This is a genomic window from Microcoleus sp. AT3-D2 (genome assembly GCF_036705715.1).
Classification (GTDB): Bacteria; Cyanobacteriota; Cyanobacteriia; order Cyanobacteriales; family Microcoleaceae; genus Microcoleus.
The window spans coordinates 1-49,669 of the sequence record NZ_JAUBVE010000051.1 but is presented as its reverse complement, the minus strand read 5'-3'; the positions used below and the strand labels follow the sequence as shown (position 1 = coordinate 49,669).

At 43.0% G+C, this 49,669-nt stretch carries 66 protein-coding genes; 14 read left to right on the top strand and 52 right to left on the bottom strand.

Going from position 1 to position 49,669, the window contains the following annotated elements:
• Positions 1 to 373 precede the first annotated feature (373 nt).
• Together QUB44_RS20150 and QUB44_RS20145 are read left to right on the top strand one after the other, a co-directional pair.
• Positions 374 to 2,242, top strand: coding sequence for a hypothetical protein (locus QUB44_RS20150; RefSeq protein WP_333370161.1), 1,869 nt, complete (start codon positions 374 to 376; stop codon positions 2,240 to 2,242).
• A 58-nt stretch (positions 2,243 to 2,300) separates the two neighbouring features.
• A complete protein-coding gene (locus QUB44_RS20145; RefSeq protein ID WP_333370158.1) occupies positions 2,301 to 2,552 on the top strand; it encodes a hypothetical protein in 252 nt (83 codons plus the stop codon).
• 118 nt (positions 2,553 to 2,670) lie between these two features.
• Here the strand turns inward: QUB44_RS20145 and QUB44_RS20140 are convergent, their stop codons facing one another.
• From QUB44_RS20140 to QUB44_RS20070, 15 genes are all read right to left on the bottom strand, one after another.
• The gene (locus QUB44_RS20140) at positions 2,671 to 2,925 is read right to left on the bottom strand and encodes a hypothetical protein (protein ID WP_333348577.1); all 255 of its coding nucleotides are present in this window, start codon (positions 2,923 to 2,925) and stop codon (positions 2,671 to 2,673) included.
• Positions 2,926 to 2,955: 30 nt separating this feature from the next.
• Positions 2,956 to 3,282 (bottom strand): hypothetical protein, encoded by a 327-nt coding sequence (locus tag QUB44_RS20135; protein ID WP_333348575.1) that lies wholly within the window; start codon positions 3,280 to 3,282, stop codon positions 2,956 to 2,958.
• An 11-nt stretch (positions 3,283 to 3,293) separates the two neighbouring features.
• A complete protein-coding gene (locus QUB44_RS20130; RefSeq protein ID WP_333370157.1) occupies positions 3,294 to 3,914 on the bottom strand; it encodes a hypothetical protein in 621 nt (206 codons plus the stop codon).
• A gap of 6 nt (positions 3,915 to 3,920) precedes the next feature.
• Complete coding sequence (locus QUB44_RS20125) at positions 3,921 to 4,430, bottom strand: thermonuclease family protein (protein WP_333370155.1); 510 nt, start codon at positions 4,428 to 4,430, stop codon at positions 3,921 to 3,923.
• Positions 4,431 to 4,676: 246 nt separating this feature from the next.
• Positions 4,677 to 5,357 (bottom strand): hypothetical protein, encoded by a 681-nt coding sequence (locus QUB44_RS20120; RefSeq protein ID WP_333370153.1) that lies wholly within the window; start codon positions 5,355 to 5,357, stop codon positions 4,677 to 4,679.
• 241 nt (positions 5,358 to 5,598) lie between these two features.
• Positions 5,599 to 6,132 carry a transposase gene (locus tag QUB44_RS20115; RefSeq protein WP_333370151.1) on the bottom strand — a complete coding sequence of 178 codons (534 nt, stop codon included), beginning with the start codon at positions 6,130 to 6,132 and terminating at the stop codon, positions 5,599 to 5,601.
• A 20-nt stretch (positions 6,133 to 6,152) separates the two neighbouring features.
• A complete protein-coding gene (locus tag QUB44_RS20110; protein ID WP_333370149.1) occupies positions 6,153 to 6,545 on the bottom strand; it encodes an IS630 transposase-related protein in 393 nt (130 codons plus the stop codon).
• Positions 6,546 to 6,581: 36 nt separating this feature from the next.
• Positions 6,582 to 6,830: a hypothetical protein gene (locus tag QUB44_RS20105; protein ID WP_333370147.1), complete on the bottom strand. Its 249-nt coding sequence runs from the start codon at positions 6,828 to 6,830 to the stop codon at positions 6,582 to 6,584.
• Between the two features lie 133 nt (positions 6,831 to 6,963).
• Positions 6,964 to 7,215 carry a hypothetical protein gene (locus QUB44_RS20100; RefSeq protein WP_333370145.1) on the bottom strand — a complete coding sequence of 84 codons (252 nt, stop codon included), beginning with the start codon at positions 7,213 to 7,215 and terminating at the stop codon, positions 6,964 to 6,966.
• Positions 7,216 to 7,245: 30 nt separating this feature from the next.
• Positions 7,246 to 7,581, bottom strand: a complete 336-nt coding sequence (locus QUB44_RS20095; RefSeq protein ID WP_333370143.1) for a hypothetical protein — start codon at positions 7,579 to 7,581, stop codon at positions 7,246 to 7,248.
• Positions 7,582 to 7,637: 56 nt separating this feature from the next.
• Complete coding sequence (locus QUB44_RS20090; RefSeq protein ID WP_333370141.1) at positions 7,638 to 7,997, bottom strand: hypothetical protein; 360 nt, start codon at positions 7,995 to 7,997, stop codon at positions 7,638 to 7,640.
• 36 nt (positions 7,998 to 8,033) lie between these two features.
• Complete coding sequence (locus tag QUB44_RS20085) at positions 8,034 to 8,393, bottom strand: hypothetical protein (RefSeq protein WP_333370139.1); 360 nt, start codon at positions 8,391 to 8,393, stop codon at positions 8,034 to 8,036.
• Positions 8,394 to 8,445: 52 nt separating this feature from the next.
• Complete coding sequence (locus QUB44_RS20080) at positions 8,446 to 8,682, bottom strand: hypothetical protein (protein ID WP_333370137.1); 237 nt, start codon at positions 8,680 to 8,682, stop codon at positions 8,446 to 8,448.
• 2 nt (positions 8,683 to 8,684) lie between these two features.
• Positions 8,685 to 9,230: a hypothetical protein gene (locus tag QUB44_RS20075; protein ID WP_333370135.1), complete on the bottom strand. Its 546-nt coding sequence runs from the start codon at positions 9,228 to 9,230 to the stop codon at positions 8,685 to 8,687.
• 86 nt (positions 9,231 to 9,316) lie between these two features.
• On the bottom strand, positions 9,317 to 10,246 hold the full coding sequence (locus QUB44_RS20070; RefSeq protein ID WP_333370133.1) for a DUF5131 family protein: 930 nt from the start codon (positions 10,244 to 10,246) through the stop codon (positions 9,317 to 9,319).
• A gap of 100 nt (positions 10,247 to 10,346) precedes the next feature.
• On the opposite strand from QUB44_RS20070, the gene QUB44_RS20065 reads away from it, so the two are divergent.
• Entirely contained in the window at positions 10,347 to 10,481 is a 135-nt protein-coding gene (locus QUB44_RS20065) for a hypothetical protein (protein WP_333370131.1), read from the top strand.
• 93 nt (positions 10,482 to 10,574) lie between these two features.
• Here QUB44_RS20065 and QUB44_RS20060 read toward each other — a convergent pair whose 3' ends face one another.
• From QUB44_RS20060 to QUB44_RS19980, 17 genes are all read right to left on the bottom strand, one after another.
• A complete protein-coding gene (locus QUB44_RS20060; protein ID WP_333370129.1) occupies positions 10,575 to 11,330 on the bottom strand; it encodes a hypothetical protein in 756 nt (251 codons plus the stop codon).
• A 189-nt stretch (positions 11,331 to 11,519) separates the two neighbouring features.
• Positions 11,520 to 11,975 carry a hypothetical protein gene (locus tag QUB44_RS20055; protein WP_333370127.1) on the bottom strand — a complete coding sequence of 152 codons (456 nt, stop codon included), beginning with the start codon at positions 11,973 to 11,975 and terminating at the stop codon, positions 11,520 to 11,522.
• A gap of 74 nt (positions 11,976 to 12,049) precedes the next feature.
• Entirely contained in the window at positions 12,050 to 12,505 is a 456-nt protein-coding gene (locus QUB44_RS20050) for a hypothetical protein (RefSeq protein WP_333370125.1), read from the bottom strand.
• 85 nt (positions 12,506 to 12,590) lie between these two features.
• Positions 12,591 to 13,061 (bottom strand): hypothetical protein, encoded by a 471-nt coding sequence (locus tag QUB44_RS20045; protein WP_333370123.1) that lies wholly within the window; start codon positions 13,059 to 13,061, stop codon positions 12,591 to 12,593.
• A gap of 101 nt (positions 13,062 to 13,162) precedes the next feature.
• A complete protein-coding gene (locus QUB44_RS20040) occupies positions 13,163 to 13,420 on the bottom strand; it encodes a hypothetical protein (RefSeq protein ID WP_333370121.1) in 258 nt (85 codons plus the stop codon).
• Positions 13,421 to 13,495: 75 nt separating this feature from the next.
• Positions 13,496 to 13,756 carry a hypothetical protein gene (locus QUB44_RS20035; RefSeq protein ID WP_333370119.1) on the bottom strand — a complete coding sequence of 87 codons (261 nt, stop codon included), beginning with the start codon at positions 13,754 to 13,756 and terminating at the stop codon, positions 13,496 to 13,498.
• An 80-nt stretch (positions 13,757 to 13,836) separates the two neighbouring features.
• Complete coding sequence (locus tag QUB44_RS20030; RefSeq protein WP_333370116.1) at positions 13,837 to 14,439, bottom strand: SLOG family protein; 603 nt, start codon at positions 14,437 to 14,439, stop codon at positions 13,837 to 13,839.
• Between the two features lie 71 nt (positions 14,440 to 14,510).
• Positions 14,511 to 15,116: an alpha-ketoglutarate-dependent dioxygenase AlkB gene (locus tag QUB44_RS20025; protein WP_333370114.1), complete on the bottom strand. Its 606-nt coding sequence runs from the start codon at positions 15,114 to 15,116 to the stop codon at positions 14,511 to 14,513.
• 101 nt (positions 15,117 to 15,217) lie between these two features.
• The gene (locus QUB44_RS20020; protein ID WP_333370112.1) at positions 15,218 to 16,159 is read right to left on the bottom strand and encodes a phospholipase D-like domain-containing protein; all 942 of its coding nucleotides are present in this window, start codon (positions 16,157 to 16,159) and stop codon (positions 15,218 to 15,220) included.
• Positions 16,113 to 16,637 carry a hypothetical protein gene (locus tag QUB44_RS20015; protein WP_333370110.1) on the bottom strand — a complete coding sequence of 175 codons (525 nt, stop codon included), beginning with the start codon at positions 16,635 to 16,637 and terminating at the stop codon, positions 16,113 to 16,115. The genes QUB44_RS20020 and QUB44_RS20015 overlap by 47 nt, the downstream gene beginning before the upstream one ends.
• Positions 16,638 to 16,724: 87 nt before the next feature.
• Complete coding sequence (locus QUB44_RS20010) at positions 16,725 to 17,234, bottom strand: hypothetical protein (RefSeq protein WP_333370108.1); 510 nt, start codon at positions 17,232 to 17,234, stop codon at positions 16,725 to 16,727.
• A gap of 181 nt (positions 17,235 to 17,415) precedes the next feature.
• Positions 17,416 to 17,718: a hypothetical protein gene (locus tag QUB44_RS20005; RefSeq protein ID WP_333370106.1), complete on the bottom strand. Its 303-nt coding sequence runs from the start codon at positions 17,716 to 17,718 to the stop codon at positions 17,416 to 17,418.
• 178 nt (positions 17,719 to 17,896) lie between these two features.
• Positions 17,897 to 18,304 carry a hypothetical protein gene (locus QUB44_RS20000; protein WP_333370104.1) on the bottom strand — a complete coding sequence of 136 codons (408 nt, stop codon included), beginning with the start codon at positions 18,302 to 18,304 and terminating at the stop codon, positions 17,897 to 17,899.
• Positions 18,305 to 18,500: 196 nt separating this feature from the next.
• The gene (locus QUB44_RS19995) at positions 18,501 to 18,797 is read right to left on the bottom strand and encodes a hypothetical protein (RefSeq protein WP_333370102.1); all 297 of its coding nucleotides are present in this window, start codon (positions 18,795 to 18,797) and stop codon (positions 18,501 to 18,503) included.
• Positions 18,794 to 19,222 (bottom strand): hypothetical protein, encoded by a 429-nt coding sequence (locus QUB44_RS19990; RefSeq protein WP_333370100.1) that lies wholly within the window; start codon positions 19,220 to 19,222, stop codon positions 18,794 to 18,796. The genes QUB44_RS19995 and QUB44_RS19990 overlap by 4 nt, the downstream gene beginning before the upstream one ends.
• Before the next feature lie 70 nt (positions 19,223 to 19,292).
• Positions 19,293 to 19,658 (bottom strand): hypothetical protein, encoded by a 366-nt coding sequence (locus tag QUB44_RS19985; RefSeq protein WP_333370098.1) that lies wholly within the window; start codon positions 19,656 to 19,658, stop codon positions 19,293 to 19,295.
• A gap of 123 nt (positions 19,659 to 19,781) precedes the next feature.
• Positions 19,782 to 20,162 carry a hypothetical protein gene (locus QUB44_RS19980; protein ID WP_333370096.1) on the bottom strand — a complete coding sequence of 127 codons (381 nt, stop codon included), beginning with the start codon at positions 20,160 to 20,162 and terminating at the stop codon, positions 19,782 to 19,784.
• Positions 20,163 to 20,295: 133 nt separating this feature from the next.
• On the opposite strand from QUB44_RS19980, the gene QUB44_RS19975 reads away from it, so the two are divergent.
• On the top strand, positions 20,296 to 21,819 hold the full coding sequence (locus QUB44_RS19975; protein WP_333370093.1) for a thymidylate synthase: 1,524 nt from the start codon (positions 20,296 to 20,298) through the stop codon (positions 21,817 to 21,819).
• Positions 21,820 to 21,844: 25 nt separating this feature from the next.
• Here QUB44_RS19975 and QUB44_RS19970 read toward each other — a convergent pair whose 3' ends face one another.
• The 6 genes from QUB44_RS19970 to QUB44_RS19945 all read right to left on the bottom strand — a co-directional run bounded on the left by QUB44_RS19970 (position 21,845) and on the right by QUB44_RS19945 (position 25,052).
• On the bottom strand, positions 21,845 to 22,309 hold the full coding sequence (locus QUB44_RS19970) for a hypothetical protein (RefSeq protein WP_333370091.1): 465 nt from the start codon (positions 22,307 to 22,309) through the stop codon (positions 21,845 to 21,847).
• A 159-nt stretch (positions 22,310 to 22,468) separates the two neighbouring features.
• The gene (locus QUB44_RS19965; RefSeq protein WP_333370089.1) at positions 22,469 to 22,810 is read right to left on the bottom strand and encodes a hypothetical protein; all 342 of its coding nucleotides are present in this window, start codon (positions 22,808 to 22,810) and stop codon (positions 22,469 to 22,471) included.
• 82 nt (positions 22,811 to 22,892) lie between these two features.
• On the bottom strand, positions 22,893 to 23,624 hold the full coding sequence (locus QUB44_RS19960) for a hypothetical protein (protein ID WP_333370087.1): 732 nt from the start codon (positions 23,622 to 23,624) through the stop codon (positions 22,893 to 22,895).
• A gap of 45 nt (positions 23,625 to 23,669) precedes the next feature.
• Positions 23,670 to 24,089, bottom strand: coding sequence for a hypothetical protein (locus tag QUB44_RS19955; RefSeq protein ID WP_333370085.1), 420 nt, complete (start codon positions 24,087 to 24,089; stop codon positions 23,670 to 23,672).
• A gap of 115 nt (positions 24,090 to 24,204) precedes the next feature.
• A complete protein-coding gene (locus QUB44_RS19950; RefSeq protein ID WP_333370083.1) occupies positions 24,205 to 24,603 on the bottom strand; it encodes a hypothetical protein in 399 nt (132 codons plus the stop codon).
• A gap of 59 nt (positions 24,604 to 24,662) precedes the next feature.
• A complete protein-coding gene (locus QUB44_RS19945) occupies positions 24,663 to 25,052 on the bottom strand; it encodes a hypothetical protein (protein ID WP_333370081.1) in 390 nt (129 codons plus the stop codon).
• A 68-nt stretch (positions 25,053 to 25,120) separates the two neighbouring features.
• Between QUB44_RS19945 and QUB44_RS19940 the strand changes: the two genes are divergently transcribed.
• Together QUB44_RS19940 and QUB44_RS19935 are read left to right on the top strand one after the other, a co-directional pair.
• Positions 25,121 to 25,945: a DNA cytosine methyltransferase gene (locus QUB44_RS19940; RefSeq protein ID WP_333370079.1), complete on the top strand. Its 825-nt coding sequence runs from the start codon at positions 25,121 to 25,123 to the stop codon at positions 25,943 to 25,945.
• A gap of 28 nt (positions 25,946 to 25,973) precedes the next feature.
• Positions 25,974 to 26,264: a hypothetical protein gene (locus QUB44_RS19935; protein ID WP_333370077.1), complete on the top strand. Its 291-nt coding sequence runs from the start codon at positions 25,974 to 25,976 to the stop codon at positions 26,262 to 26,264.
• A gap of 7 nt (positions 26,265 to 26,271) precedes the next feature.
• On the opposite strand, the gene QUB44_RS19930 is transcribed toward QUB44_RS19935, so the two are convergent.
• Positions 26,272 to 26,853, bottom strand: a complete 582-nt coding sequence (locus QUB44_RS19930) for an HNH endonuclease signature motif containing protein (RefSeq protein WP_333370075.1) — start codon at positions 26,851 to 26,853, stop codon at positions 26,272 to 26,274.
• Positions 26,854 to 26,948: 95 nt separating this feature from the next.
• Between QUB44_RS19930 and QUB44_RS19925 the strand changes: the two genes are divergently transcribed.
• Positions 26,949 to 27,575: a hypothetical protein gene (locus QUB44_RS19925; protein ID WP_333370073.1), complete on the top strand. Its 627-nt coding sequence runs from the start codon at positions 26,949 to 26,951 to the stop codon at positions 27,573 to 27,575.
• Positions 27,576 to 27,581: 6 nt separating this feature from the next.
• Here the strand turns inward: QUB44_RS19925 and QUB44_RS19920 are convergent, their stop codons facing one another.
• Positions 27,582 to 28,031: a hypothetical protein gene (locus tag QUB44_RS19920; RefSeq protein WP_333370071.1), complete on the bottom strand. Its 450-nt coding sequence runs from the start codon at positions 28,029 to 28,031 to the stop codon at positions 27,582 to 27,584.
• Between the two features lie 92 nt (positions 28,032 to 28,123).
• Between QUB44_RS19920 and QUB44_RS19915 the strand changes: the two genes are divergently transcribed.
• The 4 genes from QUB44_RS19915 (at position 28,124) to QUB44_RS19900 (ending at position 33,463) form a co-directional block, all read left to right on the top strand.
• Positions 28,124 to 28,567: an RNase H family protein gene (locus QUB44_RS19915; RefSeq protein ID WP_333370069.1), complete on the top strand. Its 444-nt coding sequence runs from the start codon at positions 28,124 to 28,126 to the stop codon at positions 28,565 to 28,567.
• Between the two features lie 88 nt (positions 28,568 to 28,655).
• Positions 28,656 to 30,137: a hypothetical protein gene (locus tag QUB44_RS19910; RefSeq protein ID WP_333370067.1), complete on the top strand. Its 1,482-nt coding sequence runs from the start codon at positions 28,656 to 28,658 to the stop codon at positions 30,135 to 30,137.
• Positions 30,138 to 30,141: 4 nt separating this feature from the next.
• A complete protein-coding gene (locus QUB44_RS19905; RefSeq protein ID WP_333370065.1) occupies positions 30,142 to 32,853 on the top strand; it encodes a hypothetical protein in 2,712 nt (903 codons plus the stop codon).
• 46 nt (positions 32,854 to 32,899) lie between these two features.
• Positions 32,900 to 33,463: an HU family DNA-binding protein gene (locus QUB44_RS19900; protein WP_333370063.1), complete on the top strand. Its 564-nt coding sequence runs from the start codon at positions 32,900 to 32,902 to the stop codon at positions 33,461 to 33,463.
• Positions 33,464 to 33,533: 70 nt separating this feature from the next.
• Here QUB44_RS19900 and QUB44_RS19895 read toward each other — a convergent pair whose 3' ends face one another.
• The 4 genes from QUB44_RS19895 to QUB44_RS19880 form a co-directional block, all read right to left on the bottom strand.
• Positions 33,534 to 34,376, bottom strand: a complete 843-nt coding sequence (locus tag QUB44_RS19895) for an ATP-dependent DNA ligase (RefSeq protein WP_333370060.1) — start codon at positions 34,374 to 34,376, stop codon at positions 33,534 to 33,536.
• Between the two features lie 13 nt (positions 34,377 to 34,389).
• A complete protein-coding gene (locus QUB44_RS19890; protein WP_333370058.1) occupies positions 34,390 to 35,217 on the bottom strand; it encodes a hypothetical protein in 828 nt (275 codons plus the stop codon).
• Between the two features lie 84 nt (positions 35,218 to 35,301).
• Entirely contained in the window at positions 35,302 to 38,406 is a 3,105-nt protein-coding gene (locus QUB44_RS19885; RefSeq protein WP_333370056.1) for a hypothetical protein, read from the bottom strand.
• Positions 38,407 to 38,507: 101 nt separating this feature from the next.
• Positions 38,508 to 39,056: a hypothetical protein gene (locus QUB44_RS19880; RefSeq protein WP_333370054.1), complete on the bottom strand. Its 549-nt coding sequence runs from the start codon at positions 39,054 to 39,056 to the stop codon at positions 38,508 to 38,510.
• A 657-nt stretch (positions 39,057 to 39,713) separates the two neighbouring features.
• Between QUB44_RS19880 and QUB44_RS19875 the strand changes: the two genes are divergently transcribed.
• From QUB44_RS19875 to QUB44_RS19865, 3 genes are all read left to right on the top strand, one after another.
• Complete coding sequence (locus QUB44_RS19875; RefSeq protein WP_333370052.1) at positions 39,714 to 40,292, top strand: serine acetyltransferase; 579 nt, start codon at positions 39,714 to 39,716, stop codon at positions 40,290 to 40,292.
• On the top strand, positions 40,285 to 40,941 hold the full coding sequence (locus QUB44_RS19870) for an acyltransferase (protein WP_333370050.1): 657 nt from the start codon (positions 40,285 to 40,287) through the stop codon (positions 40,939 to 40,941). The genes QUB44_RS19875 and QUB44_RS19870 overlap by 8 nt, the downstream gene beginning before the upstream one ends.
• A gap of 1,049 nt (positions 40,942 to 41,990) precedes the next feature.
• Entirely contained in the window at positions 41,991 to 42,365 is a 375-nt protein-coding gene (locus QUB44_RS19865) for a hypothetical protein (protein ID WP_333370048.1), read from the top strand.
• Between the two features lie 651 nt (positions 42,366 to 43,016).
• On the opposite strand, the gene rppB is transcribed toward QUB44_RS19865, so the two are convergent.
• From rppB to QUB44_RS19825, 8 genes are all read right to left on the bottom strand, one after another.
• Entirely contained in the window at positions 43,017 to 44,402 is a 1,386-nt protein-coding gene (rppB, locus tag QUB44_RS19860; RefSeq protein WP_333370046.1) for a two-component system sensor histidine kinase RppB, read from the bottom strand.
• A 224-nt stretch (positions 44,403 to 44,626) separates the two neighbouring features.
• A complete protein-coding gene (locus tag QUB44_RS19855; protein ID WP_333348472.1) occupies positions 44,627 to 45,097 on the bottom strand; it encodes a DUF2808 domain-containing protein in 471 nt (156 codons plus the stop codon).
• A gap of 113 nt (positions 45,098 to 45,210) precedes the next feature.
• The gene (locus QUB44_RS19850; protein ID WP_333348470.1) at positions 45,211 to 45,684 is read right to left on the bottom strand and encodes a hypothetical protein; all 474 of its coding nucleotides are present in this window, start codon (positions 45,682 to 45,684) and stop codon (positions 45,211 to 45,213) included.
• A 96-nt stretch (positions 45,685 to 45,780) separates the two neighbouring features.
• Complete coding sequence (locus QUB44_RS19845; RefSeq protein ID WP_333348468.1) at positions 45,781 to 46,257, bottom strand: DUF2808 domain-containing protein; 477 nt, start codon at positions 46,255 to 46,257, stop codon at positions 45,781 to 45,783.
• Positions 46,258 to 46,422: 165 nt separating this feature from the next.
• Complete coding sequence (locus QUB44_RS19840; protein ID WP_333370044.1) at positions 46,423 to 47,457, bottom strand: C39 family peptidase; 1,035 nt, start codon at positions 47,455 to 47,457, stop codon at positions 46,423 to 46,425.
• An 81-nt stretch (positions 47,458 to 47,538) separates the two neighbouring features.
• Positions 47,539 to 47,868 carry a four-helix bundle copper-binding protein gene (locus QUB44_RS19835; RefSeq protein WP_333370042.1) on the bottom strand — a complete coding sequence of 110 codons (330 nt, stop codon included), beginning with the start codon at positions 47,866 to 47,868 and terminating at the stop codon, positions 47,539 to 47,541.
• A 162-nt stretch (positions 47,869 to 48,030) separates the two neighbouring features.
• Positions 48,031 to 49,086, bottom strand: coding sequence for an acyltransferase (locus QUB44_RS19830; protein WP_333370040.1), 1,056 nt, complete (start codon positions 49,084 to 49,086; stop codon positions 48,031 to 48,033).
• Positions 49,087 to 49,183: 97 nt separating this feature from the next.
• A complete protein-coding gene (locus tag QUB44_RS19825; RefSeq protein WP_333370038.1) occupies positions 49,184 to 49,447 on the bottom strand; it encodes a hypothetical protein in 264 nt (87 codons plus the stop codon).
• Positions 49,448 to 49,669 lie beyond the last annotated feature (222 nt).

Below are 49,669 nucleotides of genomic sequence, written 5' to 3'. Positions count from 1 at the left end.
GGAGGCATTCTCTGCTTCTGGGATTTGTATTATCTCCTGACCTGGCAGCATGGTTTGGCGATCGCAATCTTTATCATCGTCGCCATGTGGATCATTGGTGCTGGTAGTAAATAACACTTAACTCCCTGTTGCTACGGCTGTACTGGTTTGAGTCAGCAGCAGGGAGTTTTCAGTCTTGGCATCACTCCTCACTCATCAGTCATCAGTCATTAGTCATTGGTCATTAGTCATTGGTCATCGGAAATCGCGCGGGTATCTCGCGCATCAGATTGGAAATCGCGCGCATCGGCATCGGGCATTGGCATTGGGCATCAGATTTTGGGTATTGGATTTTGGATTTTGGGGACGGGGTAAAGGATAGGAGTCATCAGTCATGGGTAACAGGGTAACGATCGGGTCATTTTTCGGAGCATTTTGCTCTTTGGCGCTGGCATTGATGCCGCTTCCTTTCGATCGCTGGGTGGGAGTTCGGCAAGCCAGCTCTGTTGCTGCGATCGGCTGCGGATATTTCGGCTGGCACGACAGCCAGAAAAAAAAGGAGCAACTGGAACGGCAAGAGCTCTGGGAGTTTGAGCAGCGACTGAAACAGCTAGCGCTTGATGCTGCTGTTAACTCCGCAATCACCGATGTCCTGGTTGAGGAGGTAGTGGTCAAAGAGAAGCTTCGCGCTAATGCCTCAGTTGAGGTCTACAAAGCCGAGACTCAGCAGAATTATGTCCGGGTCATGGCTCACGATCACCCCACTATTCTTGAGCATCTTCTCAAAACTTCACAACCCCCAATATCAGAAACAAAAACTGTTTTTGATTCTCAGTCAGAAACAGAAACAGATTCTATTTCTGATTCTGTTGTTGATAGTGTTCCGGGTGGGATGGATGGTGCAGCAAGAGAGAAAACAGTAGAAGAGAAGAGAGCGGAGTATATAGCTGCTGCCCGATCGAAGCTGTTGAAATTGATTGAGGAGCATGAAGGCGGATGGATTGCACAACTGATGCACAAACCCATCCTAATTTATGGGGATATGGGTAGCTTTAAAAGTTACTTCGCAGCTTTTTTAGCACTGTGCCGGCATTATTTGTATGGTCACAAAATCATCTCGATCGCTGACCCTCACTTTCACCAAAATTATGATGAATGCTGGAAAACTCTGGTTAAGCTAGGCGTTCCCGGCTACGGCGCAAATCAAAACTTTGAGGAAGTTGGCGCACAACTTAACGCTATGTACGATCGATTCAAAGTGAGAACTCTAAAAGATGATTGGCTGACCTCTATCTTTGATGAAATGACACAATATGGCTTTGAAGAAGGTACGGCGGAACCTGCCAGCAAACTAACCAGAAAAGTTGTTGGCGACCCTCGCAAAGGCAAAGAAGCGCCTATCTTCATTGCTCACAATGATACTAACGCTGCTTTCGGCGGTGGTGATGGTTTTAGTAAATCTGTTAACTCAGGAGTCATCAAACTTCAGTTACGATCGGACAGCAAATACCAGCCACTTTTCAAAGGAACTATTTCGGGTATCAAAGATGAAGAGGGAGAGTGCATCAAAGATTTGCCTATTTCTATTTCGCCGTACTGGATACGCCCTGAATGGGTCTATGAGTTATTTAATGGCTTTAGTTCAGAAGTTGACCAGACACCTGATGCAAAGCTTAGCTTAGAAAACTCAGGAACTGAACGACAATCTCACACAGAATCTCAAGTAGAATCTCAGACAGAATCTCAAGTAGAAACTGAAAAAGAATCGGACGTAGACAAACTAACTCGGGCATTAAATCAGTCTGTCTCATGGGATTATTGGTTAGCCGAATCAACTCCTGAAGAACTCGATCGACAAATAGAGTTACATCGATCGCAAGCTGGGCAAAACTCAGATAATTTACCAGATAATTCGGCAGATAACTCAGGTGAAGAATTATCCAACTCCGATAACCTTATCAAAAGCGAGATAACTCCGAAACCCTTGCTCACAGAGGATTATCCAGTTATCTGGGATGCCGAAGATTTCTCAAGATTACTGCCAAATGAGTCAGAAACAGCCCTTTTTGAGCGCATTTTGAAATTATCCGATAAATATACAAGTGCCAGCAAACTCATACAAATCGGTTTGGGTTTCACCCAGGGGAGACGGAAGCCTCGAAGTTATTCAGATGTAGGTAAAAAGTGTTTTCAATACCTTGTAATGAAGCATGGCTCACCTTCTCTGATTGCTAAATACAAGGATTACTTGGAAAAGAAGTAAGTTTAAGTGTTCGTCAATTCGAGCGTACTACATCAATCAAACAAAACCAGGAGACAAAATGCGTAAACCAACAGCAAGCGAATCAGTATTTTTGGCAGGAACATTGACAACAGCTTTGTTAACAACTGCTACAGTTGTCCCCAATGTAATGCAAGAGTTACAAGAAGACGCGCAGCAGGCAAGTGAAGAATTGAAGCGGAAAAATTTACCAAATCCAGCAGATGTTTTCACTTCTGGATTAGTCACAGGTTTGGTTACTGGTGCGATCGGAGCCACAAAGCTTATATCGGACAAACTGAATAATCCCTAATCTATAACCACAAATAAATCTCATAGTAAATTGTGATTTTACTATGAGATTTATAAATGAAAGGAGGAAATTTATGAGTCAGTTAACAGTTTTTCTGTTCGGTATGCTAATCGGAGTTTTACTGATATTCTTGCTCAGTCAGTTCATTGAGTAGAAATTCAGGACGTTGATACCTTCTAGGTTTCTCAACGCGAGGCGCTTTATTACTAAAGAAGCCCCAAGCAATTAATGCTAGTCCAGCAACAAGTTGACCCTGTTCATTGCTAATATATTTACAAGATACAAGTAATTCCGCAATGCCTGCAACAGCTCCTAAAAAACTGGCGATACTGTCTAACTGATCAACAGTTGGCTTTCTATATCTTAATTTCATAATTAGTAGTTGATTGATTGATTGATTGAGTTAGATAGTTGCGTCTGTATCTTCAAATTGTTGTTCGATCGTCGCGATAATGTTGCAAGCAGGCATCTGTAACTGTCTTTCAATAGCTTCAAGTCTACAATCTACCGTAATTGCTCGAAGCTTATTTACATCTTGCCATCGTCGCATTTTGTATCCGAGATTAAGAGTATCGCCTTCTTGTTTCTTCATTAAATCATAAGCAAATCTTTCAATCTTATGAGTTAAACTATCCTTGATTTGTCTAGATGCTAACCAGAAAATATAGGTAGAACCAACAGCGATAACGCCGATCGAAGCAGCAATATAGTCAAGAGTTTCTTGTTTCATTTGTGCATTTATTACCGAGGAGCAAACAATTTATCACCAGGAATAATAGTTGTCGGATAGATAAATTCGTGGTCATTTCTGTATCTTGGGTCAGACTTAACCCGATCCATGAAATCAAAGTGTTGTTCAATATCGTGACCGACAAAGCATCCAGCTCCGGCTGTGTGAATGTCGTTCTTAGGATGGTTGTACCCGTGATGCTGATTGATGCCGAAGTAACCCTCATGGATTTCATCACCGGTTCTCATCATGTCCCTGTTCCAATCCCGGTGCACTTTGACAAGTCCGACCTGGACAAGAGCTTCATGGGGGTTAGAGTAACCATGAAGTCCGACTTGCCATGCTCGATACTGCCCAAAGGCAATTCTGGCAGCTCCATTAGGGTTCATGGGATTGTCGGTGTAGTAATAGCCTGGTTCGGTTGTCGCTTCCCAAGCGCCTTCGATCGTCGGCAGTCCATCCCGGAATCCTAAAATCAGTCGGGCATCGTTGAAATGGTTGGGAGTATCAGCGTTAAGGGTTCCGTTCGGGTCCATCCCTTCCACATAAATGATGTTTTTTTCTCCCGGTTTCCGAGCCAAGTGATAATTTTTGGCTTCCATATACTTGACAATTTTTTCAGCTAATTTCATAGTTTTTCAGGATAAGGTTAATTTTTTGAACTCGTTAGGAAGAATTAGGTCAGGGTCTGACCAAAGACCTAATTTCTTACGATTAGCGCTAGCAGTTTCGGTGATAATCCCTTTGAGTACAGCCAACTCTCGAATGTTGTAGGCGAAACGATTAAATGGGACAAAACTTACTCCCATTCCACTTTTGCATTGCAGGATTTGAATGTTGGTTGCCACAGAAATTTTCTCAAGGTAACAATCACATACCCAGCGATCGTATTGGTCTTTCTCGATCGGAATTGAAATTATTGGTTTGCCTGCGACCAACTCCATCAAGGCAGTTTTTGCTTTTTGCGCCCATTCCCAGTGTTTAAGTATTCTGGGGTCTGTGCTATTTATTCCTGACCTTTGAGCTTCAGGAGTATCTATCCATCGTAGTCTTACTCGTAAATCAGCACCTCGAAAGTCTAGGGTTAAAGTATCGCCATCAAATATAAATTTTGAAAAACAGTTATATGCAGTTCCTGGAGTAATCATGGGCTCAGCCTCAGAAGTATTTTATTTATTCTAATTTACTTTTTAGACTGATGAACTGCTATTATAATTTAACCCAAATAGGTTGAATTTAAAGCCGTTTACTATCTCTCCAGCGCTTACCATGACCTGATTCTAACACCCTCTAATGCCCTTGTCTCCCGTGGCTCCACGGAGAGGAATGAGTTTCTTTTTTTGCGGATAATACCGAGAAAATTTGATAGTTTTTACCCAGCCATCGGGGATATCTCACATTAAAAAAACTCCGATCGCTCGGCATAATTTCTTACTTTTAATTTTGACTTCGGAGTCAGTTACAGGCATCAGTAACGTTGGTACAAATCCCAAAGTCAAGAGTACATTAATTACCAAATTACGGATGCGTTGAAGGAAAACTTTATCATCGATCGAAATAGTATATTTGTTGAAGTTTTCGTTTTCATCGTAAATCAAAGTACCATCATTTTCAACCCCAGTTCCTGAAGTCCACACAGTTTCATAATAATCAACTGTGCCAATCTGAAAATATCGACTGTGTTTCAAGGCAAATGGTTTAATTTCGATGTTACTCCACTTGCCATAATTCCAGCTTGGATAATCACAATCACTACACGAAACCGTCAGATAATCCACTTCAGTAGCATCAGGCGTGTGAATTAAGCCTTTGGGTATGGCTAGCAGGAAACTAGGTAAGGATGGTTGCCAACCTCTCAGGATACCAGGTTTAGCAAGTGCATCTGTCTGATCAAATGCTATAATTAGCTGCTGGGTCAAGCAATAAATAGGAGCATCTTTGATAAACCAGAGAGCTGTTCGGTAGCTATGGATGAATGCAGATAAATCAACTCTGAGATATTCAACTGTGCAACTTGACAAAGCTACTGAAATAATTCCGCTTAAAGTCTGCCAATTGATGTACTTCGGAGGCATTTTTTAAGTCCGATCGCCCCTAATTTCTTTGAGTAAGCCCTTGTAGATATTCTCAAACATTTTCAGGCTGCGATCGCGATTAGGATTGTTTTCGTCAAAGATGATTGATTTTACTTTCATGATTTGGCTTCAAATGTTAACGTAAATGATTCGAGTTCTCTCCGGTGGCATCCGTCTCAAGTTGGCTTTAACTCCATAACTTAGACCGTCATAAACTGCCAACATACAGCGGATTCCAGGTTTATGAAGTACAGTAGCAGCAGCTTGTAAACCAGTTTTTAAAGTGCTGTGGATTAACCAAATCAAGCGCCGTAGCTAGTAAAACATCAACCATCTTGGTAGTAGTAGGCGAAAACTTACGTAAAAAAGCTTTGAGTTGTGACCACCATAATTCGATTGGATTAAAGTCAGGAGAATAGGGTGATAAATTCAGAACACTTGCACCAGCGGCTTGAATCAGTGGTTCAATCACCGCCAACTTATGGGCTGGTAGATTATCCATAACAACGACTGCACCCTCCCATAAGTTTGGCACTAAGCACTGTTCAACAAAAACTGCAAATGCCTGACTATCCATCGACCCGTTGAGTGTCATTAATCCTACTACTTTTTTTAAGCTGATTGCTCCAATAACTGTGACTTTTGCACCCCGATAAAATGGTTTTAAATCATAGACTCTACTACCACATTTTGAACGTGCATGGGTTCGTGTTAACCCCAATAGAACACCCATTTCATCCAAAAAAACGAGGTTGTCAGGGTCGATATTTTTCACTTTGTCCCAATATTCACACCTCAAAAGTTGCACTCGGTCGGTGGCAGATTGACTACTCCGTATTGTCTTTTTTTTCGCGTCAGATTTTGTTTGATTAATTCGCGACACATCATACTAGGACTGACAGATTGTTGGTAGCTATCTAGCCAATATTCACAATATTCTAATAAGGTACTATCAGGATATTTTTCTACCATCTGGGCCAATTTATCTGTGGACGAGTGCAACACACTTTTAAGGCTTCCACCCTGTTTTTTTGGTTGAACGTGACCAGTCGTTTGTTTTTGTTTTAAGATTTTTTGAACAAAGGCTTTACTCACATCAAAACGTTGGGCTACTTTCCTGACTGATGTATCACCTTGTTCATAGGCTTTAATTATTTTTTTACGAAACTCGAGCGAATAAGCTTTCATTTTTTCTGCTGATGTACTGAATGTAGTGTACCACATTTACATGGAATTTGCTGTATAATCTGCCGATCGACTCATTTCAATATCCTGACGTGGATATCGACCTACATTAATGATTGGATAGCCGAAACTTAGACCGCTTCCAGTTTCATAAACTTTAACGTTGCGATATTCCAGAATATTTAGGAATGCTAAAGCTAGTTGATCAAAACCGCGATAGTTCCCGATTAAGATGGTAGCATTTAGGTTTGTGATATTATGAATTCGCGTCCACATTTCCGCGTTCATTTTTTCAAGTCTTTCGGTTCCAGTAAGAAATATTTGCATGAGTTTAGGCTATAATTGAGTTGGTTTTTACTGAAGGAATTGACTGTTACAAGCGCGATGTAACAGTCACTTTTTCTGTTTTCTGAGAAGTTTGCTAAATTATTTTGAGAAGCATGGCAATACGATCGTACCGATCGGCATGACAACCGTTGTCAAAAAATCCAAACTGTTTGTCAGAATAGTTGATGCCCAAGACAAAGATGATGCAGTAGTGACGGTAATAAGGGAACAAGACTGAGCCTAAATATGGCTCAATATATTCCATTTCAGACAAAGCTTTGGCAGTTAGTTTTTGATATTGTTGCTGGTTGCTTTGTCCCAAATGTTCTAAAGTTTGAGGGTTCATCGGTCAACGGTTAACTAAAAGGCTGCCACTCTACAGCGAAGCTCCACGACTGTAATAATTCAATCGCCTCACTTCTGTAAGTTGATCGATCGACCACAATTGCGCTAAAACTTTGCCAATTTCATCATAAGTTTCGGCGGAGTTAGCAGCATCAAAACCTTGCGTTCTGTCTGCTAGAGAACAAGTGTTGCGGTAATAGCGGAACAGTTTATCTAACTCTGGTGCGATATTGAGTCTATCCCACTGTAGTCGGTTAGCTAATCTCAGAGCTGGTCGAGCGTCGGGAATAGCTGAAGGATCGATGAACCGATAAGACTCAGTTCGATCGCCTGAATTGTTGATTTTGAGGAGATAGGGCAATGACATATTATTGTTCCAAAAAGTCACTACCCTACAGCGAAGCACTATTACTATTTATTTGGCTACTTGGCACCACGACTGTAATGATTTACTTTTGTCTCTTCAGTTTCTTGTTCGATCGACCACAGTTTAGCCAAACGCCGACCAATCTCATCATATTCTTCTATGCGAGAGTGGTAAAAGCCATAACCTTCTCCTACATATCCTTCGTCACATCCAAAGGTTAGAAAGATATAACATCGATCGTCATAGGAAGGGAACAGTTCACCCAACACGGGCTTAATATGTTTCTTTTCCCACCGAAGTTTTGCAGTTAATTCCTGAAATGCTAAGTCTGCATCAAATTTATCAACAGATTTAGGTTCAGATTGAGGTTCAGGCTCAGGAAACTTTTCATTTTTCTTGGGAAGATGAATCGGCATTTTAACTCTCCAAACTAACAGTTTTACAGTGAAGGACTATTTACCACGACTGTAATGATTGATTTTCCGTGCTTCGGTTACTTCGTCGATCGGCCACATTTTTGCCAACCGCCGACCAATTTCCTCGTATTTTTCTATGCAATCTCGATAAGTGCCATAACCTTCTCCTACATATCCTTGATCACAGTGAGGAGTCAGAAAGATATAGCAATGGTCTTTGTAATAGGGATAAAGTTCATCTAAGTCTGGCTCAATATATTCTATTTCCCATCCTAGTTTTGCGGTGAATTTCTTAAACATTGATTCTTTGGGCTTGCCTTCTGAGGTATTCGACTCAGGCTCAGGTTTAGGTTCAGGCTGAGAGTTTTGATTTTTCTTCGGAATGTTAATCGGCATATTGATTCTCCTTTCCTTACAATTTCATAGCTTTACAGCGAAGCAAAACCAACTAATTTTCTATCAACCATTTCTGAATCACACTTACTTCGTCGTCTGACATTTGGTTTTCTATGCAGATTTTATGCTGTTCATCCAAATGGCAGAGACTACGGTAAGCCCACAAATTATCTGTGGTTTGGACATAAATCAAGTGAATCGATCGACAGTGAGAGTTGCGGTTGTAGTCGCTATAACCGTCACTGCCATTGAATCCACAAACTTTAGCGACGCGCAAGTTAAGAGCCATGTTTAGCGCCGGGTGTGATTATGATATTGCCGTTCCTGTTTCCGTTGGCGTTCCCGATCGACATGGCAAGGAACGCAAACGCATTCAACTTCTAAATGGTTGACAGCAGCGTACCCCTTATGGTGGTCATATTCATGCTGTCGTAGCTTGCGGGGCGGTACGCCATCGGGCCCTAAATGACCACAATCCACGCACGGGATATTACTGGCATGGGGCAATTTATTACGCCTGACTGCGTAATTTACGCGGTTACGGGCTTGGGTTTTGTCGCCATCTCTGCCCGGAACGGTGGAAAAGCATCGGGATTTGCGTATGTCGATCGGAATAGGCTGATACCTTTTACGATCGAAGGCTCTGCGACAGCTTCTGCAACGGTTGTCTTTGCCGTCACGGGCATTTTTGCTTTCATTAAACAAGTTCAGCTTTAACCAAGATTTGCAAGAGAAACACCATTTCAGACCCGACTTAACATTTCGCTGATATTCTTCAACAGGAATTCCAATCTTGGCAGCAGCGATTTTTTGTCCACCGACTTTATTGAGTGTCATATTTGTTCAAAGATTGTAGGCAGTAGCAGAAAGAAAAACCTCTGACAAACGATCGGCGCAGGTCAGAGGTTTTTTCTCAAGCAGGATTAGAGAGAGAGAGAAGACGGCAACATTTTGAGTCTCGGAACAGGAAACTGACGAAACCTGACATCTTCGGGAAATTCATCAATCTTCCCGCCTTTCTTATCTTTGAGCTTCAGCTTTTCGTAAGTAGTCGCTACTCCTTCGATATAGGTAGAACCGATAACAGGATTTGAGCCAAGTTGTTTGACAAATATCGCCACGTCTTCAGCGCTTTGACATTGGTTAACCATGAATCGAATCCATTCGAGTTGACAAGCACGTACATCATGTCCAGATTCACCGCCGATAATTACCTGGTGGATCAAATCTAGCCATTCCTTCTTAAGTTTCACGAATTCCAGTAACGGCTCGGCACTCAGAAACCAGACTACTGCTGGGGTTTGTAGCAGATAAGGGATTCGCTCATTAGCAGTTTTCTGATTTTCGATCGTAGTGCCGAGCCAGAGATTCGGAATCGGCCAGACAAATTCTGCCGGGGGTAGTTTCAGTTTTCGTCTCAATTCCTCAACAATTCTTCTGATTCGTTCTTTAGCCGATCGGAAATATTCTGGCATCCGCTCTGGGCGTTTTGTGAGCACCTGGAAGGTGTGCTGAGGAGCTACGACGATATAAGCAAAAGCTAAATCCAGCCATTCAGTTCTGACCCAATGCCCGAAACAGTCAGTCATGGAAAACATGAAAACTCTTTCGCCTTTTTTCATTCTCACCAACTTTTCCATGACGATCGAGGAGAAAATCATGTTGACTGGGACTGTCCCGGTGTACGGCAACCCACTGGCAAAGATGAAATAGTTGCTGAGGTTCATTGCCTCGGCGTAACAGTTAGCGCATCCTGGGCTGATTTTTTCACACCAGTGTCCGCCGTGTTTGCCGTCAGCTTTGACCAAATGGATTGGATTAGCTGTGATTCCGGTCCATTGAATATTGCTCATGTTTTTCAGGTTGTTGAGGTTTATCACGCACTAATACGCGCGTATCGCTTGCGTTAATTAATGCGCGTATGTGTATATAGGAGAAGCCGAGGATTAGCTGATGTTGGCGTTTGATTGGCTGATTGGATTCGAGATAGTGGAATGTCGATCGGCTCCATCTCCGTTCGTAGCTGGCGGTGTGGAGCGCATCGAAGTGTTGATAGATAGAGTGGTTGAGTCAGTTCGATCGCTATGAGTCAGAGGATCGAACTGAACTAAGGTGAACTAAGGTGAACTAAAGTGAACCAAGAAGCTGATTGAGCCAGGATTACTCCCAGCTCAGCACAGATTATTTGCCTTTAAGTTGCTTGACAGGCTGTTCAGCTTCAATGACTTCAGCAGTGCCATTACCCGGTGCAATGGCTAAATGAGAAGGAGCAGCAGAACCTAAGCACATTGCCTGATTCTCAATGAGTCGAGGATCAGCGCAATGAAGGATACCGTTTTTCTCATCTTCAAAAATCATCCGAGCAGCTTTGACGGCAGCTTCTTCAAAAGGAGTTGCGATCGGACGGGTCGTGACGGCTAAGTAGTAGTAAGGGCCATAATTGCCTTCACTTTGCACCATCTCGAACCGGAAAATGTTTGAGAAATAAGCCTCAGATGCTTTGCTGTGTGCATATTCGTTCGGATCGCCTTGCATTCCTTCTTCAACCCAAGAATTGAATGCTTCTCGTCCAAAAGTTTCGACCAAACCTTTCATCTTGTCCTGAGATTGACGGTGGATGAGAAAGGTGCTTAACTCAGAGCATTTTTCATGAAAATGAGTCTTCATTCCTCCGGCGACTGGGATTCCCCAGACTTCAGTAAATTGCTCATTTTCATAGTGAGGCTTGAAAGTCAGCGTTTTCTGTGCGATCGCACAAATTGCCATCTCAACAAACTCACCACGGGTCAAGCCAGCTTTCTCGGCTTTGCTGCTATTCATTCCTTTAGTTTCGCCAGTGACGAACATTCCGAACTCGCGCGAACAATTTGCTCTGTAACGGCTAGGAATAGTGGGAATACGAAAAGCGAATCCGTCAACAATGATTGGGTTTTGCATGATTTTGTTTCTGGTTGATTTTTGGGATTTGTTTTTGTTTCTGTTTTTGTTTCTGTTTAAGTTTCTTTGAAAAGAAACTCAATACTTAAAAGCGAAGCACTACAATTGCTTTAGTTTTATCTATTAACTTTACCGGAATTTTTGATTGCTGTGGCGATCGATCGGCTAACAGCAATCAAAATTACTAAGTTAATTCACTTGTATTTCATCCAATCTTTCATCACGACAGTAATCTATTGCAGAATTGAGAATATCGTGAGCTATTTCTAGTCCGAATTTTTCATGGTCATTGTTCGGATTACGAGGAAAAGTGTTTAACATGAAGCCTTTCCCTAGCCGAGGATTAAACGGGAGAAAGTCTAATTCATAGATTTTCTCAGGTTCGATCGGGGGAATTTCTCTCTGTGCAGTGAGGAAAGTTGAGAGTGTCCCGCCAGAATCATTGATGACAAATCCCCAGACTTCTGTCATTGGCAACACTACAGAATTAATCTTTAAGATTCGGCTATTGATTTTTACGATCGCCATATTGAGCGATGGAAATTCTAGACCTTCTAAGGTGAAGTGTCCTTTGACTCGATTTTCTTTGTAACGAAGAAATGGCTCTACCTGAAAACTGGATTGATTGACAGTGATTATTGTCATTGTACAAAATAGTTGTTGAAATCAACATCCTAAAGCGAAGCACAATAAGAGAGTACAATCGCTTTAGGTTTATTTTAACGCTTTAGGTAGTGAACATAAACGGCTAATGCTGGCACTTTATGTTCAGTTTTATTGAGTGCGATTGCCCGCTGTTTCTCTAACGTTTCTAAGTACGGAGAACTGAGAAGCGCTTCATGTTTTGTTTCTGCTTCAGCAAGCATTTCTTTCAAATCATTAATGTAAGCTTGACTGTTTTCGATAGGGATTGCATTCGATCGACATAAATTATCGTATTCACGGCTGATATCCTCATCAAGTCGAGCGACACTAAGATTTTCGTTATCGTAGCGAGTGCGAAGTTGGATAACGATTTTGGCATTGTCATCGTTAAAGACTACGTTTTTGCGAGCTTTGTTAGACTCAATAATCTCGAAAGCTTCAAGAATAGCATCAGGTTCGATCGCTTCAGCTTCAACTTTCAACCTTTCAATTTGATTGCGAATTTCGGCAAGTCTTTTGAGATGTTCCATGATAAAATTGTTGTGTGGAAAATACCTGAAACTGAATCAAAAGCGGTTAGTCCTACGCTAACCGCTTTTTTTGTTGACTATTTAGCTACCAAGTTAAAGCATCTGCTGCTGCTTGTTGTGCAGTACCAGTAAACTGATCTTCAAGACTAGAATTATCGAATAATCCAGCTTCATGAGCAGCGCCGATTTCTTCATAAACGGCTTCAATATCAAACTCTTGTTCAACCGCTTCTTGCAGTTCGTCAAACGGCAGATGTCGATCGAAATGCTTGAAATCCTTGTGAAGATACCATTCAGGCTGCATTTCGATCGACTCAAGATGATGCTCAATCCATTTCAGAAAGGCAAACTTAACTTGGTCAGGCGTGAATAAACTGCACTGATGATGATCCACTGCCTGAAGCCGTTCAACGATTTCATCCAGATTGATTAGTTTGCCGATCGTTTCTAGAAGAATCTGATCTGATGGCTTACCAAACAGATTGGATTTGTCGGGTATTTGTGATTGAATTTGGGAGACAATTTGTGCTAGAGTAGTTGAAGATGTGATGGACATATTGTTACTTTCTTTGCTAGTGTTCGCGACAGAGTAGAAATCTAGGAATCAGTACCTCAAGGCGAAGCCTTACACGAGGTACTTTTTTTTGCCTTTATCTTTTAATTCACTCTTGAAGTCAAATTAAGTTGAAAAACCTTATCATCAGCGTCAACGACATTGTAAATATCGTTGCTCATGTGTTCGATTCTGGCTTGAAACCAACGGACAAAGGCTAATTTGACATCAGAATCGTCGTACATCTGACAATCGCAGATGCAGCGAGATTTAAGCGTTTGTACGATCGCATCAACATCTAGTATCTTTTCAATCCTTGAAAGATAGTCGATATCTTCTTCTGACCAAGTTTGTTGTTGCATTCAGAAACAGAAACGGAACATCACTCACTTACAGCGAAGCAATATTTGTTTCTGTTTCTGTTTCTGTCGATGTTTCTAAACTGTTTTTGTTTCTGCTACTGTTTCTGGGGGATTGGCTGAAGCATAGGAATTGAGGAGATGAAGGAGACTGGCAGCAGCGACAGTAGTATATTTGGTTGTCTGCGGTCGGTCAGTTTTGTCAATGCGCTTGATCAAATAGGAGCTGTCGGAGATGCGATCGCAACTGGTAATATCTCCACGCTCGATCGCACCCTTGGCAAGTTTGGCGATCCGATTGTGGAGATGAGTCATCACTACTTTTACTTTTTTCTTCATGTTCCGTTCCTGGTAAAGTTTATGGTTGGATGTTGGTAAGATGTCCCCCCTTGATAAGGGGGAGACGGGATGAAAGACAGCTAGAACAGCGTTAACTGTTGATGAGTAGGTTGAATGATGAGATACTTACGTTCGGCGGGAACGTACTGATAAATGAGCAAATTATTGTGTTTAGCCATTTTGAAAGTAGTAGCAGTTCCTCCGCCCCGATTATGAGGATCGCCACTGAAAACAGCTAAGCAGATATCCGATCGTTTCACCATCCAAGCATTCCGAGCTTGCATGACACCGGGACTGTAATTCTGGTAAAGGCAGACTTGCTCCGTTGCTTGTGCTAGCAACTTCTTGTAATGAGTTTTCTGACGAGGTTTCCACAAAATATCTTGGTCAGCGCAAGGAATCACCGCTGTCCATTTCAGCTTATGGTAAATGAAGATTTCAGCAGCTAGTTGATCCGCGCCAAGTGCCATGCCCGTAAAAAACTTTCTGACACCTTGCTCAACTGCCATCATGATCAGTTTGTCAACTTCGACCCTGTAACTGTCTGTGATGTAGCGATGCCCGGTAATCATCGCTGTGTTGTATGGCTTTGGCTCAAAAGATTGCGAAAACCCATACTGACATTCACGATCGACACTTCGATTAACACGCTGAAGTAACGCTGGAATATTGCTATTCGCCATGAGTTGTTGACCTAAAAAAAATCAACAACTCATGGCGAAGCATTACTAATTTCCTTGACTTTGGCTATTGGCTAATAAACTTGTCGAATGGTCAAGTTTAATCTGCCGTTATTCTTCAGCAATTTAGAAGTTTTGGGGAGGATTCTTTGGACTCCGTGATAGGCTAAACGGCTGTCACCGTGCAGGATAAGGACATCGCCCGATCGTAATAGAATCCCGTCGAGTGGATCTTTCCGACTGCGGTTGCTGCCGACAACAAAACTGCAATCGTCACCGAGAGATATTGAAATGATGCAGGGTTTGAGATTTTGCTCAGTATTATCTTGATGCAAACCTAACTTGCTTTTGCCATTGGCTGGATAAAAGTTGATTAGACAGGTTTCAGGCTGATAATCAAACTCACCAACTAATTTGGCTAAACTTTGAGCAATCTCTATCAACTCTGTCGGCATTGCTGCGAAGGGTTGCTTAGTTGCTGGATTGATGGGTGAATAACGATAACCTTTGCGATCGGACAGCCAGCCAACTTTCCCGCAACTGGTTTGGCTACAGTTGAAATTTTGACCAGATGGCATAACAGGAATTGTCATACCGCCATTGACTTTGGCTATATTTCGGGTCATCTCAACGAGATTGTTTTGTTCCTGAACAGAGAAATACTTTTTGAGGTGCAGCATGGTTGATTCCAGATAGGACAAATCAAATCCTTAACGCGAAGCGCTGTTGGGGATTGTGGATCACTTTAAAAAAAAATCTCCAGCGAGGGCTGGAGACTTTTCTATTTGCATTCAGATTTCCGAGAATCCATTTTCTGCTTGATGCGCTGGGGCAGACCCAGAATTGCGCCTTGATAGACTCGATCGAACTCTTGCTCGAAGTGAGCGCCGACCGTAGCACTTTCAATCACCAACAAAGTTTCATCATTCGCTCGGTTGGCGGCTTCACTCCAGTTGTGAGAACCGGTGATGACTTTTGTTCCATCAACAACACCGAACTTGTGATGCAGTCGATCGCCTACAGGAAGTTTTGGCATCCCGACCGTCGCCAGTGGCTGACTCCAGGGACGGTTTTCGACTTCCAACTTGCAACCTTCCAGTAGGCTAGCGCCCATCATGTCCATCGCTTCGCTGTAGGGACGGTAGACAAAACTGGAATCAACCAAAGCTTTGATACTAACTCCAGTCTGGGATTTTCTACCCAGTGTGTCTGCCAACTGCTGGGCAGAAAAGACGAACAGCGCCAGATTGACGGATTTGGATGAACTGGCTAAAGTCCGATCGATTAATCCGTTCGGTGTTTGCTGCCAGGGAGTTTTCGCGGTCGCCGGCGAGAACTGAACTGCGACAGTCGCACCGCCAACAGAAACTCTAGCGATCGGACGAATCGCTTTCTTGACACCAAACTTGCTGTCTGGCTTTCCGCCAGGGCCGTCTCCCCACATCTGACTGAACTCTTCACTGAAAACTTTTGCCAGCTCCGGGCTTTGCATTTTCAGCAGATTGTTGGGATTGCCCCGACTTTCGGCGCTCTTGAAATCGCCGTGAATATCGCTGGTAGTGAAATTCGCTGAAGTGACGATGAGAGTTTTGCCATCAATGACAATGAATTTGTGGTGCATCAATCCGCTGCCTTTGCTGCCGTCAGCGGTATCATCAATCATCGGGATTCCTGCTTCACGGACGATCGCTCGCCAGAGCATCACCGCTGGAGATTTCGGCATCCGAGAGAGAACCGTCTTTATCGGTATCTGCAAGGTGAACGAGTTCAGCATAGCGATCGCGCTCTCGCTTAGGCAATGCTCTCACCTGTGAGGGAGAAAGAGCGACGGGACGATTGTAGAGATTTTCGATAATCAACCGAACTTTGATGCCTGAGCGATGGCGATGCGCTAGAGCTTGCGCTATCCGAGGCAAGCGAAGTTCTTGAACTGCGACATCGACACTCTCGCGAGCACTGTTGATGGAATAGACCATGACCTGTTCCAAATCATGACCTGGACGAGTAACCTGACGATATGGTTCTGTGTAGCTAGAAGTCTGAGATTGATTGAAATAAACCTGGAGTGATGGATCTTGAGGCAATGCTTTGATGACTGGGGCTGCGGGAACTTCTTCAGTTGGTTTTGGTTTCATGAGTTGATTGCAGGAAACGAAACCAGCGACGATTAAAACTGCTAAAGCAACGATTTTCTTGTTCACGATATTTTGGGTTGATGAGTAATATTTACGTGGGTCTAAAAAAAAATCTCTAGCTTGTGCTAGAGATTTTCTTGTACTTCAACATTGCTATTTACAATCCTTGTCAGTTTTGATGACGACTTCGCCTTGATTGCCCAAAGCTCCGCCTCTAACTAAACAAAACTTCTTTCTTGTCCAGGGATGGCTAAAGGTGATTGTTCCATGCTGACCAAAACTGCCACCAATTCCGCTGTTGGTTTCGCTACTCCAACTAATCAAGGTTGCTACATTGCTGCCTGCTTTGCCTGCAACTTTCGCATCAATACCTCTAAAGGTTGACTTGATATTGACTCCGCTGGGCAAGGAGATTTTCTCTCCACAAACTCCACCTAAACACTCTGCGATTGTTGCTTTCTCGCCTGTGAAAACTGCAACGCTTCTTACTTGACCATAATTAACAATTGCGTCATATCTGCTTTGCTTCGCTGTCTGAATTAACTGGACATGGGCTGCTGTGACTTTTGCATAACCAATCAATCCAGTAGCACCCAACAAACTAAGCGCTGCCAATTCACCAGCAATAACGATAGATACCAAAGTTTCAGTTAAGTTAGCCATGAGAAATACCTAAATAACGACAGTGAGCTGCATTAACTACAGCTCACTCCCTCATCGCGAAGCGCCCTCACTAAAAAAAATTACCTCGCTCTTTCTCTTTCTCTTTCTCTTAATTTGAAAGCCTCAATATCCATGACGGATATTGAGGCTTTTCTTTGGTATCGATCGGTACTAACTAACTTTAGAACTCATCAGTTCTATTGCTGTTGTTGTTGTACTCTTTCTTGTTGGCATAATATTCAGTACGAATCTGGATCAATTCTTCTGTCGTATATCCAAGGTCAGCAACGAACTTATGGATTTCCGGCAGAACCATTGTATGAATCTTGTAACCTTCCCAGTCACGCTTGAAAACCTCATACAAATCTAAACCTTTGAGATCGGTATCATTCTCAGCTTTGAACTGTGACCAAGCCAGGATACGAATTGCATCTCTCAAATTGGATGCTTCTTTTTCAGATTTGGTCAAGATATTGATAGTCATGATAAACCTCTAAGTAAAGTACAGAAAATCTAACTCAATCCCTCAAGGCGAAGCCATACAAAATGCTTAACCTCACCATTGCTTCTTCATTCACCGATGATTAAGTTAAATACTTTCGATCGAATCGAACCCAAAATATTTAACTTAATCTTACCATTGGCTGATGAATTAACTCACGCTAAAACAAATCACCAATATCAAATTCTTCTTCAGGAACAGGAGCAGAAACCGGAACCGATGAATCGTTGACTTTCCGAGTAGGACTAGGACTAGCCGTAGCTGTAGCCGTAGCTGTAGAACTAGGAGTAGCCGACCCCGACTTCTTAGAATAATAGGTCGATCGAATGCTCAACAATTCTACCTCGGTAAACTCTAAACTTTTGGCGAAAGCGAGAAGTTCTTCATAAGTGTTGTTATGAAGTTTTTCTTCTTTCCATTCAGCTTCAAATACAGCATAACCGCCATACTGAAGATTCTTGAGTGCTTCTTTGTTCGTAGATTTGTATTCTTCCCAGGCAAGAATACGAAGCGCATCAAGCAACAAACTACGCTTTTTGGCAGTCTTGGACATGAAAACAATAGCCATGATGGAATCCTTTGGTGTAAACTACAGTGAATCTAGAAACAGGCAGAAAACCTCTCTCATCTCCCCATCGCGAAGCGACCCTAACAGAAAAACTACTGGGGTTCTTTCTTCTTTCTTTCGATGGCTACGCCCCGGCTTACGCCTACGATGATGGAAAGATAAACTAACCATCATCAATCACTCTTTAAATCAACGGTTAATCATGAGCAAAAGTATCAGGATAAGGTTGTGCAATGGAGTAGTAGCATTCTCTGATAGTTAACAGTTGTTCGATCGAGAAACCTCTTTCTGCTGCTAATTGAGTAAGTTGACTCAAATCCATCGATCGAATCTTGCTCTGTCTCCAGCGACTGTAGAATCTGGTGTAACGCTGGTTTAAATCTTCACGAATCTGAGGATTTGTTTCAAACACCTCCCATGCGAGCACCCGGAACGCATCACGCAGGCGTAGAGTTTTCTGATCAGTTTCAATTTGTGTATCTACTTGCATCATTGTTTTGTCCTCTCGTTACTTTTGGTGTTAGTTTTGTTGTTACTGGTGTAGAAAAGGTCATTGAGAAGCTGGATGAGAGTTTCTTTGTTATCGATCGCCACCCTGATTGCGTAAGGAAATAGCAAATCGCATTCAGTTTCAAACTTCACTTTGCCACTGAGACTTGACGGTGCAAACGATACCTGAAGAAAACTCGTTCTAGGAGTTAGCACCAGTTGATATCTTCTGTCACCTTTGTTTTTGTAAGCAACGTACTGCTGTTTGTTGAATCGCTCTAATTTGGTATTCTTTGCTATCCAAGCTTCTGCGATCGAGAACAAACTTGTCCCGCCTTCGATGCAATGGATTTGGCTGGATACCAATTGAGGTACACCATCAACAACTTCAAATCGTTGGATTAAGTCGTAAACTATTCTGTCAGTCATTTTGATTCCTGTGAGTTGGATTGTGTAAGTTTCTCCTCAAATAGTGGAGAAACTTACGTTTAGTAAACAGCTATTTTTGCTTACAACGAATTACTTCAGCAACAAACTCAGGAGTTAAGCCACGTACTTTAATTTCCAACGGGAAAGCTTTTACACGCTTAGCTTTTCTGGGTTCTGCTTCTTTCTTGATTGTGTAACCGCCAACTTTACCTACAACAGCCAGATATTTAGTAGCCTCAGTTGCCGATCGTAGACCTATGTACGTTATGAAAGATTCAAATCCTGAAGCAGCATCCGGCATTTCTTCCCAATTGAATTGATTATTGGTTGTACCGACAATGGTGATTCGATCGCTCAATCTTACTACAACGTAACTACCATGTGGTGATGTTTCAATAACTTCACCTTCAACACCTGCAAAATTCACTTTTTCCATGACTAAGATTCCTCACTAAATAACTCAACACTTCATAGCGAAGCAAAACACTAACAAACCTTGGAAACTGTTTCTTGATTTTGTTTCTAAGGTTTGTTTTGTTTCTGAGATTTGTTTCTGTAACTAATCCTGTTGGTGTTGCTGTGGAGTAAGGTCAGAAACAATTTGTACGATCGATTCAGCAGAAAGTCCGATTATCCGCATTTCATACTGTGAATCCTTCAGGTATCTGGGTTGACGAAGATCTTTATCAGGTTTCCCGCCAGCAAGGATGATAGTCTTTTTGAGAAGTTTTGCCTCAATAGTCGATCGGACTCCGAGGTACAGAGTAAACAGATTGGGGTGAAAGCCTTTCACATTATCAGTAGTTTCATCCCAAACAAAGTCTGTCGTGTAAATGCCTCGGATAACAGCACGTTCTGAGAGTTTGACAAGGAAGTAGCTATTATGTGGAGATAACGCTAAGACTGTGCCTTGAATCCCACCAAAGTTTAGTTTTTCCATTTCAGTAATCATTACAGATAATCAATACTTTACGGCGAAGCAAAACGTAATTGCTGAACTTCTTGTATTTGCAAAAGTTACCAAATTACGTTATTCTATAATCAACAATATCAATGCAGCCGGGGGGAAATCAATGCAGAAAAAATATGTACCGCTGTACAAACCAAATCAACTAATCTTAGGAACTGGACAAATCGCAGTAGTCAGCGGATGGATAGACAAAGGTGCGATCGCAAAGAAGCTGGAACCAGAAGAATTTGCAGTGATAGGGCAACTATACTCAGCAATTAGTGGAATCAATTACATAATCAGAAATCTACTGTACAACCCTCATGTTAGGCATCTGGTGATTGTAAATGCGACAGAGGAAGATAATAATTCTGGTGCAGCAAAATGTCTGTTGCATTTCTTCCGACACGGGTTTGAACCGCATAAAAGGAATAATGCTCCAGATTCAGACTGTTGGAAAATCATCTCAAAAACAGTAGGATACATAGACAAAGAAATACCATTTGAGAATCTGCAACGGCTGCGAGAATCGATCGAATGCCATGAAAAAATAAGCATCACAGAAGCTGTAACCTTAATAAAAGAGTTAGCTAAAAAGGTAGAGAAAACACCGGAGCCGGAATGGGCAACGCCGATAACATTCCCCTTGATAGAAACCGTCCCAACGATTTTCCCTGGGGAGCGGTACGGACACCGCATAGAAGGAAAGACGATTGCAGAAACCTGGGTAAAATTAGTTCACCGTATCAAAACCACAGGTGTGTTGCGACCAACAGGTTATGATGGTCAATGGCAAGAATTGATAAATGTCATGGCAGTAGTCACCAATGAACCTGCTGATTTCTACTTTCCACAGCCTAACTATCTGCCGATGGATAGACAATATCTGGAACAATACATACCTTACATACTGGACGATGTACCCTACTATCGCGAAGGCATCAAGTACACCTACGGACAAAGACTGCGATCGTGGTTCGGACGTGACCAAATCGAACAAGTCATCGAAAAACTAATCAAAGAAATCGACGCTGACAGCGCCGTCATGAACATTTGGGATTCTGGCTGTGGCAATTTATTCTCTCGACCCGATGGAGCTTCGGATCATGAATTTCCTGGCAGTCCCTGCTTGAATCATATCTGGGTTCGCGTGGTGGATGAAGAAATATTGCTGACTGGTACATTCCGCAGTAACGATATATTTGGTGCATGGCCGGCAAATGCGATGGGATTGCGCGCACTACAGCAACATATTCGGGATCAATTAGCTCGACGATCGAAGTATGATTTGAAAATGGGCCCGTTAATCACAATTAGTCAATCAGCCCATTTGTACGATAATACTTGGGAAACGGTCGATCAACTGATTGCTGAACAATACCCTCAGATTTGCCGTAAGAAGGATTATTCTGACCCAGCCGGGACTTTCTTGATTGAACTTGTCAATGGTCAAATAGAAGTTCAGCAACAGAGTCCGATCGGTGAAACAGTTTTCAGATACTCTGGCTCAAATCCGCTTCAGTTAGCTACCCAGATTTGTAATGCTTCTCCGGCTATACTGCCGTTACATATTGCCTATCTGTCGATCGAACTACAAAAAGCTTCTGAATGTTTGAAGGCAAATCATCACTACATTCAAGATAAATAATCCTACTTATCTTGAATGCAGACTTTTACATCACAGCATACAACTCTTCCCTCTCTAGCTCTAGTTCTTTCTGTAGTTCTCTGTCTAGTTCTAGTTCTAGCTCTAGTTCAGTGTCGAGTTCAGTGTCGGGTTCAGTATCTGTTGTGATAATGGGAGATGGAACAAAGGATTTATAACGGGCTTGATGTTGCAGCCTATGGTCGCTAGCAATTCCTTGGAAAACCTGTTTGATACATTTGATGCGGAGATGTTGAAGACTGATAGAACCTTGCGAATATGCTTGCCAGATTCCTTGCTGATGCAGATACAGACACAGATAAAAACCATAATCTGGCAGAATTAATGCTGGACATTTGATGCCTGTGAGGTAAGGTTGAAATTCTTTGACTGGTAAACCTAACTTCTCTTTGCTGCCTTTATTTGTCAGCCAGAAATCGGCATCGGCAAAGTTAGTTTTTACAATCCAGGTAAACAACGATGGGTTTTCCATACTTTGTTTTGGGAGTAACATCATCTCCCCAAAACGAAGTATTTTTATTTCTCTTTCTTCACTTCACCTCTCACACATAGCCTGTACCTGTATGCACCTGTAGCGGACATGACGGTCACATGAGCATGACATGACCGTCACATGAGAATGACTTAAAAGTTAAACAGCCCGATCGAATTCCCAGGACAAAAGTTTTTCGTCAGTTGCCTGTTCAGTTTCAACCAAATACTCCAAATGTTGAGCAACGGTAATTGAAGGAATGATCGACTTAACTGTAACTACTCCGCAGACGGTCAAATAACGACTACCGACCTGGATGCGATCGCCGTTCTGACATAACGGGAGCTGGCACGAGAAAGAATATTCCTTCCTACCATCTACGCAAACATAGACACCGCCCCGCCAAGCCAAATTCTGGATAGCTGGCAAATCAAACTGAGCTGGGTTAGCGATCGGCGCAACTACCTTCTTTCCTGTCGCTGTAACTGTAACTAAACTCATGTCAAAACTCCTTCACGGCTAGAACGTGGGCAAAACTCACGTCCTTACCGCAAAGCGTTTTAATGGTTAACCTCAACTATTCTTATTTACAGATTAGGTCTATCCCTTCATCTGTTCCTGGTTTTGTTTTTGATTTTGTTTCTGTTACCGTTACTGTTTTTGTTACTGTGTCGGGTGAAAACTGTTTCCAGGGAGTAAAGATTTTGGTATCCTGGAACAGCTCTTGAGGACTGATGGTAGAGTTAGGACGTTTCAGGATGCCTTTATCTCGATAGAATAACTGCTCATCCAAAACATAGGCAACAAGTTCACTGCAAATCCATTTATCGGGATGATCAAGCAGATTGCCCAACAGTTCCTCCAACTTTCCTGTCAGTAGTCGATCGAGCATCCGTCCAGGGAAACTGCCTGAGAGTCCTTGCGTCAAGATTGCGCCGAAATCGTATTCTTTGCCGACTTCGAGACTGGCTTTGTGTGCGATCGCATAGCCTACCGAATCATTGAAAAATATGGGTTTGCGAAAGAAGATTTGACAGTTAGGGTCATTGAAGTATTTGCTTAAGGTGCAAACCTTAACTGTGTTATTTGCCATATCTGCTTCGATACATTGATCCTCGCCAACGACAATCAAGGTATGAGTTACATGGATATCGCTTATCAAATCCCAGCCTGTAAAATAAGAGATGCCGATCGATGTTACGTCCGCTCCTTTGTTGAGAAATCCTATGTACCCAGTCTTATAATTCACTTGAAATTCTGGAGCTATGTCTGTTACTTGGATTGCTGATTTATCGGGCGATTCTGTTTCTAACATTAGGGTTATACTCTAACTAAATTAGCTAGAGTATAACACTCATTTCTATGACTCTTCTATCACTGGATATGCTGACCAATACCACTCCAAAAAACGCTTAATGAATTGAGCTGTAGGCAAGTCGTACTGGCTGACATACCAAAGAAATAGAGGTTCATCTCTAGTTTTTTCACAGAAGCGGATAATGTGTCGATTAACTGTTCGGGTTTCAATCTTATTCCACAGAATCTGGCGTTTTTCTTCGGCTGTTGTACCTTCAAAGAATCTTGCTAGGTTAGTTAATTCTTTACTCTGGTTTCTTGACCAAGTAAATAATGCAACGTTTTTGCCTTCATAACCAACGCAGTAATGACCTTTGAGAATGTCTTTATCAACAGGTTTGCCGTTTCGATCGAAATAGATTCTTTCCCGCCTATTGACATCGTAGGGAAAAAGGCTCATGGGATTGATGTGAATTTCTGACATAATTCTCCTTGATATAAAAAGTAGTATTTCTTAGTCGTAGTCGTTTCCTGATTGCAAAGCAGTTACGAAAAAACTACGTTAACCTAGAATCAGTATTTCTAGGCTAACGTAATTGCTATATCCGATTCGCCAAATAATCAACACATCTGGCAATAAGTTCAGCATGGGAGCGATCGGAAATATAAATCAGCTTGAGCCGACCTGTATTTCGGTAAGCTTCAGCTAATTCCATAATCGATCGAAAGATATGGGAATCAGCGACTAAGCAAGGCTCATAGAAACCTTTTAGTCCTTTGCGGAAATACTTCGGTAAATGCTGCTGGATTTGTTGCCATAGCATTCGCCGATACTCCTCAACAGAAAACTTTCCTCGCCAAAGCGGAGAATTATCTAGTTGGTCATACTGATTCTTTAGACCTTCACTGACATTAAAAACTTCTCCGTCAATATCGATCGCAAACTTAACTTTTTCAGTCGTGAATTTGTCGAAGTCAAACTTTTCTACTTTAATCATGGTAGTAGCTACTGCTAAAAGGTCACTTCCTTTTCGCGAAGCGACCCTCACCCGTAAGTTCAACTACCTTCAATTCTGATTATTTTGGTTTTCTTTCCAGTTCGATCGATATTTTCTCTGGTTCCACGACTGTTGCCGTCCCACAATGCCAAACCGTAATTACAGACTGAACACATGGCTATATCTCGATTGACATAGCTGCCTGGAACTCGCACCGTTTCATATCCCGTCGTGTTTCTCGGGTTCGCGTTACCGTCCCACAAAGCAAAGTAAACCTTAACATTGAGGTAATTCGATCGACGTAGATATTCTTGAACTAGCTTGTCTACGCCGTCCGCATCGCCAACAATTACCGAAAAGTTTAGTCCCATTATTCGATCGATTGATGGTAATCCAGCACTGATATCTTTGATCGATCGACTGCCAGAAATCATTACAATTTTACTCATAGTTGTTGGTTAATAACTGCTTCCCAAACACGAAGTGAAAGTGATAAAATTAAAATAAAGTTAGGAATATGAAACTAAAATGCGTTGATTTATTTGCCGGAATAGGAGCATGGGAACTAGCCAGTAGTTTAGTCAACAACAACTCTCAGATTAAATTAGAGACGATCGAATTCGTAGAAAACAATCCTTACTCCCAACAAGTTCTTAGAACACACTTTCCAGGAATCCCAATCCATTCCGATATCTGTGACTACCTACCAACCAAAAATAAAGCCGATGTCTATTTCTGTAGTTTTCCCTGTCGGGGCACATCAAGAGCTGGAACCAAAACCGGACTCGTTCACGTCGAATCAAGCCTCTGGTTTGAAGCGCTCAGGTGCATCATCATCGGTAGACCAAGTTTTGTGGTTCTGGAGCAGCCTACAGGGGTTATCGATCGAGGGCTACGAACAATTATTGCCGGATTCCGACTGGCTGATTATCAAACAGAAATTGAAGTCATCAGCGCGGCGGAGTGCGGTGCGCCACACGAGAGACAAAGAGTATTTGTCATTGCCTACGCCAACCACCTTGCCGTCGAGCAACGGAAAGGGTGGGAGGGCTGGTCAAAACACCTTGGAACTCAGATTGAAATTGCAAGGTCGTTTACCAGCTACCCAGAAATTAAACCCAGCTCTTTGTCTGTGGATGATGGCGTTTCCTCCTACTTGGCTGGACTGCATTATGACCACTGGTGGAGATTCAATCCCCCACCAGTCAATGTCGGAGTAGAACGGAGAACTCCGGGCAGGGCAGAAGCAATCAACTTAGCAGGTCTATCAATTTGTGTCCCGCAAGCCACTGTTCCCTTAATGCGTCTCCAGTTTCTAGCTTCTTTACCTCCTCAATTTTAGTCATAGTTATTTGTTCAAATGCGAAGAGATGAGCAATATTGAAGAACAAATCCGTTTGTACCGTCAAGGAATGTCTTACTCCCAAATCGCCCAACATACCAACACAACAGCAGCAAAGGTACAGCGCAGCATCAGAGCCTGGAATTTACATCCTAAGCAAGTCGAACCAGTAACTCAATCCGTTGAACAAATTCAAGCTCTGAGAGAACGCATTCGATCGCTCAGAGCCGAGGGGCAATCCATGAAGGCAATCGGTCGGCAAGTCGGCATTGAAGAAATTCTAGTTTATCGACATCTGCAAATTCTGGGATTGCTTTAGTAACAGATTAGTCAAATAAACTCAATTGTTCCCATTCTAAAGATTTCTGTCTGTTACCGTTTCTGTTATTGTTTCTGTTATTGTTTTTGTTTCGATCGGTGCTGGTGTTACTAAAACTGCTGTTAGCAACACAATTAACGTGTTTCCAGATATTGTTTTGTTTGATGTATCCGATCGTTCGTCGAGAAACCTCAAATAATATACTGATTCTTTCAACCGTTAAGTTAGTTTCAAGTAGCAAAGCTTTGATTTGAAACACTTCTTTTTCGGTTAGTTTAGACTGAGGGTTTTTAGAACCTTTATTAGAGCGTCCTTTTTCTACCATATCTCTCATGTTTTCTTTATGAGTGCCGAGGAATAAATGCTCAGGATTTACACAAGATGGATTATCGCATTTATGACATACGAATATACCTTCAGGAATTTCCCCGTTGTATAGTTGAAAACTTACACGAGAAGCATTTATCCTCTTCTTGTTCAAACTAATTTTAGGATAACCCTTGTCATTACACCACAAATCTGTTAACCAGCAATTATCTTTGCTAATAACGTGTTTTTCAAAGCGTTTTTTAATGGTACGATCGCTCATAAGTAACCTTAACTTTAGATTCAGAATCATGAAAACGAAAAACGAAAAACAAAATCAAAAGCAAAAACAAAAACAAACGAAATTTGTTTCTGGACATGAATTGTGGTCGTAGGCTGATTGTGCGATGTTTTATTGCCCAGTTAGACGGTATCGACGGTCATGCTGTTTACTTAGCTATCGATGCGCTACGCGCCCGCAAGCTACGAAACAAGGAAGTAGAACTGAGAGTAGTATCTATTCATTCCCATGTAGTAGAAGCGTGGAGTGTAGCCGTTTCTGCCAGACGAATTCTAGAAAATAGCAGTTACAGTTATAAACACAGCAACGAAATCATTGTTAAGACTTTCGTAGCTGCATTGGTTGCTGATTACTGTAATCATTCTTCAGATTCTGTACTGGATAAAGTCGAAGCTCCTAGAAAGTGGAAAACTTTTAGCACTAAATCCAAACATCGTGACTTTGCTAATGGGGTTTTTGTCATCGGTACATCAGCAACTGAAATTTTAATGCTGGAAGAAGAACCAAATAAGTTAATTTTGGCTAATACCTACCTGATGTCTGCTTACATTGCTGATTTCATGAACGAAAACCAGCTTGATTCTCTGGTTCTGGCAGATATCGATCGCTTAGTCCATGAAGCACGTAGAGCTTTTTCATCAATTAAACATCAAGTTAATTATTCTTTGACCGCTCCTGAGCTTCTTCGCTGGGCTTGTTTGTAAATAATGCTATGACATCACCCTGTCAAATTCTTTCACGATATAGCTCAAGAATTTAGGATTCCGATCGAACAGCTTTAAAAATCTATTCGGCAAACCACTAAATCCTTGTCGCGTCAGTTCTTCTACCAGGAAAAACACAGCGCATCCAAAGTAAAAAAGCTTAGGCGCGATATCACCGTCTGGTGTAAATCCTTCCGTTGATATGTAAGATTTCCCAGTTCGATCGACATACTGAACAAAGTAGAGACTTCCGCCACCATTCAGCGCTATGAATTCTCTACTTTTTTCTGTCAGAGTTCCGTTTGGTCGTAGCTCGCGGGGCGGTACGCCATCGTGTCTAAATTCATTAAACCTTTCCTGGGTCAGATTCTTCATGTGTTCTAGTTGCTGATTCAGTCGTCGATTCTCTGCCCGTAACTGCAAACATTCTATTAATAAATCGGTATGTTCAGACATATTAAGTCTCAAAATTCTTGATTATATTATAGCAAATGTCATCTGTAATATCGCTTCGCTATTAGGTTTTGATTCTTCTACATTTGAAATCAATGGTAAACGCAACTCAAGATACAGGTAAGCAACCAAAAAGTGTAGTCAACATTCATTGTGATGGTGCTTGTTCAGGAAATCCAGGACCCGGTGGTTGGGCTGCCTTCCTCACTATTCCAGGGAAAACTAACAAGAAAATGATTAGTGGTAGATCTGACACAACCACTACTAACAATCGCATGGAACTGATGGCAGCGATCGAAGGGTTAAAAGCTCTGAAACAGCCCTGCAAAGTTACCATATTTTCTGATTCAGCCTATGTGGTCAACACAATGGCAAAAGGTTGGAAACGTAAAGCTAACCAAGATTTGTGGGAACAAGTTGATAAGTTAGTAAAAGTTCATGAGGTAACATGGATCTGGCTAGCCCGGAACTCCACTCCTGAACTGACTGAGTGCGATCAAATTGCTAAACAGGAAAGTTTGAAGAAGTCTAATTTTTGAAGCATAATCTTCCTGGCCTGAAGATAGTAGTAGGCATTAACAGTGTGATTTGAACTACAATATTGGTTATCCTAAAATCACAATTCTTATGCCTACTACTGATGCAATTACCGATGTCTGGGCAAACTTTCAATCGCTAACAGGGGTTAGTGAAGTCAAAAAGATAATGGATGCTCCCCAGCAATGGCTGCTGGAACAACCACTAACTCAAGGATTATTAGCTCATCCAACAGGTAAAGCTATCCTGAGTTGGCTTCAGTCATCACAAAATGTCTTGGCATTCCCTATGTTGATAGGTCAATGCGGAACCGCATTTTTGGAAACATCCCACGGCATAAACAGAGCTTACAACAGCAAACTTTATGACAATTTAGCAGGTGCTGGTGAAAGAGCGTTGGCTGCACTAACTTCTACCAGTACAGAAAAAGGTATCTATGGCGATGTCATAAATGCTTTCAACAGCAGCTTAAATCTCCCAGAATTGTCCAAAACAGGAGTAAAAATTGACTACGCTATGGATGAGGCTTGGTCATCAATCAATCAAAAAAAGCTTCAAATGCAGGAAGAAGCCAGAAGATTAAGAGATCAATATTACCGGGAATTACAGGATCAGCGTTTGAGATTGGATGAAAGAAGAAGAACCAGAGCTAGATACAACAATGTGGCTAGAAGTTTGGTTGCTATGGGTGACGCGCCAATTCCTTCTCCTAGAATTGTAAGAACTCCTCCCACAGGAACAATCACAGATACAGGAACTGGAGGTGGAACAGTAACAGCTCATAGCAATTATGATATCAACTCAATTTATAACGATCGAATCTTATCAATCCGAAGTATCAAAGTAAATGCCAGCGCTTTGATTATTGTCCCGGTCGTAGCGCCGATCGTTGCTGTTGGCGGTGCTTTGGCGACTGTAGGGATTACCGCAGGCATAATTTCCAGCATAGCAAGCTGGTTTTTGACCAATTGTATGAATCTGATTGGAATGCCAGCCAGTTTAATTTCAGCGCTTACTCATTCTGTCACTTCGATCGTACTCAAAGTTTCGGGCAGCGCTGGAGCTCAAGCACTAAGATTCTTTGCTGCTTCTGCCTTGAAAGCTAACGAAGCTTTGTTGATGACTGTTTTTGGTACGACGAATATGAATGTTACTGCCTGGATGTTTCTGTTAGCAATGGCTAATCCAATTTTAATCGTTTCAATTATTATCATTTTAGCCATGCGGAATAAAACTGCCTTAGCGAAAACTCTCTACGTTTTTGGAGATTTAGCTGATAATCCCAACCGATTTAATCTGAGAGTAGCTTCCATGTACGATACTAATGCGATCGAGATATTGGAACAATTCAAAGCCTCCGCTAGAGATATGCGAAACAATGCCAAACTTGCTATGAGCCAAATTATAGGACTCGGGGTAGATCCAAAAAATGAATTTGCTATTTGCTATAATTTAACCAATCCTGATAATCCCATTCAAGTTACTGGACAAGAAGAAATTCTAGCATTATTAGGGGCAGACAAAGTTGCTAGAATAGCAACAGGTAGACTCAACTTTATGGACTTCATTTAATCAGATGCCAACCAACTATGAACTTAACTATGACTGGTACGGCGCAGACGAAACACTGGCAAAAGTAGCAACAACTGCTGTTTGGTCAGTGTGGGACTGTGTTGCAAAACAGTGGTCAAATACTCCCAAAGTTACTTTGCGAAATACCCTGCTTTCAGGGTTACACAAAGATGTTGGAAAAGATAGATTTTGTATTGGTGAAATTCCCGAAAATACCAAAAATGCTGCACTTCTCAATCCGTTCGTAGCCGACAAAACCGATCGATATCAATTAGATTTAGGTAGCAACTCCCGCAATCATGGTAGGTTTACATTCAATTTAGCTCCGATCGGTAGTGATTACTATGGAGATGTAACAACGGAACAATGGAAACGAATTATTTACGGCAGTATTCTTCACACAGGATGCAAGCATTTAATTGGGCGAGAGTTCAATTATGTGATTGTTGATGATACAGCAAAAGATGCTAACGGCAACCCGCAAGATGATCCAGTAAATAAACGGCACTGGAACAGCGGAGACAGTCACGCAAAAGCTTCCAAAGAATTTATGGAGGTACTTGGTGCAGGAACAGTAGAGTTTGACCCTAATGAAATTGATGCTGATATTCCTATTCAATTTCGGATAGCAGCATTTAAACAATGGGTAGCAAAAGGGACGATCGCCTATAATCCTCTGTTAGATGAGTCAGGCTATGATTTGGTGATTCCCTGGAGTTCGCTCAAAGGCAAAAAACCAGCACTCGGAAACTACAGCGATAAATTGCTGTGCGGGCTGGTATTTGAAGCAGAACAACGTACAGCAAAAGCTGGCTGGATGCTTTTTCAATGGTTTAAATTTGAAACCCTGGAACAAGACAGGATTATTACCCGACTTCGAGCAAAATGTGAAAAGCTAGCAGCAGCTACTAACTCGATTCAAGCTTTGGCGACAGAGTTGAGAATCCATCAAGTAGAAGCAGAACAAGAACGCGAACAAGGCGATAGTATCCAATCAGAAGCTGAATATGTCAACACAGCAATGGAGATTATCAAATATGACATAAAAGGCAGACTGTTACTGCATCCCTACATCACAGGCAAGGTAGCAGAAAGACTTCGCGCAGTTTGGCTCAACTTAGCCAAAGCAGCCGGAGTTCGTTTCTGGTCACTCATGTCCCAACCTGATGAGTATTTCCAAAAGTACGAAAGTACGGATGAGAACAACGTAACCACTTTTACCGAAAAAGTTTTCTGTGCACCGGGGATGCCGATCGGTGAGTATATCGTTTTCTGTAATCCAATGCGACATTGGGGAGACTGCCAGCTTTGGATCAACCGTCATGAAGGCACTTATGCCAGAGGACATGGATTGATGGCAGCCTCGACAAAACTAATGTTGGCTCTGGGCAGAGACTTTGACGGCGACTTTGTTCAGCTCATCCTATCTAAGGAGTATCCAGCTCTCAGAGATGCGATCGACAACTTTGACACACCTCCATCCGTTGACAAGCTTCCAAAAATGGCGCTGACCGGAACTCTGCAACAAGTCGCGATTAACAGCATGAATGACAGCACCGGGATTGTGGCTTCACTTCTCGGTCGGGCGCGGGGTGCGGGAGCTGAAGGAATAGTCCTGATGATTCCTCCCGGTGGGATGCAGACAGCTCCCAAAGAAATGGCAATTATCGACTTCCTCAGTCAGGAATTGCAAATCGCTGTGGATTCGCTCAAATCGGCATATCCTAACAACGACAAGGGTTTGCAAGCTGTTACCGAATATCTCAATACTCTGGGAGACGCGGCTAAAATCCCTTGGCTCAAAGATTTCAAAGAGGATGCGGTTTATCTAACCCGAGCTTGTGGAGTTGCCCCGGATTCGATCGATACTATTTCCCGCCTGGTTAGAGTCGTTAACAGCTACTGGCGACCAGCTCAACTAGAAACCAACATCAACATCAATTCCTTTGAAAATGCACTCTTTGTGGGTGTTGTGGTCGCTCAAAAGCAGTTAGATTTTGCTTTTGAGCAACGCAAAGGATACGCGGACGAGATGAAGGTTGCGATCGAATGGAAAAAGCAAAACGATGGTGACACTACCAAAATCCGTGAGGTATCGGCAAAATATCAAGCTCTCAAAAACTCTGCTCTTGAACAATTAGCCGATCCCAACGGCGAGGCTTTCAGCGCAAAAAGTTGGGCTGCTGCTTACTGGAGAGCAGTTCATACCCATGCTACTGATTTAAGTACCGGGTCATTAGTGTTCAACTTATTCAGGGACGAAATCGTGACAGATTTGCAAGATAATCCCGACACCTTACCTTATTTCAATGCCTACAACGTTCACAAGCAAGAACCCAATGTGTGGAGTAAAGGTGAATGGAAAGGGCAAAATGTTCTGATTCGGATTGTTCAGCGAATGAAGCCTGCTGCGGGAGAAGTGGCAGCACGGATGGAACTTGGCGTTGATATGAGCTTCCCTGAAAGTACCAGAAATGTCGGGTACTTTCCGCTTGGATGGATACCGAAAGAGTACCAAAGTAAAGTTGCGATCGGTGAAACTCGCGAGATGCGCTGTTACACCAACGGCAAATATATGGAGGAAAGTGGACAGATAATCACGAAAACAGTTCGGCTCTATAATCGAACGCTGAGTCAAGAACAGATCGATTACTTAGAAGGCAAGTTCCCAGCAGGACTTTATACCCCTGAAGATTTTGGTCTACCACCAAATTAATCATTTGATAGTGCATAATTAAAATATTCATTAGTTAGCATTAGTCATGTCTGCTTTAATCGACCACGTAAAAACTTCAACTGGATTTGCTGAAAGCACCGTTAGTGCAGTATGGGAATCCGCAGTCGCCTTCATGTCGCTCAATCTCCGCAATGGAGAAAAAGTACCATTGGAGGGCTTAGGGATTTTAAAAGCTACCGATCGCGCTGCGCGTGAAGGGCGCAACCCACGAACTGGAGAACCTACTACTTTTAAGGCTTCTCGCAGACCTAAGATCACTTTCAGCAAATCCTTTTTGACTTTAGTTCAGCCTGATCCAAGCCAACCACAGCCTGCACCTGCTGCTGAATCTACTGCTCAATCAGTTGCTCCTGTTCCTCCTGTTGCAGGCATTCAACCTCCTCCTATTCCAGCCGACTTGCTAGCGCAAAAAACCTTGAGTCATCATGAGCAAACCTGGCAAATCAAAGCTCCTGACAGTTCCTTCGTTGAAGTACCAACAAGTGAACTAGCAGGCTGGGGAGTTAACGCTAGCACCCCGGTTTACTCGCCTAGCACAGGCTGGAAATTAGCGGGGAAAGTGCCGGAACTTGTAGGAATCGTCAAATAGTTTTGAACCAGACAGAAAAAAGCTTGAGTAGATGTACACTACTCAAGCTTTTTTCTGCCTCTATTTTGGCTCAGACAAATGCCGAAAATATTGGATGCCGTAAAGAACCTGTAGCAGTAACGCCGAGATAAACGACTTCAACTGTTCTGCCTAAATAATCAGCTTGGTTAGCCCAGATTGTCGATCGCTCCAAGTCAGTAAATCCTGTTCCCACTTTACTATTGATGGTTCGACCGTCAATCATTCCCCGAATCAGTACGTTACCCAGAGACTTTAGATATTTGCCACTACCTTTGGTAAACCCAACCACCGTAAAGTTGTTCTTAACAAAGTTTTTGACTTTTAGGAGATTGTTCGATCGAACCCCGGAGTAAACAGAGTTCGGATTCCGCAGCATTATTCCTTCATCTGAGAGTCCAGATTTTTTGACCAATTCAGCTTCAGTTTGGATTACCAAAGGATTATTTTCAATCAATTTCTGAGGGACGTAGCTAACTTTCCCCATTGCGGGGAAAATTTGCTTGACCTGATCTATTTCATGAACCGTCTCCATTGTCGGAAATTGATTGAACCCGATCGCAAAGATGCGAAACTGAACTTTGTGTTTATTTGCTACTACAGATTCTACAGTTTTTCTACTGCGGACAATTCCTGAGATAACATCAAAAAGAGTTCTAGGGATGTACAACTCACCGTCTATAAAAGATAAATTATTACTCGCTCGAATACTTTCGCATATTTCCTCAATCTCAGTCATTCCTGAATATCGAGTCAATCCCGATCGGCTTCTCAATCCACTGGTCATATTTTCATATAAGCACCGGACTCCATCGAGTTTAGGGCTGCTAAACCATTCTGTTACGCCATAGTTTTTTGTTGGGCTGTAAGTATTGGCTAATTGTGGCAACATCATTCAAACTTTCTCCTTAAACGAATCGACCCAAAGCAGGGGTTCGTAAATTCCCTGTAGCACTTAGCCCCATATAAACGATTTGGACTTGTTTACCCATATAGGAATCTCTATTCATCCAGAGATCCTGTTCCTCTTCATCGTTTAAGCCGTAAACACGAGTAATTTTATTAACTCCATTCACCATGCCTTCAACTGACATATAACTTACGAAATTTACTACAGGATTTTGAGTAAATCCAACAACAGTAAAGATTCCGCTTGTTATAGCCTTCACTTTCAAATAGTTGTCAGATCGCACTTCTGAATAAACTGAATCAGGATTTCTTAGAAATATTTCATCAGAAACACCAGAATTCACTATCTTCGTATATTCGTCAAGAACGCCGAGCGGTGTACTGCGAATCAATTCTTGAGGTATAAAACTCACCATTCCCATTGATGGGATGTTTTGTCGCATCAAAGTAATCATTTGATGCCCGGTCAGATTAGGATTTGTTGTTTCAACAACAGCAGAAACTCTAAACTCGATAGCAAACTTATCAGCAAGGTCATAGTTGGTTCGATCGCGTACCAATACCGTAAGTTCATCCAGTGTTTTGCCGGGAATAAATAACTCACCATCCATAAAGGAGAGATTGTTAGCATCACAGATACCTTGACAAGCTAACTCAAGCCGATCGATACCAACGAATCGCGTAGTCAAAGTCTGGCTTCTTAGTCCCTTTATTGCACCAAATCTTTGATAAACACACCGAATTCCGTTGAGCTTAGGACTGCTAAACCAGAAACCTGTAGGATATTCCTTTGCTGGACTGTAAGTATTGGCTAATTGTGGAAGCATTTAATTCTTGTGGTAATTGAAGAGTTTAGCTTCACAGCCCTGCTTTATCAGAAAACAGAGCTATGAAACTACAGAACTCAGAAATTAGTTAACCGCCATGATGAAATTGCTGACGCATCGGATTTGTTCGTTCACGATTTTGTCAAACATAAGAGCAATGTCTCGGTTATTTGGTTGGAATCTCATCAATCCCCATTGACCAGTAGCAGCAATTGTTAAGTCAGGCTTGAAAATCAGTGCTGTGGAATGGAACCAGGTGTTAAAGACAGTAGCTGGCATATTTCCACAGATAATCATGCCGGAAATGTTGGCGTATTGGATAAGCACATCTACGTTAACTCGAACTAATTTGCCACAGGTTTGATAGGTTACATTGCCTGTTACGTTCCACGACAAAGGCAAAGAAATTGGCGCTGACCAAACAATATCTGCTGTTCCCGCTGGTCCAGTTGCTCCCGTGTCACCTTTCGCACCTGTCGGACCAACAGGGCCAGCAACACCTTGAATTCCTTGAGAACCAGTGGCTCCCGCTGCGCCAGTAGCTCCTTGAGGGCCAGTCGCACCAGTTGCACCCACAAGACCTCTAGGACCGATCGCACCAGTGGCACCAGTCGCACCAGTTGCACCCGCAGCGCCAGCAATTCCTTGCGCTCCTGTGTCACCTTTGATTCCTTGAGCACCAGTCGCACCAGTTGCGCCAATATCACCTTTAGGACCGATCGCACCAGTTGCACCAGCGACACCTGGATTTCCTTGCGCTCCAGTTGCACCAATCGCACCAGTCGCACCAGTGGCTCCGGTTGCACCTGTTGAACCAGTATCACCTTTCAAACCAGTCGGCCCTTGTGCTCCAGCGGGACCAGTTGCACCTTGAATTCCGGCAGCGCCAGTTGAACCAGTTGGGCCGATCGCTCCTGTGTCACCTTTAGCTCCCGGAAGTCCTTGCAAACCTTGATCGCCTTGTTTAGCTCCCAAAGTCCAGAACATCGACGGCGGTGGATTATTCAAACTCGGGCCGGTGGCAATATAACTGCTTCCGTTATAGGCAACAGCATCAAACATGGCGTATTGGAATGTTGGGCTCCAATTTCCACGCCAAATCAAGCCGGGTCGTCCTTGAGGACCTTGTGGCCCTGTTCCACCTTGTGGCCCTATTGCACCAGCCGGCCCCATTTGACCAGTCGGGCCGATATCACCCGGTGTGCCTTGAATCCCTTGCTCTCCACGTTCGCCGGGAGTGCCGGGATTACCTTGCAAACCTTGCGAACCCATTTCGCCTGGAATTCCTTGATCACCGCGATCGCCTTTTTGACCTGCGGGGCCAGTTAAGCCGATCGAACCTGTAGCGCCAGTAGCGCCCATATCGCCAGCAATTCCTTGATCACCTCGATCGCCTTTTTGACCTTGCGGGCCTGTCAAACCGATCGGACCCGTCGCGCCCATGTCGCCTGGAATTCCTTGATCGCCACGGTCGCCTTTAGAACCTTGCGGGCCCGTCAAACCGATCGGACCAACAGGGCCGAGATCGCCAGCGATACCTTGATCGCCCCGATCACCTTTAGAACCTTGAGAGCCGGTTAAACCGATCGGGCCCGTTGCGCCAGCTTCACCAACTAAACCTTGATCACCACGATCGCCTTTAGCACCCTGCGGGCCGGTTAAACCTTGATCACCAGCAGGGCCGACTGTGCCGGGAATGCCTTGATCACCTCGATCGCCTTTTATGCCGGGAGCGCCTTGCGGGCCGGTTAAACCTGCCGGGCCGGTTGCGCCAATATCACCGGGAATGCCTTGGTCGCCACGATCGCCTTTTATTCCGGGACTGCCTTGTGGGCCGGTTAAGCCTGGATTTCCTTGAGAGCCAGTAGCGCCAACTAGACCTTGATCGCCTCGATCGCCTTTTTCACCGGGAACGCCAGGGATGCCTGGATTGCCAATATCGCCTTTGTCACCTTGCGGGCCGGCAATCCCAGGCTGACCCTGTAAACCTTCAGCACCAGTTGCACCGGGAGTTCCCGGTAAACCACGTTCGCCCGGTTCACCTTGAATGCCTGGATTTCCTTGAGGGCCAGGACTACCAGCCGGGCCGGTCAAACCTTGAATGCCTTGAATTCCTTGACTGCCTGCTTCGCCTTTTTCACCGGCTACACCGGGAGAACCTGCGGAGCCATCAACACCGGGATTTCCTTGATCACCTTTCGGGCCGATCGGACCGATCGCACCAGTCGCGCCAGCAGTGCCGGCAATTCCTTGATCGCCTTTGGGACCTGGTGCTCCTGTTTCACCAGCCGGCCCGATCGCACCTGCTGTACCGGGTTCACCGGGAGTGCCGGGATTTCCTGGATCACCTTTAATACCCTGCGGGCCGGTAGCACCAGCCGGGCCGGTAGCACCGGGTGTACCTGCTGCACCGGGCATACCATCCGCACCAGTCGCGCCGGGATTTCCCTGAATTCCCTGAATCCCTTGAGCGCCAGGATTACCAGTTGCACCAGTTGCACCTGTTGCGCCGGGAGTTCCCGGCTGACCAACATCACCGCGATCGCCTTTTTCGCCGGGAACGCCTTGAGGTCCGATCGGGCCAGCCGGGCCGGTTAAGCCGATCGGACCTTGTGGCCCAACGATTGCCGGCTCTGGAGGAATAAGAGTAACATCCCGAGAAGCTGTAGCAACAATGCTAGTGCCAACCATCAAATCAGCGCGTAGAGTTCCATTTTGTGTGATAGCTGTCTCGAATGGAACCCAAGGAGATTCTTTGATAATTGAGCCGTTGAGAGTGAAACGGACAAAAGAGTTTGTTGGCGGAAATGCTACATCAGCAACTACTACTGTCTGTCCTGAAAATAAAACAGGTTCTCTAAGCGCAATTGTCGGAGTATTAAGTTTTACTTCAAAATTTACTTGAGCGGTCGATCGAACTGTGACAGGAGCTGTTCCAGTAATATCCTCAACTTCAATTAAATGATTCCCCGCAGTATTAATTGTAATACTCATCCCAAATTGATATTGAGGCGCAGCCGTCGTGCCGACATTGGTTGCTGTGGCGTCTGTGCCGACAACTGTACCGTTTAGTTTAAATCGAACGTCAGTATTTGTGTTACTGTCTGCGATCGCAGTAACAGGTAAGGAATAAGGCAAAGAGTTTACTTGAATACTTGGCTGATTTGGGGCGGTGATTCTAATTGCCATGATTATTTATTTAATTTGTGAATACATGAGAATTAATCTCTTCTCTGTAGTCAATACCAGAGAAGAGATTAAAAACAAGAGAGAAAGAACTTTGGCGCTTATCAGGTTTGAATCAGCAGAGCCTGAGCCAGGATAACTTCTGATTCCACTGATTCTCCAGCAATCATCAGAGTTGTGTAAGCATCAGGGCTTGTGTTGTCACCGTCATCGTCGTGAACCATGATGACTTTAGTATTTTGCAACTGACTGAATGTTTGGTACAGCTCAGTTAGATATTCAACCTGTTCGATCGGCATCAAAATGCTAAATACTGTCTCTGGTAAAACAGGCTCTTCCATCGCCAAACTTTGGGTTGCCATCCCTACTAACTCTGTCAAAGAGTTTCTGATCAAAGGTTGAAACAGCTCATCTAAAGTTTTGTATTCAATGCGTCGTGTCGCCGGAGCTTTGTAACTAGGAGCGAGGGGATTCATCGCCTTGATTGCAGCTCTCCGCATTGAAGCATCTCTGCTAAGGATTGCTGCTTCATCCAATGGCAGTTTAGCTCTTTTAATTGAAAGCGGTGAATCGCTTTCAGATTGGGGCCAAAAGTTGTAGTCAGCGAGTGTTGCCCGCAGCATTTTTGTTGCGAATCCTGCTGTTATTGTCATGGTGGTAATCGAGCTTGGTATCGAGTGATAAATTATTTTTTTAGTATATCATCTCAATTTTATTTCTCTTTTTGACGGCAAAAACTTGACCTTTGTTTACAAATAAGATAGGAACAAAAAATAAATTTGACTAAGGGGGTTCTGATCAGAAAACGGCAATAACAAATATAGAATCAGCAAAAAACCAGCAAGCTACAGAATTATTGTTTAAAACTGTTGTTTTAGTATTTGCACTGTTTTGAGTATCAAAAAACTATGCTTTTTCAAAATTGCTTACCCATTTATCACTTTTTCTGTCACCTAAGAAAACAATTTGACCATTTTCTGTAGCGGGTCAACAAAATAGTAAGCTAAACACACAACAAACTTGAGCATAAGAAAAACCAGTAGCGAACTGGTGCAACGCTATTAGTCGCTAGAAAGTGCAGGAAATTTCAGGAGATAGGCTTGAATTTCTTGATTTTAAGCCAATCAAAGGAATTGACCATATATAGCAATCCTAAATCATTTGTGAATTTCTTACTCCCGAGCAAGCGGGTTCAGGGAGGGTTGGGGTGGGGTAAAAAATTTACGACTCCTGCAAGGATTGCTATAGACCCATTAATATCGTCGGCATCTAACAATAGAGTAAACAAGAAATAGTGTGAATTAGAGCTTATGGTAACTGAGCAAAACTTAATCACAAGTGAAAATGAAGTAGAAGACCCCGGCCTGGGACTGTGGCAGCAAATTAAAGAAGACTGGATTGCTCATGGTCGAGATTGGACAAAACCGGGATTTCGCGCCGTAGCAGTTCAACGCTTCGGTGTCTGGAGAATGAAAGTTGAACCCAAGCTGCTACGGGCTCCCTTGAGCATTCTTTATCGATCGCTGTACCGAAAAGTCCGCAATACTTACGGGATAGACTTGCCTTACACTGTGAAGCTCGGTCGTCGCGTGGTGATTGAACATCAAAACGCTATTATTTACGAATATTGTACGATCGGCGACGATTGCATCATCCGCCAAGGTGTAACGTTGGGAAACCGCTATTTGGACAAACCGCTAGAATCGCCTCAATTGGGCGATCGGGTTAACGTCGGCGCTGGTGCAAAAATCCTCAGAGAAGTAAACTTGGGAGATGACGTAAATATCGGTGCCAATGCTGTAGTTTTATCAGACATTCCAGCCGGTCAAACTGCTGTTGGTATTCCTGCCCAGATTCTTCAATCTACCAAAAACCAGGAAAATGCTTAGATCAACATTGCAAAAAATTATCCGCCATCTTGCCATGCGTTACGGCAAGTTCCGTGGCCTTTACATCCAATTCTGTAACCCCTGTGCCAAAGAATACACAGAATTTCTCCGCCGCCACGGCAACTTGTACGCGATCGGCGAAAATTGCAGCATCTGGCCAAATACCGTCTTTGGAGATCCCGCCTACGTCCGCATCGGCAACAATGTTCACTTCTCATCTTGTACCGTGCTCGGCCACGATGGCTCGATCGCCATGCTTGACCGGGCTTACAACGTTAAACTAGATGCCGTAGGCAAGATAGACATCCGGGACAACGTATTTATTGGCTTAAATGCGATCGTCCTTCGCAACGTCACTATCGGCCCAAATGCGATCGTCGCCGCCGGTGCCGTCGTCACCAAAGATGTCGCCGAGGGCGATATAGTGGCCGGCGTCCCCGCCAGACCGATAGGCCGCGTCGAAGACTTAGTGAAAAAATTGCAAGCCGAAACTCAAAGCCTGCCCTGGGCCGATTTGATTAACAGCCGCGAGGGCAGCTTCGACCCCGAAATTGAACCCGAGCTCGTAAAGTTACGAGTGTCCCACTTCTACGGCAACACATCCACTCCAACTGCGGCCCAATTCCAGCAATCTCCCTACCCAAGTTAGAAATTCTTCTTAAGATAAATTGCACTATAGCAATCCTAAATGAGTCGTAAATTTTTTACCCCACCCCAACCCTCCCCGAACCCGCGGGGAGGAAGTAAGAATTCACAAATGATTTAGGATTGCTATAACTACTGTCAAACAGATGACTTTGACCTTCCCCACGAAAAGAAGCTTTGTTACTAGGAAGCCAATGACAGTCACCGGAAGCATCTCTTACCAGATGGAAACATTGAGGAACGATCCTCTGCGAGGGCTGCGCCAACGGAAGTTCAATTTTACCGTAGCTTGCGTGGCGCCTTGCACTGAGCGGAGTCGAAGGGTAGCGCCATCGCCCAACCCGGACACCAGTTGCTGCCATAGTAGAAAAAGCAGTCCTTCGGTTCCTTAAACCATTCGATGTGATTTTTAGTTATTGTGGCTATTTTGCTCATTAGATTTAGATGTGATTGATGAGAGATAGTCATAGTTATGGAGAAAAAACATCATCGTCCAAAAGCGAAGGACTACGTTAATAGCATTTAAGTAGCTTTTAGTCAATTAATTGTATTTCATACTTACAACCAACGAAAAGCATTTTATATTCAATAAAACTGTCATTGCCAGTGATTCCTAAGCGACCACTAAGAACAATTAGACAAAGCTACAAATTGACAATCTGGTCATCATGATTTTCCTTGTCCCTGGATTGCCTGCCCGTAAGAAGCGGAAAAACTGACGTGGTAGCATTTCTTGATAAACTGCCGTGATTTCGTGAGGATACGGCTCGATATGTGATGTGAATAGCTAAGAATCGATCGAATAGATGGGCAAGGTGAATCCGAGGTTTTCCGAAATTTAGCGAAATAAACCCTCATCAGCCTCGAATTACTAAGAAAATCTGTGGCGAACAATTTCCAGATTTTGCTCATCTAATTCCAAGATTACCTGAATTTCTCAACAGCCACTGTTATCAGTTTGATATAATTGTGACTAGGTATTGAGTTGGTGCGAGACTTTTTCCAATTTGTTGCGCCAGTGCATAATATTTGGTCTACGCCTCTCTACTACGGATGAAAAAGTACCTCAACCTCGTCACCGCCCTCCTCGCCTCGCTCAAACCCAAATCCGAGCTTCCCATAATCGATAGCTACGGTGAATCCCCGCTAACCCAGAAACAGCAGCAAGCTCTCATGGAATGGCTGTTCGCCAGTTTGATGGGTGCGGGGTACTTCGGCAAAGCTCACCTGATTTGGGATGATGGCAAAGACAGAGAGCGGGAGATATTCACCGCATTGATGAGAAATGAGCCGATATTCCTGTACCGCCAGGGAGTGCGACCTACCCCAACGGTTGAAGGATATGGCTGGCGACTGATTGGCGAACATCCGAGTTTGAGGGTGTATCAGTTGGAGATTGAGGCTGAAGAAGGTGAAAGCTCTCCTTGACCTGGAAGCGATTATAAGGGGAAGCTGCCGTTAGCAAATTTTGGTCGAATTTAAGCAAGTATGGGTGTCGGGAGGGTAAGCTTTCTAGGTTGATTGACATTTGCATCAAAATTCATTTGCATTCCGAATTCTAAGTTGTAAGCAGTCAAATGCAAATGTTGAGTTTCAACATCAGCTTGAATTAAAATATTAAACAAAAGGGAATGGCTAATATTGCTACGAATAAGGTTTTTTAAACCCTGTATAATATCATCGTGTTACCAACAAATTCTATGATCCAGGAAAGAGAGTGATAATGGAAAGAAGAAGGGGAAGAAAACATAGGATTGAAGAAGCGACTTATCAAAGATGATTGCACAAGCCATCGGCCCTAAAAAATCATGTGTGGTCGAGTTGGAAAAAGCCCTTTGTATCCGTTGGCTAGCTCAAACTCCAAGGGTGGGAGAAGATAAAGTTCCGCTTTTATGTATATGCTCGCAGATGGTAATGCAGGGATTTTGATCTATTTCACCTGTTTTTCCTGCACATTACTACCTTTTTTCGTCCGAAAATCCATACAGTGTTTACTTGAACCACTTATTGAGCAAGCCCTAGTTAGTTAAGTATATTTGTCCATCATACCATAAATGTGCAACGCCCAACGCCCAAGTTCTAGGATGTGCCGATTACTCCATGATTCATGGCATCATTCATCAACGCCGCATTTCTTTCTCGAAATCGCAGTGTGAAAATGCTACCCGTACCCAATTTACTTTGCACAGTCAGGCTACCGCCATGTGCTAAGGCTATAGCTTGCGCTATCGCCAATCCCAATCCCGAGCCGCCAGTAACGCGATCGCGTGAACTGTTAACTCGATAGAAACGATCAAAAATTTGCTTTTGATCTTCTGCTGCAATCCCACACCCTGTATCTTGGACATGAATCACAACTAAATGGTCAGTTTTTTCTAAAATAACAGTTACTTGGCCACCAGGTGAAGTGTATTGAATGGCATTGACAATTAAATTAAAAACTAAGCGATAAAGCTGGTTAGAATCACCAATAATAGTCAAGGGCTGATGCACCGGCAATTCCGATGTTAGCGCTACCTCTCTGGCGATCGCCATTGCTGCCAATTCCTCGACTAAATCGCTAACCAAGTCATTTAAACAACACAATTGATGGCGATCGGGTATCGGTTGATTATCCATCCGCGCCAACAGCAACAAATCAGCCACTAACTGAGTCAATCTGCGGTTTTGACGCTCTACAGTTCGCAAAATTTCCCGTGCTTCTTTTTCATCCAATTCAGACATTAACAGCCCGGATTCTACTGTCGCTTGGGATGCCGCTAAAGGCGTCCGCAATTCGTGGGCAGCATCCGCTGTAAACTGTTGAATTTGTCGGTAGGAAGCATAAATTGGTTTCATTGCCAATCCTGCCAGCCACCAACTAGAAAAACCTACCAAGATTAACGCAGTAGGCAATCCCAACTTTAAAACTAATCTGACTGTACTGAGATAATCGTTGAAGTCTTGCAAGCTCCGCCCCACTTGAAAATATCCCCAACTTTTCTGATTTTGAGTATGCAGTGATACAGAAATTTGATGATAAATATTGCCTTTGCTGTCAGTAATTGTTTGCCAGTGTTCTGAGTTAAAGGTCGCTAGCAATTCTTTGGGATAAGCGCCTGCTGTAGCAATCAAATTTCCTGACTTATCAAATAAACGAATATAGTAATGGCCTTGGTTGATAGCGCTTAAAGTATGGCGGCTGGGCAACTGTTCTTTAATGTCGTTAACTCCCATTAGGCGGAGGTTGGGCAAAAGTTCGCTTACTATTGGCTCTAAGCGTCCGGGCTGCTGCAATTTGATTTCTAGGCTGTCATGTAGCGTTCCCGCTACCGATTCTAATTCCCGGTCTAGGGCTACCCAGTGAGCGTGGGCGATCGCCTTATATACACCAAATCCCAACAAGCTTAAAATCAAACCCATTACTGCTGCATAGGAAATGGCTAATTTCCAGCGAGTCCGATTAAATAGTTTATTTTGATTCATCTTCCTAAGTGGTAATTGGTAAGTGTTAAAGTGTTAATAGCTAATTGGTCAGGGCATAACTCTAATTTATAGCAGTAAATCTTTTTAAAAATTGAGCAACAAAAGATAGCACTCTTCAGACTTTTTTAGCTTTTAGCCTTTAAGTAAGAGCAAATTTTAAATTGCAATTTTCTCGAATTTATTCAAGTTAATTGCAATTTAAAATCCCTAACTGCCAGCTACCTTTAGTAGGTTTGAATTAAAACTGTACCGAGTGGTACTTCTGCATTTATTCCCACCATTTTACCAGAGATAGCATAGCCCCAATTCCGACTGTAACCAGGAGTGTATATGCCCCGCATATCAATTGATATGGTGGTATCAGGAGAAACAGGTTGGGAGAAAACTACTGTGGCTTTTCGGTTATTAACAGAAACTTGAGACTCGATTTTTTGACCAGATTGATTTTTGACCTCAATTCCGCTACGCATTTTCACATCATCCGGCAAATCAATTGCAAGTGCCGAAAGAGCTTTTCCCTGAACGTGAACTTCAAAATGATGGGTAGCACCCTGAAAGCGAGCGTTATTGGGATGGGCGCCGCTGTGTACGAGGTGAGAAACATTAGCATTTCGCATGGCTCCTCCTGCAAGAGTAGTCGGGGCATTAAATGCTAGCACAAAGGTGAATGCAGCAGCGTAAAGTAACTTTTTCATGGCGATGCTCCTCAAATAATTAACTCAATGGACTCGGCATTAATTGGTTTAAAAGCCCTGAAATAAATCCAGGTCAGATGTCAGTCGTTTAAAGACTCAACCTTCACAAGCATTTACCAACGCGGGAGAGTTTGAATATTGGCCGTACCAACTTTACTGTCTGAACTCTGACCCACTTTCTTGGCATAAACGCGGTATATATAATTACGCGGGTAGATTGAAGCCTCAACCTCAAGCATAGAAATTGTCAGCACAGTCCCGGCAACTACAGGTTTGGAGAAAACTACCGTTGCTTTTCCACCTTTAACAGAAGTTGTTGCCTCAATCTTTTCACCGGATTGACTGCTTACTTCAATACCCTTGATTCGCAGTGATGGCAACTGAATTGACAGTTCTGAAATGGCTTCTCCCTCAACGTGAACGTCAAAATCGTGGAAGGCTCTCCAAGTTGGGTAGTCAGGATAGGAACGGCCTCCGACAATGTGAGGAGATTGGGAATCTCCCGGTATTCCTGTTGCTTCTGCTGCGGAGATAGAAGAGGTAAGAATTAAGGCAAATGCTGCACTAATACTAATTAATTTTTTCACGACTGCACTCCTTGAAAACTAACGTTTGGCTTATTTCTTAGTTTGATACGTATGGATGAAATCAGGATGAAAGATCGGCCGTAACACCTGATTTTTTTATTGATAGCTACGAACCCGTGCTATACCGAGGATAATGTCTGTATTGTCGCCAACTAATATAGCAGTAAGTTGGTACATCCAAGCGTTAGAAACTCCAGAAATTATTACTTTATTCATGGTAATTTTGATTGTGTTTTCGGGAGAAAGAGGTTGGGAGAAGGTTAGTATAACTTGATTGCTGTTGACAGAAACCTTAGTGTCAATTTTTTGACCTGAATCGTCAGATATACTGATATCATCCCTGACAGTTAACCCCGCAGGAACGCTAATTTTTAATTGAGAAATAGCCCTAGTTCCTTGAGGAATGTGCAGCCGGAAAGTATGCCTGACGATTCTTGCCTTAGTTTCCGGAAATTGTACTGCACTATCAATGTGAGGAAAATTCTCGGCGCCTGTTCTGGTGCTCGCATGGACAGCAGGAACTAAAACTGTGGCTGACAGAGCAAATACAGCACCGTAAATGAGTGTTCTCATAGTTTTGACTCTCTAGGGAATTAAGTACAGTACGCCAACCTACTTCAACATTCATATTTGAAGAGTTAGCTTCTTATTAACTAGATTGACAGCTAATTATGAAATCAAGATGAAATATGAACCAGTGAGAGGTGAATTTTAATAGCAAACAAGCGCTTTACTCTCTTACTTGGAAATGAAATGAACCCAGAAATTTCCATCTGCCATACAAACGCGACGGATTAAATCATAGGAATAGTGAAGATAAGCTCCATTGGCGTTGTTGTTATACCCGCTAGCAAACCATTCTCCATAAGGATCGTGAACAATCAAGCCAGTTTCGTCATATCCAACTACGGGCAGAATATGACCGAAAGAAGTAAAATAGCCATGTATGACAGTTGGGTTTCCATCTACTAACCAATCTTTAACTTCCTCAAATGTCGCATTCTCTTTAAAGGTATCTTGAGCACCATACTCTCTGACAATTTTTGCCAAGTCGTAGGGGTTCCAGCGACTGTAACCTTTGTTGAGTGCATATTGGTAGAGTTCGTCCTCAAATTGACCGATCTTGTCCCGGCGCGGTTTGTTGAGGAACTGCAAGCACATTGCCATTGATGTGACATTGCAAGCACCAGTCGGATTATAGTAATTATCCAGTTGGTACTTGTAAGGAAAATTAGCAAGTTGAAAGCTCTTAGGCTTAGTTTTTGGATAAATTACCTTTCCTTCTTGTAAAATTTGGACGTGCGGCCTATAGACATACCAGATTTGAGAATTTTTAAAGGAATCTTTTCGGAAAGCTACTCGGATGTGATCGCGAACCATTTCATAAGAGACAAGCTCCAATACTTTCCCCGTTTCAATTTCTTGTTTCTCTGCATCTGATAAATTTAACGCATAGATAGGTCTAGCCTTGAGAAATGTCTCCTTAACTATCTTGAGGACAGGAGGTGGAAATTTGAGATCCGATGGCTTGGCTTCAATAAGTTTCTCGGCTGTTTTTGCTCCGATAAATCCTGGTTCATCAGTGCACTGAATCAGCTTGTGAAATCGATTGAGAGCCGCAGTAGAGACTGCACTAAAGATGCCGTTGGCTGGAGGGTCTAGCAAACCTAAGTCGATGAGACGAATTTGGATTTGGCGAGTGAGCTCTTTATCGGCAGCGATCGCCTTTACATCCACCTTCTTATTTGTTCCTACAATGTTTTGGAGTTTCATAATTAATTTATTGAATATTGGAACTAACTGTTTCCAGACAAGGTGAGTATTACAAATCCCACCTTGCCGAAGCGTGATTAATTAAGCAGCAGCACTTGCCATATCGCGACATTCCGCAGCACAGCCCCGACAAGCTTCAGCGCATTTTTGACAGTGTTCGTTTTGATGTTTCTCGCACTCGCTAGCGCAAGCTTCGCAGATATCCGCACAGACTTTACCGATTACCTCTGCAAAGCACGAACCGCGACTCCTAAAACTAGCGCAAGTCCAGCAGATGTTTGCACAATCTCGGCAGAGTCGGCGGCATTCTGGCATTTCTCCGATGCAGAACTCAGCGCATTTTTCGCATTCAGTAGCGCACTGAACCACTGTATCGCAATAGGATGGGTGATAGTGTGGGTGTTCGCTCATAGGTAAAGATCCCTGAAAAGTTTAATGTTTTAAATCATTGAGCCACATTTAACTCTCCTTAACTTCACATTGACATTACGCAATGAAATCAGGATGAAATTGTTAAACCCATTTTCCACATCTTCCAGCGCCTCTGCCCCAGGGATGTGGCGTAAATCCAGATTAAATTCCCAGAATGTACTGACTGTAATTCTTGGGTAAAAGTTTTTGCAACAGGTAAATAATCCCAAAACAAACTAGCAAATCTACCGTCACTAAAACTCCGAGCTTGAGCAGGGGATCGGGAGAATACATAAATTTATAAGACGCTAAATTAACATAGTTTACTACCATCACATCTAGCAGGTATATAGGAAAGGAGTAAGCCGCCAATATTTTGACTAATTTCGATAGTTTACTGGGAAGTATGATGCTTTGAGAAAATGCCAATATCGACAGTACGAACAAAATTGCGTATCCTTGAGTAGATAGTTTAAAAAACGATCGGGCAAACCAGGCATCCGAATTTACTTCACTGAGTAGGTAAAATTCCCCAATACTTGCTAGATAGAACAAGATAGTTGCTGCTAAAATAAGCATTCTTTGGCGATGAAGGTATCCTTGAATGTTGTCATAACAACTGCCAAGAACTAAACCAGTGGAAAACGGCAAAATCCAACTAAAAATCCAGCGCTCTATCAGCGGTATAGGTATGGAAGGTAAGTATTTGAGAGCAACTAAGTAAAAGACTAGGGTAAAAACTATTTGAATGGTGAAACCCAAAGCCAAAACTTTTCGGGGTTCTAAAAATCTTAATTTAACTAAAATCCACCACCACAAATAGCATTGAACAATCACAACTATAAAGTAATAGGGGGGCAGCACAGAACCTGTCAGCACATCTCTAACTAATCCAAGTAAATCAAATCGTTTGAGGTTGCCAAAATTATTTAAAATGTAGAAGGCTACCGACCAAAAAAGATAGGGTGGTATAATTCGCGATAGCCTTTTCTTTAATATCAGCGTTGGGTTATTTTGATTCTCACGCTTGTTGGTAAGAAAAAAACCGCTGAGCAGTAAAAATGCAGGTACACAGAAAAGTTGGAGTGTATCGATCGAAATAAATAGAAGTCTGGGATCGGGTAATGACAAAAAACCAGCATGAATAATCACAACACTGACGATAGCCAAAGCTCGGATTAAATCAAATTCGATGCACCTGTTAGAAGCTTTTAACATTGTAAAACAAGGGGTATTTAGAGGGGAACAATCGGCTGTAAACGATATAGTTAATGGTTTCAGTCTTAATTCGCCAACTATTGGCAGTGCCGTATCCCTAACGATTGAACGTAAATCGACCGTCTACCTTTTGACCCTTAATATCAGCAGTAATCTTCATCTGGTACTGACCAGTAGCTTTTCCAGGCAGGAAAGCAGTATAGTGCTGGTCTTTCTGGTCATAAGTAAAGGTAAGATCCTTTTGAGTGCGATCGGGCATCTGAATTTGACCGCTTATCTTCGCATTAGGTATTGTCTGGTGGTTGTCGCCTCTTTGCAAATAGAAATCCAGGTGAGTTCGATCGGCTTCTTTTTCGACCACCAACTCTAAATGATAAGGGCATGATTCTACTACTTGACCCCCTTTTGATGAGTTAGAATGACCAGGAGTTGCAGCTATTTGTGTAGTCGGGTTGAGTGATAGTGGCGGTTTTGTTCCAGAAGCATTTGGACTAGCAGCGGGGCTGCTAAGCTGTTGTGCATTTAAAACGCATAGTGGTATAATATAACATAATGATATTCAGACAAAGTGAATGCCTGCTAA

Coding starts and splice junctions, on each gene's coding strand:
- QUB44_RS19970 (WP_333370091.1), bottom strand. CDS start 22,309: ATGGAAAACCCATCGTTGTTTACCTGGATTGTAAAAACTAACTTTGCC.
- QUB44_RS19935 (WP_333370077.1), top strand. CDS start 25,974: ATGAGCAATATTGAAGAACAAATCCGTTTGTACCGTCAAGGAATGTCT.
- QUB44_RS19930 (WP_333370075.1), bottom strand. CDS start 26,853: ATGAGCGATCGTACCATTAAAAAACGCTTTGAAAAACACGTTATTAGC.
- QUB44_RS20045 (WP_333370123.1), bottom strand. CDS start 13,061: ATGTCCATCACATCTTCAACTACTCTAGCACAAATTGTCTCCCAAATT.
- QUB44_RS19995 (WP_333370102.1), bottom strand. CDS start 18,797: ATGATGCAAGTAGATACACAAATTGAAACTGATCAGAAAACTCTACGC.
- QUB44_RS20125 (WP_333370155.1), bottom strand. CDS start 4,430: ATGATTACTCCAGGAACTGCATATAACTGTTTTTCAAAATTTATATTT.
- QUB44_RS20050 (WP_333370125.1), bottom strand. CDS start 12,505: ATGGAACATCTCAAAAGACTTGCCGAAATTCGCAATCAAATTGAAAGG.
- QUB44_RS19940 (WP_333370079.1), top strand. CDS start 25,121: ATGAAACTAAAATGCGTTGATTTATTTGCCGGAATAGGAGCATGGGAA.
- QUB44_RS20060 (WP_333370129.1), bottom strand. CDS start 11,330: ATGCAAAACCCAATCATTGTTGACGGATTCGCTTTTCGTATTCCCACT.
- QUB44_RS20135 (WP_333348575.1), bottom strand. CDS start 3,282: ATGAAACAAGAAACTCTTGACTATATTGCTGCTTCGATCGGCGTTATC.
- QUB44_RS20030 (WP_333370116.1), bottom strand. CDS start 14,439: ATGGCGAATAGCAATATTCCAGCGTTACTTCAGCGTGTTAATCGAAGT.
- QUB44_RS20065 (WP_333370131.1), top strand. CDS start 10,347: ATGTTGGCGTTTGATTGGCTGATTGGATTCGAGATAGTGGAATGTCGA.
- QUB44_RS19835 (WP_333370042.1), bottom strand. CDS start 47,868: ATGAGCGAACACCCACACTATCACCCATCCTATTGCGATACAGTGGTT.
- QUB44_RS20095 (WP_333370143.1), bottom strand. CDS start 7,581: ATGTCATTGCCCTATCTCCTCAAAATCAACAATTCAGGCGATCGAACT.
- QUB44_RS20140 (WP_333348577.1), bottom strand. CDS start 2,925: ATGAAATTAAGATATAGAAAGCCAACTGTTGATCAGTTAGACAGTATC.
- QUB44_RS19985 (WP_333370098.1), bottom strand. CDS start 19,658: ATGGAAAAAGTGAATTTTGCAGGTGTTGAAGGTGAAGTTATTGAAACA.
- QUB44_RS20035 (WP_333370119.1), bottom strand. CDS start 13,756: ATGAAGAAAAAAGTAAAAGTAGTGATGACTCATCTCCACAATCGGATC.
- QUB44_RS19925 (WP_333370073.1), top strand. CDS start 26,949: ATGAATTGTGGTCGTAGGCTGATTGTGCGATGTTTTATTGCCCAGTTA.
- QUB44_RS20120 (WP_333370153.1), bottom strand. CDS start 5,357: ATGCCTCCGAAGTACATCAATTGGCAGACTTTAAGCGGAATTATTTCA.
- QUB44_RS19920 (WP_333370071.1), bottom strand. CDS start 28,031: ATGTCTGAACATACCGATTTATTAATAGAATGTTTGCAGTTACGGGCA.
- QUB44_RS19870 (WP_333370050.1), top strand. CDS start 40,285: ATGCTTAGATCAACATTGCAAAAAATTATCCGCCATCTTGCCATGCGT.
- QUB44_RS19945 (WP_333370081.1), bottom strand. CDS start 25,052: ATGAGTAAAATTGTAATGATTTCTGGCAGTCGATCGATCAAAGATATC.
- QUB44_RS20130 (WP_333370157.1), bottom strand. CDS start 3,914: ATGAAATTAGCTGAAAAAATTGTCAAGTATATGGAAGCCAAAAATTAT.
- QUB44_RS19865 (WP_333370048.1), top strand. CDS start 41,991: ATGAAAAAGTACCTCAACCTCGTCACCGCCCTCCTCGCCTCGCTCAAA.
- QUB44_RS19895 (WP_333370060.1), bottom strand. CDS start 34,376: ATGATGTTGCCACAATTAGCCAATACTTACAGCCCAACAAAAAACTAT.
- QUB44_RS20090 (WP_333370141.1), bottom strand. CDS start 7,997: ATGCCGATTCATCTTCCCAAGAAAAATGAAAAGTTTCCTGAGCCTGAA.
- QUB44_RS19905 (WP_333370065.1), top strand. CDS start 30,142: ATGCCAACCAACTATGAACTTAACTATGACTGGTACGGCGCAGACGAA.
- QUB44_RS19880 (WP_333370054.1), bottom strand. CDS start 39,056: ATGACAATAACAGCAGGATTCGCAACAAAAATGCTGCGGGCAACACTC.
- QUB44_RS19955 (WP_333370085.1), bottom strand. CDS start 24,089: ATGTCAGAAATTCACATCAATCCCATGAGCCTTTTTCCCTACGATGTC.
- QUB44_RS20000 (WP_333370104.1), bottom strand. CDS start 18,304: ATGGCTATTGTTTTCATGTCCAAGACTGCCAAAAAGCGTAGTTTGTTG.
- QUB44_RS20005 (WP_333370106.1), bottom strand. CDS start 17,718: ATGACTATCAATATCTTGACCAAATCTGAAAAAGAAGCATCCAATTTG.
- QUB44_RS20040 (WP_333370121.1), bottom strand. CDS start 13,420: ATGCAACAACAAACTTGGTCAGAAGAAGATATCGACTATCTTTCAAGG.
- QUB44_RS20020 (WP_333370112.1), bottom strand. CDS start 16,159: ATGCCGAAATCTCCAGCGGTGATGCTCTGGCGAGCGATCGTCCGTGAA.
- rppB (WP_333370046.1), bottom strand. CDS start 44,402: ATGAATCAAAATAAACTATTTAATCGGACTCGCTGGAAATTAGCCATT.
- QUB44_RS19845 (WP_333348468.1), bottom strand. CDS start 46,257: ATGAGAACACTCATTTACGGTGCTGTATTTGCTCTGTCAGCCACAGTT.
- QUB44_RS20105 (WP_333370147.1), bottom strand. CDS start 6,830: ATGAACGCGGAAATGTGGACGCGAATTCATAATATCACAAACCTAAAT.
- QUB44_RS20080 (WP_333370137.1), bottom strand. CDS start 8,682: ATGGCTCTTAACTTGCGCGTCGCTAAAGTTTGTGGATTCAATGGCAGT.
- QUB44_RS19960 (WP_333370087.1), bottom strand. CDS start 23,624: ATGTTAGAAACAGAATCGCCCGATAAATCAGCAATCCAAGTAACAGAC.
- QUB44_RS19890 (WP_333370058.1), bottom strand. CDS start 35,217: ATGCTTCCACAATTAGCCAATACTTACAGTCCAGCAAAGGAATATCCT.
- QUB44_RS20010 (WP_333370108.1), bottom strand. CDS start 17,234: ATGGCTAACTTAACTGAAACTTTGGTATCTATCGTTATTGCTGGTGAA.
- QUB44_RS19990 (WP_333370100.1), bottom strand. CDS start 19,222: ATGACTGACAGAATAGTTTACGACTTAATCCAACGATTTGAAGTTGTT.
- QUB44_RS20150 (WP_333370161.1), top strand. CDS start 374: ATGGGTAACAGGGTAACGATCGGGTCATTTTTCGGAGCATTTTGCTCT.
- QUB44_RS19885 (WP_333370056.1), bottom strand. CDS start 38,406: ATGGCAATTAGAATCACCGCCCCAAATCAGCCAAGTATTCAAGTAAAC.
- QUB44_RS19875 (WP_333370052.1), top strand. CDS start 39,714: ATGGTAACTGAGCAAAACTTAATCACAAGTGAAAATGAAGTAGAAGAC.
- QUB44_RS19980 (WP_333370096.1), bottom strand. CDS start 20,162: ATGGAAAAACTAAACTTTGGTGGGATTCAAGGCACAGTCTTAGCGTTA.
- QUB44_RS20055 (WP_333370127.1), bottom strand. CDS start 11,975: ATGACAATAATCACTGTCAATCAATCCAGTTTTCAGGTAGAGCCATTT.
- QUB44_RS20145 (WP_333370158.1), top strand. CDS start 2,301: ATGCGTAAACCAACAGCAAGCGAATCAGTATTTTTGGCAGGAACATTG.
- QUB44_RS20075 (WP_333370135.1), bottom strand. CDS start 9,230: ATGACACTCAATAAAGTCGGTGGACAAAAAATCGCTGCTGCCAAGATT.
- QUB44_RS19965 (WP_333370089.1), bottom strand. CDS start 22,810: ATGAGTTTAGTTACAGTTACAGCGACAGGAAAGAAGGTAGTTGCGCCG.
- QUB44_RS19830 (WP_333370040.1), bottom strand. CDS start 49,086: ATGTTAAAAGCTTCTAACAGGTGCATCGAATTTGATTTAATCCGAGCT.
- QUB44_RS20070 (WP_333370133.1), bottom strand. CDS start 10,246: ATGAGCAATATTCAATGGACCGGAATCACAGCTAATCCAATCCATTTG.
- QUB44_RS19855 (WP_333348472.1), bottom strand. CDS start 45,097: ATGAAAAAGTTACTTTACGCTGCTGCATTCACCTTTGTGCTAGCATTT.
- QUB44_RS20025 (WP_333370114.1), bottom strand. CDS start 15,116: ATGCTGCACCTCAAAAAGTATTTCTCTGTTCAGGAACAAAACAATCTC.
- QUB44_RS20110 (WP_333370149.1), bottom strand. CDS start 6,545: ATGAAAGCTTATTCGCTCGAGTTTCGTAAAAAAATAATTAAAGCCTAT.
- QUB44_RS19900 (WP_333370063.1), top strand. CDS start 32,900: ATGTCTGCTTTAATCGACCACGTAAAAACTTCAACTGGATTTGCTGAA.
- QUB44_RS19840 (WP_333370044.1), bottom strand. CDS start 47,457: ATGAAACTCCAAAACATTGTAGGAACAAATAAGAAGGTGGATGTAAAG.
- QUB44_RS19910 (WP_333370067.1), top strand. CDS start 28,656: ATGCCTACTACTGATGCAATTACCGATGTCTGGGCAAACTTTCAATCG.
- QUB44_RS20085 (WP_333370139.1), bottom strand. CDS start 8,393: ATGCCGATTAACATTCCGAAGAAAAATCAAAACTCTCAGCCTGAACCT.
- QUB44_RS19950 (WP_333370083.1), bottom strand. CDS start 24,603: ATGATTAAAGTAGAAAAGTTTGACTTCGACAAATTCACGACTGAAAAA.
- QUB44_RS19975 (WP_333370093.1), top strand. CDS start 20,296: ATGCAGAAAAAATATGTACCGCTGTACAAACCAAATCAACTAATCTTA.
- QUB44_RS20100 (WP_333370145.1), bottom strand. CDS start 7,215: ATGAACCCTCAAACTTTAGAACATTTGGGACAAAGCAACCAGCAACAA.
- QUB44_RS19915 (WP_333370069.1), top strand. CDS start 28,124: ATGGTAAACGCAACTCAAGATACAGGTAAGCAACCAAAAAGTGTAGTC.